Here is a 56,394-nt window from a genome sequence, read left to right as displayed (position 1 = left end):
GCTTATTTCTTTTAATTCCCGCGCATTCACCGCTTATTAGTTGAAAAACATTGAACTTAGGCTGAGGGCAGGCATCCGACCCGGCCCGCAGTTTGCCTGGGGCATTCATCAATCTGATGGTGCGTGGGTGCAGGAAAAACCTTCGCTACACTGCCGATCACTTCTTCTGTGAACCACAAGGCTACTTCCTATGCAAAATCGCATGATGATCACTGGCGCCGGGTCCGGCCTGGGTCGTGAAATCGCTCTGCGCTGGGCCCGTGAGGGTTGGCAGTTGGCCTTGTCGGATGTCAGCGAGCCAGGCCTGCAGGAAACCCTGAAATTAGTGCGCGAAGCCGGTGGTGATGGGTTTATCCAGCGCTGCGACGTGCGCGACTACAGCCAGCTCACCGCGTTTGCCCAGGCCTGCGAAGTGAAGTTGGGCGGCATCGATGTGATCGTCAACAACGCCGGCGTGGCCTCGGGTGGTTTCTTTGCCGAGCTGTCCCTGGAGGACTGGGACTGGCAGATCGCAATCAACCTGATGGGCGTGGTCAAGGGCTGCAAGGCGTTCCTGCCGCTGCTGGAAAAGAGCAAGGGCCGCATCATCAACATCGCCTCGATGGCGGCCCTGATGCAGGGGCCGGCCATGAGCAACTACAACGTGGCCAAGGCAGGCGTGGTGGCGCTGTCGGAGAGTTTGCTGGTGGAGCTCAAGCAGCAGGAAGTCGGCGTGCACGTGGTGTGCCCGTCGTTCTTCCAGACCAACCTGTTGGATTCGTTTCGTGGGCCCACACCCGCGATGAAGGCACAGGTAGGCAAGCTGTTGGAGAGTTCGCCGATCTCGGCGGCGGACATTGCCGACTACATCTACCAGCGTGTAGCGCAGGGCGAATTCATGATCCTGCCCCATGAGCAAGGGCGGATGGCGTGGGCATTGAAGCAGAAGAACCCGCAGTTGCTCTATGACGAAATGACCACCATGGCCGACAAGATGAGGGCCAAGGCTCAGGCTGTTAAGGGTTAATCAGGCGGTAGTCTGTCAGGCAATTTACCTGCTTAAGTAGGTATTGCCTGATTTTGCCGCGAGGCATTGCTGCGGCCAGACCCGGCGCGCATGGTCGGGGTCCTGTTATTCGATAAGGACAACCGCCATGCTGGTCTTAAGCCGCGCCGTGGGCGAAATCATCGCCATCGGCGATGACATCACCGTGCACATTCTTGAGTTGAACGGTAACCACGTGAAATTCGGTATTGCCGCACCCGTCGGGGTGCATGTGCACCGCGCCGAGGTCTACCAAAAGATACGCGAGCATCAAACCCCGCAACCCCAGCCCGCCACCACCCCCTGAGTCAGTCGAACAGATGCTTGGGCACATCGTGCTTGAGCATCAGCTGGCACTGCTCGCTGTCCGGGTCGAACACAATCAGCGCCTGGCCCTTGGTCAGCGCCTGGCGTACGCGCAGTACGCGGGTTTCTAGGGGCGTGTCGTCGCCATTGTCGGTGCCGTCGCGGGTCACGAAGTCTTCGATAAGGCGGGTCAGGGTGTCGACTTCAAGTGCGTCGTAGGGAATCAGCATACAAGCCTCTGGTGATGGATCCCGGCGATGCTACTGCGCCGGGACCGCAGTTGCCAGCGTCAGGACTTCTGACCGACCAGGCTGTCCACCGACGGTACACGCGTGTCGCTCTCCATCTGCGTTTCGTGCTCGATCTGATGACTGAAGCGATCCAGTGAGCCCTGGGCCGGTTGTGCGTCACTGGCAAACACCGGCGGGCTTAGGATATACGCGCCCAGCAGACGGCTCAGGGCGGCCAGGCTGTCGATATGGGTGCGCTCATAACCGTGGGTCGCATCGCAACCGAACGCCAGCAATGCAGTGCGGATGTCGTGGCCGGCAGTCACCGCCGAGTGAGCATCGCTGAAGTAATAGCGGAACAGGTCGCGGCGCACGGGCAAGTCGTTATCCGAGGCCAGGCGCAGCAAGTGGCGGGAGAGGTGATAGTCATACGGCCCGCCGGAATCCTGCATGGCCACGCTTACCGAGTGCTCGCTGGAGTGCTGGCCGGGGGCGACGGGGGCGATATCGATGCCGACAAACTCACTCACATCCCAAGGCAGGGCCGCCGCAGCGCCGCTGCCGGTTTCTTCGGTGATGGTGAACAGCGGGTGGCAGTCGATCAGCAAGGGTTCGCCGCTGTCGACGATGGCCTTGAGCGCAGCCAACAGCGCGGCGACGCCGGCTTTATCGTCCAGGTGGCGTGCACTGATATGCCCGCTCTCGGTGAACTCGGGCAACGGGTCGAACGCCACGTAGTCACCGATGCCGATCCCCAGGGAATCGCAATCCGCGCGGGTGGCGCAATAGGCGTCCAGGCGCAATTCCACGTGGTCCCAGCTCACCGGCATTTCATCCACGGCGGTGTTGAACGCGTGCCCGGAGGCCATCAACGGCAACACGCTGCCACGGATCACGCCGTTGTCGGTGAACAGGCTGACGCGACTGCCTTCGGCAAAGCGGCTCGACCAGCAGCCCACCGGGGCAAGGGTCAGGCGGCCATTGTCCTTGATCGCACGCACGGCGGCGCCAATGGTGTCCAGGTGCGCGGACACGGCGCGGTCGGGGCTGTTTTTCTGGCCCTTGAGGGTGGCGCGAATGGTCCCGCGCCGGGTCATTTCAAACGGGATGCCGAGTTCTTCCAGGCGCTCGGCGACGTAGCGCACGATGGTGTCGGTGAACCCGGTGGGGCTGGGAATGGCGAGCATTTCCAGCAAGACTTTTTGCAGGTAGTTGAGATCCGGTTCGGGAATGGTTCGGGTCATAAAGACTCCTGATGAAATAAGGCAAATTCTGTGGCCGGTTGGGCTGTCGTGGCTAAGGGGCTTGTTATGGCAAGCCCGCTCGCCACAGGGTTATTGAGCCGTCGGCTGGCTGTGGGGAAATAACAGGTCCACAAACTTCTCAGCCGTCGGCTGCGGGTCATGATTGGCCAGGCCGGCCCGTTCGTTGGCTTCGATAAACACGTACTCGGGCTGATCGGCAGCGGGCACCATCAGGTCCAGGCCGACCATGGGGATGTCCAGGGCGCGGGCGGCGCGCACGGCGGCGTCCACCAGCGTGGGGTGGAGGATCGCCGTGACGTCTTCCAGGCAACCGCCGGTGTGCAGGTTGGCGGTACGGCGCACGGCGAGCGTTTTGCCACGGGGCAGGATGCTGCTGTAGTCGTAGCCGGCGGCGTGCAGGGTGCGTTCGGTTTCGGCATCTACCGGGATTTTGCTTTCGCCGTCAGTGGCCGCCTGACGGCGTCGGCTCTGGGCTTCGATCAGCGCACCGATGGAATGCTGGCCGTCACCGGTCACTTCGGCGGGGCGGCGAATCGCAGCGGCGACGACCTCGAAACCGATCACCAAAATGCGCAGGTCCAGGCCTTCGTGGAAGCTTTCCAGCAACACCCGGCTGTCGAACTGCCGCGCCGCTTCGATCGCCTGCTGCACCTCTTCAATGCTCTGCAGATCCACCGCCACGCCCTGGCCTTGCTCGCCATCCAGCGGCTTGACCACAATGCGCTGGTGTTCGTCGAGGAACTCCAGGTTGTCATCGGCGCTGCCTGCCAGTTGTTGCGCAGGCAGTTTCAAACCCGCCGCTTTCAACACCTTGTGCGTGAGGCTCTTGTCCTGGCACAGGGTCATGCTGATCGCGCTGGTCAGGTCGCTCAGCGACTCCCGGCAGCGCACGCGGCGCCCACCATGGCTGAGGGTAAACAGGCCGGCATCGGCGTCATCCACCTGCACATCAATACCGCGTCGATGGGCTTCTTCGACAATGATCCGCGCATACGGGTTGAACCCCGCCTGCGGGCCGGGGCCGAGGAACAGCGGCTGGTTGATACCGTTCTTGCGCTTGATCGCAAAGGTGGTCAGCGCACGGAAGCCGAGCTTGGCGTAGAGGTTCTTGGCCTGTCGGTTATCGTGCAGCACCGACAGGTCCAGATAACTCAAGCCACGGCTCATGAAGTGTTCCACCAGATGGCGCACCAACACTTCGCCCACACCGGGGCGTGTGCACTGCGGGTCGACCGCCAGGCACCACAGGCTGCACCCGTTTTCCGGGTCGTGGAAGGCTTTATGGTGATTGAGGCCCATCACGCTGCCGATCACCGCGCCACTGTCTTCGTCTTCTGCGAGCCAATACACCGGGCCACCTTCATGGCGCGGCGTGAGGCGCTCGGCATCGACCGGCAACATGCCGCGGCCCTGATACAACTGGTTGACCGCCCGCCAATCGGCCTCGGTCTGCACCCGGCGAATGCGGAAGCCGCGAAATACCCGGGTCGACGGGCGATAGTCGCTGAACCACAGGCGCAGGGTGTCGGACGGGTCGAGGAACAACTGCTGCGGATCGATCCCGAGGATCTGCTGGGGCGCGGCCACGTACAGCGCGATGTCGCGCTCGCCGGGCTGCTCGTTGAGCAGTTCCTGGGCCAGGCTGGCCGGGTCGGGGAAGGTGTGGCCGATCAACAGCCGGCCCCAACCGCAATGCACCGCGATCGGCTCGGCGGCCAGCGGGCTGCCATCTTCGGCCAGGCGCGCTTGCAGGCGCTCGTAGGTCGGTGCCTGGCCCTTCAACAAGCGTTGGCTGTAAGCCGCTGCATGGGGTTTCATCAATCAGATTCCTTGTTCGCTGAGCCACAGGTTCAGCGCTGCCAGTTGCCACAGCTTCGAGCCGCGCAGCGGGGTCAATTGGCCCTGCGGGTCGGTGAGCAGGCGGTCGAGCATGGCCGGGTTGAACAGGCCGCGATCCTGGCTTGGGTCCAGCAGCAGCTCGCGCACCCAGTTCAGGGTGTCGCCCTGTAAATGCTTGAGGCCCGGCACCGGGAAGTAGCCTTTCTTGCGGTCGATGACTTCGCTTGGGATGACCCGGCGTGCGGCTTCTTTCAACACTTGCTTGCCACCGTCGGGCAATTTGAATTTGCCGGGCACGCGGGCCGACAATTCCACCAGGCGGTAGTCGAGGAACGGTGTGCGGGCTTCCAGGCCCCAGGCCATGGTCATGTTGTCGACACGTTTGACCGGGTCATCCACCAGCATCACCGTGCTGTCCAGGCGCAGGGCCTTGTCCACGGCGGCGTCCGCGCCGGGCATCGCAAAATGCTCGCGCACGAAGTCACCGGCCGCGTCGTTGGCGGTCAGCCATTTGGGCGCGACGGTGGCGGCGTAGTCGTCGTAGCTGCGGTCGAAGAACGCTTCTCGGTAGGCCGCATACGGATCGCTGGCGCCGTCGACCTGCGGGTACCAGTGGTAACCGGCGAACAGCTCGTCGGCGCCCTGGCCGCTCTGCACCACCTTGCAATGCTTGGCCACTTCCCGCGACAGCAGGTAGAAGGCGATGCAGTCATGGCTGACCATCGGCTCGCTCATGGCGCGGAACGCCGCCGGCAGTTGTTCGATGATCTCGCTTTCGGCAATGCGCAGTTGGTGGTGACGGGTGCCGTAGTGCTTGGCGATCAGGTCCGAATACTGGAACTCGTCGCCGCGCTCGCCACCGGCGTCTTCAAAACCGATGGAGAAGGTCGACAGGTCCTGCACGCCGACTTCACGCAGCAGGCCGACGAGCATGCTCGAGTCGACGCCGCCGGAGAGCAGCACACCGACATCCACGGCAGCCCGTTGACGGATCGCCACGGCTTCGCGGGTGCTGTCGAGCACGCGGTCGGTCCAGTCTTCGAGGGTGAGATTGCGCTCGTCCTCATGGGGGCCGTAGGGCAGGGTCCACCAGGTTTTCTGCTCGGTGTTGCCTTCGGCATCGATGCGCATCCAAGTGGCCGGCGGCAGTTTTTCAATGCCCGCCAGCAGGGTGCGCGGTGCAGGCACCACCGCATGGAAATTCAAATAGTGATTCAGTGCCACCGGATCGAGGATCGGGTTGATGTCACCGCCCTTGAGCAGCGCCGGCAGGGCCGAAGCAAAACGCAGGCGCTGGCCGGTGCGCGACAGGTACAACGGCTTCACGCCGAGACGGTCACGGGCGATGAACAGGCGCTGGGCATCGCGCTCCCAGATGGCAAAGGCAAACATGCCGTTGAGTTTTGGCAGCAGCGCTTCGCCCCAGGCGTGGTAACCCTTGAGCAGCACTTCGGTGTCGCCGCCGGAATAGAAAGCGTAACCCAGGGCTTCAAGCTCCTGGCGCAATTCCGGGAAGTTGTAGATCGCGCCGTTGAATGCCAGGGACAGGCCCAGTTGGGCGTCGACCATCGGTTGGGCGGAGCCGTCCGACAGGTCCATGATTTTCAGGCGTCGATGGCCCAGGGCAATCGGCCCTTGGGCATGGAAGCCCCACGCGTCAGGGCCGCGTGGGGCCAAATGATGGGTGATTCGCTCCACCGCTGCGAGGTCCGCAGGTTGAAGATCGAAACGTAACTCGCCAGCTAATCCGCACATAGGTTCCTTACCGGTTTTTCCGTTGGGGAGGGATAGAAATGCACGCGCCAAAATGGCGGGTACCTAGGGACTGACCCGAGGCTATACGCGGAGTTTTAGATCAATAAGTTATATGGCAAACCGCCGCCCCCCATTCGGAACACCTCTGCGGCCTGTGCGACGTGGGTGAAAAGGGGCGGTAATTAAGTCGAGGTGAGATGCAAAAAATCGACGATCAGGAGGGCTGATCTGTAGCTATTTGAACCCTTTTGCGGCAGCGCAGCGCTTATCGTCTGGCGTCATTGTTCAACGCGATAAAGGAGCATTGCGAATGAAGCAAACAGCTGATTTGACCCAGGCGCTTAAGCCCGTGACCCAGGACCAATTGATGGCAGCGCTGCTGGATATCACCGGCGACCTGGATAAAGCGCAGGTCTTGCATGACACGCTGCCGGCCTGGTTGGTCAAGGCCGATTCCCATGTACTGCAGGCCATCGAGCAGGCGTATGCCGACAGCGAGCGCCCGCGTGAAACCCTGCACCGGTTGCTGAACCGTCTGCAACCGCTGGATAAATTCTGTGCCGAACGGCTCAAGGCATTTCTGGACGGCAAGGGGCATGGGGGCCTGGACATCGAAAACGACACCCTGGAAATCCCCCGGCGCTCGTTCAGTGGTGTCAGCCGGGACCTGGGCGGCCAGGTGGTCGAGACCGTCCACCTGGAGAAGCACAGCCTGCTGCAAGCGGCCATGCAGAATTTCTCCCAGGCGGCTGCCGAGCCTGGCGGCTCGCCGACCACTGCTGTGGTGCGCATCGGGCCCAGGCGCCGAATTGCGCAAACCCTCAGCGCCCAGACCTTTATCGGCTACTGCCGCGAACTGAACCTGGGAGAGGCCTATCAGACCCATGTGCGCGAAGTGTTCAACCTGGTGGCGCCCGACCAGGACTTCAACCCTTCGGTGGTGCAGGTCGGCCAATCCCGCTGCGTGGACATGCAGATCGACCTGCATCTGGCCTATGCCAAGGGCGATATCGATGCGCCGACCCGTGCGTTGCTGCTGGGCCTGGTCAAGGCGGATATGCCCGCCAGGGACATCCGGCAACTGTGGTTCAACCACCAGCCGGTAGCCTGGCAAGGCCTGAACATCGACGGTGCCTGCCTGTGGGGTGTATTGGTGTTTTCCAGTGCATCGGCCGAAGGGTTCTCCAGCGGCCCGGTCGTGGTGTATATGCCCAACGAGCCCGTGCGGCCGTGGTACCGCTATGAATCACTGGAGCATTTCAAGCTCTACCTCACCCTCAAGCTTCACGTCAGTGCCTATCGTGATTTCTTCAAGGGTTACCTGGACGAGTCCGAGCGTTTCGGTTTTTTCGAGCGTTTTGACCTGGAGGCAATCGTCGTGCGGGTGGCGCCGCTCCCGGTAACGGGCAAGCTGTCGACGTTCTTTTTCAATGCCTGCGTCGGCAAGACCCAGCTGGATGCGCGGATATTGGCGGTTCCCAATGCCCAGGCCGATGACGACGCGCGTCGCAAGCGTATCCAGGACTACCTGGATGTCGGCTTGACGGTGCTCAACGTCGCAGGGTTCGTGGTGCCGGTGGTGGGCCAACTGATGACCGGCGTGGCCGTTGGGCAGTTGCTTGGCGAGGTGTTCGAGGGGGTGGATGACTGGCTGCACCATGACAAGCTTGGCGCCCTCAGGCACCTGACGAACATCGCGGAAAACCTTGCCGCCATGGCGTTGTTCGCAGCGGGTACGAAAGTGGTGGGGCGGCTGTGGCGAACCACGCCTCCGGCCGCTGGATTCTACGACAGCATGAAAGCCGTGCGGCTGTCCGACAAGTCCGCGCGCTTATGGCGCAGTCGTACCGAGCCGTATCGTCATACCGTCTCGCTTGAAGGCGCTGTGGCCAGTCCCCGTGGGGTCTACCAACTCAATGGCCAGTCCTACGTGAATGTCGACGGCGCGCTGTATTCGATTGTCTTTGACGCCCGCACCGGGCGCTGGCGGGCCCGGCATCCGCAGCGGGATTCGGCCTATCGACCGCCCTTGACCCACAACTACCAAGGCGGCTGGCAGTTCTCGTTCGAGCGACCGGATGAATGGCACAGCCCTGACTATATCCTGGGGCGGTTGGACCCCAGTCTCACCGCCCTCCCGGCCGGGCATCTGCAGGATATCGCCGCCATCACCGGCTCGACCTTGCCGCGCTTGCAGCAACTGGCGATGCAGAACCTGCCGTTGCCGGAGCGGCTGCGCGATTGTGCGCTGCGGTTCAATCAGAACCAGGGGTTCGCGACCTGATCTGGCAAATGGAGCATCAAGCCCCGCTCGATGCGGCCACCACCCGTGTGCAGATGCTGGCCCTGCCACTGATGGACGGGTGGCCCCGCGGGCGTTTTTTCGAACTGCTCGACGACGAGGGCTACCTGCTTGAGCGCCATCCAGACACCGCGCCGTTCGACTACGAGGACTTGAGCATCCACCTCACCACGCAACAACTCAGGAACGGGCAGATCCTGCCCACCTTGCTGGCCGCGCTCGACTCCGAAGAAGCCGCGCAATTGCTCGGCGGCACCTTCCACGCCGACGAGGCGCAAGCCGTATTGACGCGGCGTCTCACGGCTTCACTCAAGGACACGCATCAGGCGGTCTATGAGCGGCTGCGCATGGATGCCGACGTCTTCGATCAGACCGATCACGGCCAGCTCAAGCAGCGCTTGCCGCAATTGCCGATCCGGGTGGCCTGGGAGGTCCTGACCCAGGCCTCCACGGCGGAGCGCTGGCACTTGCGCCATACCGGGCGTGTGCCGCTGCGGGTCGGCCAATGGGCCCGGGAAGCCCTGGAAGCGCTGGAGGAAGACGACGCCCTGGCCGGCCTGTACTTGCCGGAGCTGGCCACCGATGCGACACGGCGCGTGGCCACCGGGTTGCTGCACCGGGTTCCGGGCTGGCCCGAGGATCTGTTTTTGCAGGTACGCCGCGACAGCGTGCAGGGCACAGTCCTGGGCCAAATGGGCAACCCAGATGCCGATATGAGCCGCATCGTGGTGCAGTCGGCCAAGGGCTTTCGCGCCCACGATGGGCAAGGTGTGGCGTTGGGCGCCCTGGCCGGCGGGCCGGAAGGTTTCTATGAGGCGTTGCTCAACAGTTTGTCTGCCTCCCAACTCGATGCGCTGCGCCTGACCGCGAGCGGCAGGGCCAGCCAGTTGCGGCATGCACTGATTGGCAAGGCGCAGGACGAACGCAATCGCATCGGTCGCTATTTGTGGCCGGAGCGCGCAGAGCCCGAGGAACCCGCCTTGTCGTGTGTACAAGGTGCGCCGCCTGCGCTGCCTCCACAGCCTGCAGGCCTGGTACGCAAGGCACGCAAACTCTTCCCGTTATTCGATGACCGGCGCCTGTCGACCTTCCTGCAGGACTTGGGTAGCGACCACCTGTCCCGGGCCAGGGCCGTACGCGCCCTTGAACAGCAATATGACGTACTGCAGCGGACGCTGAGGCTGTGGGCCAGGGACAAACCGGCGCAGCCATACTCTGACATCGCGCTGCGAGACCTCCGCCTGGCTCGCCACCAAGCCGCACGGGCCATCGAGCGCTGCTGGCAATATGTGTCGCTGGCGCCGGATGAACTCCATCAGAAAGTGCCGAGCCTGTCCCTGGACGGCATGACCATCGGGGCGTTGCCGACCTTGCCGGCGCACGTGCAGTTCGAGCATGTCCGGCAATTGTCATTGAAACGCATGGGACTCAACGATGACGTTGCGTATTTCCTCAAGCACTTCAAGGGACTGCGCAGCCTGGAGTTGAACGGTAATCGGCTGACGCGGCTGCCGGAAGTGCTCCAGCACATGCCGTTGCTCAGGCAACTGTACATGGCCGATAACCAACTGCAACTGACCGAGTACACCCGCACCAAACTCGCAGACCTCAAAGGGCTGGCCGTGCTCGACCTGAGCAACAATCCCCTGGTGGACCCGCCCATCGCCAACAAGATGTTCGAGTTGCGCAACCTGGTGTTGCGCAACTGCCGGCTGACCAGCCTGCCCACTGGCTTTACCCGCGTTCCGTACCTGGAGCAACTCGACCTGCGCGACAATGACATCGCCAGTTTGCCGGCATGGTTGTTCAATGCGCCGCGCGAGCAAACCGAAGTCATCAACTTGCGGCATAACCCTTTGGACGCCAGCACTCGTCAGGCCTTGAACCGTTACCGGGACACCATCGGCGTGGGCATGGGCTTCGTGGAGGATGACATTACGCGACTCAACGAGCAGACCGCGCGTCAGCTGTGGCTGGGCGATGAGCGCGCGACACACTTCGCCGAAAAGGCCGAGACCTGGCTGGGGCTCAAGGATGAGCCCGGCTCCGATGGCCTGTTCACATTGCTGGCCGGCCTGGGCGGTACCGCCGACACCACCCACGTGCGCGAGGACATGAACCGCCGCGTCTGGCGTGTGCTGAAGGCGGCCGCCGCCGATACCCGACTGCGTACCGAGGTCTTCGAGCGGGCGGCCACGCCGTTGAACTGTGATGACGCCGCTGCCGTGAGCTTCAGTGACCTGGAGGTGCTGGTTGAAATCCACGAGGCCTCGCAGCGGGTGGAGGGCGGCAGGGTCACGGCCAAGCCGCTACTCAGGTTGGCCAGGGGCCTGTTTCGTCTCGACCGCCTGGAATCCATGGCCAGCCGGCACAGCGTCGAGCATCCGATGCTCGATCCGCTGGAGGTCAGCCTGGCTTATCGCACCGGGCTGGTGGAGCGCTTTCATTTGCCCGGGCAGCCCCGGCATATGCGCTTCGCCAGCCTGGCTGGGGTGACCGAGCACATGCTGGAAGTTGCCGAAGCGCAGGTGAAGGAGGCCGAGCTTTCCCCGCAACTGGTGAACTATCTGGTGAAGCTGCCATTCTGGAGCAGTTACCTGAGGCGCGCCCATGGCGGTTCGTTCGACACCTTGACCCAGCCCTTTGGCGAGCGCATGGAAGCCGTGTGGGCGCAGAGGGAAACCTTGGGTGACGCTGACTATCACACCCAGATGGGCGTGATCCAGCGCGCGCGGCAAAGTGCCGAGCTCGTCGAGCTCAAACGCCTGACCCAGGAAGCGTTGAGGTTCGATGCGCAGGGCACCTGCGAACTGCCGCCGATGGGTTGAAGCGCCGCCTACGGGGCCGTTTTTGCAACGTTGCTGCGAACCAACGCGCGCACCGCAAAGCGATTCGGGTGGCAGGCCTCGGCGACGCTGCGGGGCAGAGGCAGCGGTTCGTTATCCAGCCACGCCGCCAGCAACTCGCCGGACAGCGGCGCGGTGATCAGGCCTCGCGAGCCGTGGCCGCTGTTGAGGTACAGGCCGTCCAGCCACGGGCAGGTGGCCTGTGGCGTGTGGCGGGCATCTTTGCGTAGCGCGTCGTAGGCCTGGGCGAACGCCAGGGTGTCGGCCAGCGGCCCGACAATCGGCAAGTAGTCCGGGCTGGTGCAGCGAAATGCTGCGCGGCCTTCCAGCGTGTCTGCGGCAAGGTCGGCGGCGTGCAGGCGCTGTGCCAGGTCCGGGGAAATCTCTTGCAGTAGCTCAAGGTTTCCAGCGTGTTCGGCGGCGGTGGGGGTGAGGTCATCGTTGTTGAAATCAAAGCTGGCCCCCAGTGTGTGCTCGCCCAGCCGAGCCGGCGCCACATAGCCTTCGGCACACACCACGGTGGCCAGGGCCTGGCTGTCGGCGGTCTGGGGCAAGCGGGTGATCTGCCCGCGGATGCGCTTGAGGGGGAGCTCGGCGCTGGCGGCAAAGCGCTTGACCTCGGCCGCGCCGGCCAGCACCACCACGGGGGCGCTGGCCAGCAGGCGATCACCGTCCCAGGCCTGCCATTGAGCGCCGACTTTGCGCAGTTCCAGCACATCATGGTGGGCGTGCACCTCGATGCCTGGCTGGCTTGCCTGCCACTGGCACAGGGCGGGCGGATGCACCCAGCCGCCCTCGGGGAAAAACAACCCACCATGCTCCAGGCCCACCCCGGCGCGAATCTGGGCCTGGTCGCGGTCCAGCAACTGCAGCAACGCTGGAGCGAACGCCTCGGCCAGTTTCGCCTGGCGTTCGGCCTCCTTGGCATTGAACCCCAGTTGCAGCACGCCGCACCCGTCCCAATCCACGCCGCGTTGCAGGTGCTCGAGCAGGCGCCGGGTATGCCCGAACCCGCTCACAATCATCTGCGACAAGGCCGTGCCATGGGCGGACAGCTTGAGGTACAAAACGCCCTGCGGGTTGCCCGAGGCTTCCTGGGCCAGGCCGTCATGGCGCTCCAGCAGGCTGACCTGCCAACCCCGCGCCGCCAGGCTGGCCGCGCTGGCGCAGCCGGCCAGGCCGCCGCCGATCACCAAGGCGTGGCGCTCGCCGTTGTGTGCGGGCGGGCGCGCGAACCAGGGCTTGGCGGCGGCCGGTGCCGGGGTCTCGGCCGGCCAGCCGAGAAACTCCCCGCGCAGGATTTCCCACTTGTGGCCGATGCCCGGCGTGCGTTTCATCTTGAAGCCGGCGGCGTTGATCAGGCGCCGTACCCAGCCGGTGCTGGTGAAGGTGCTGATGGTCGAGCCCGGCGCGGCCAGGCGTGCCAATTCAGCGAACAGTTCGGCGGTCCACATCTCGGGGTTTTTCGCCGGGGCGAAACCGTCGAGAAACCACGCGTCGATCTGCGCATCCAGTTGCGGCAGTTGCTCCAGGGCATCGCCGATCAGCAGCGTGAGGGTGACGCGGCCGTTATCCAGCACCAGGCGCTGGAAGCCTTGGTGGATGGCGATGTATTGCGCTAGCAGTTGCTCGGCGAACGGCGCCAGCTCCGGCCAGAGGGCGAGGGCGCGTTGCAGGTCGACGGGGCTCAGCGGGTACTTTTCCACGCTGACAAAATGCAGGCGCGCGCCGGCCACTGCGTGTTGCTCGAACAACTGCCAGGCGCAGAGAAAATTCAGGCCGGTGCCGAAGCCGGTTTCGCCAATCACCAGACGCCCGCCCGCCGGCAGTGCGGCGAAGCGTTCCTGCAAACGGTTCTGTTGGAGGAACACGTAGCGGGTTTCTTCCAGGCCCGATTGGTCAGAGAAGTACACGTCATCGAACACCCGCGAGTGCGGGCGACCTTGGTCATCCCAGTCGAGCTGGGCGTGGGTTACGGGATTCATGGGCGGCTCGGTAAAGGCAAGGCGGCCATTCTAGCCGATCAACGGGCGCGTCATTGATCCATGGCAAGCGGCAGTGGAATTTCCTGGCACGCCGCGCTGCCCAATCCGCTAGTCTTGCTGAATTCTGGAACGGAGCCGCCCATGTTCGAATCTGCCGAAATCGGTCACGCCATCGACAAAGACACCTACGACGCCGAAGTGCCGGCCCTGCGCGAAGCCTTGCTGGAGGTGCAGTACGAACTGCAACAGCAAAAGCGCTTCCCGGTGATCATCCTGATCAATGGCATCGAAGGCGCCGGTAAAGGTGAGACGGTCAAACTGCTGAATGAATGGATGGACCCGCGCCTGATCGAGGTGCGTACCTTCGACCAGCAGACCGACGAAGAACTGGCGCGCCCGCCGGCCTGGCGCTATTGGCGCCAACTGCCTGCCAAAGGCCGCATGGGTATCTTTTTCGGCAACTGGTACAGCCAGATGCTGCAGGGCCGGGTCCACGGCGAGATCAAGGACGCGCGGCTCGACCAGGCCATCGCCGGTGCCGAGCGCCTGGAGAAGATGTTCTGCGATGAAGGCGCGCTGATCTTCAAGTTCTGGTTCCACCTGTCCAAGAAGCAAATGAAGGCCCGGCTCAAGGCCCTGGCCGACGACCCGCTGCACAGCTGGCGCATCAGCCCGCTGGACTGGCAGCAGTCCGAGACCTACGACAAGTTCGTGCATTTCGGCGAGCGCATCCTGCGCCGTACCAGCCGCGATTACGCACCCTGGCATGTGATCGAAGGCGTCGACGCCAACTACCGCAGCCTCACCGTGGGCAAGATCCTGCTCGAAGGCCTGCAGAATGCCCTGAAGCTGCCCAAGGGCAAGGCCAGCGGCATGAACCCGGCACCGTTGCCGTCGTCCGTGGACCAAATGAGCTTGCTCAACAGCCTCGACATGACCCTGAGCCTGGACAAGGACGACTACGAAGAACAACTGATTACCGAGCAGGCGCGCTTCTCTGGCCTGATGCGCGACAAGCGCATGCGCAAGCACGCGCTGGTGACGGTCTTTGAAGGGAACGACGCGGCCGGCAAGGGCGGCGCGATCCGGCGGGTGGCGGCTGCGCTCGACCCGCGCCAGTACCACATCGTGCCGATCGCCGCACCGACCGAGGATGAGCGCGCCCAGCCGTACCTGTGGCGGTTCTGGCAGAAGATCCCGGCGCGGGGCAAGTTCACCGTGTTCGACCGCTCGTGGTACGGCCGCGTACTGGTGGAGCGCATCGAGGGCTTCTGCACGCCGGCCGACTGGATGCGCGCCTATGGCGAGATCAATGATTTTGAAGAGCAATTGCGTGACGCGGGTGTGATCGTGGTCAAGTTCTGGCTGGCCATCGACAAGCAGACCCAACTTGAACGTTTCCAGGCCCGTGAGGAAATTCCCTTCAAGCGCTTCAAGATCACCGAAGACGACTGGCGCAACCGCGACAAATGGGACGACTACCGCGCCGCCGTGGGCGATATGGTCGACCGCACCAGCACCGAGGTCTCGCCGTGGACGCTGGTGGAAGCCAATGATAAACGCTGGGCGCGGGTCAAGGTGTTGCGCACCATCAACCTGGCCTTGGAGGAAGCCTTCGCCAAGGCTGACAAGCACGACAAGAAGAAAAAGAAATAACCACTGGCCACAACAGACCTGCCCGCCACAGGTTTATTTTCGTCACCATGTTTTTGTATACGCCGGGTGAATGATCGTCGCGGTGGGGCAGGCCTGGATCTATCCTCGATCCATCTCCCCACAACGACAAGATCGAGGTAGCCCATGCGTGAAGTAGTGATCGTCGACAGCGTGCGAACCGGCCTGGCCAAATCCTTTCGCGGCAAGTTCAACCAGACTCGCCCGGATGACATGGCGGCCCATTGCGTCAACGCGCTGCTGACCCGCAACGGCATCGACCCGGCCAGCGTCGAGGATTGCATCGTCGGTGCCGGTTCCAACGAAGGCGCCCAGGGCTACAACATCGGGCGCAACGTGGCAGTGCTGTCGCAATTGGGTACCGGCACGGCGGGCATGACCCTCAACCGGTTCTGTTCGTCGGGTTTGCAGGCGATTGCGATTGCGGCCAACCAGATCGCGTCGGGCTGCAGCGAGATCATCGTTGCCGGCGGCGTCGAATCCATCAGTCTGACCATGAAAAGCGTCAACACCGATAACCTGATCAACCCATTGCTCAAGGAACAGGTGCCGGGCATCTACTTCCCCATGGGCCAGACCGCCGAAATCGTCGCCCGCCGCTATAACGTCAGCCGCGAAGAGCAGGACCTTTATGCCCTGCAAAGCCAGCAGCGCACGGCTCAGGCTCAGGCGGATGGCTTGTTTGATGATGAAATCGTGCCGATGGCGGTCAAGTACAAGGTCGAGGACAAGCACACTGGCGCCGTACAAATCCTCGACGGCGTCGTTGATCGCGATGACTGCAATCGCCCGGACACCACGTTGGCCAGCCTGTCTGGGTTGAAGCCGGTGTTTGCCGAAGACGGCTCGGTGACGGCGGGTAACTCGTCGCAGCTCTCCGACGGCGCCTCCATGACGCTGGTGATGAGCCTGGAGAAAGCCCTGGCGTTGGGGCTCAAGCCCAAGGCGTTCTTCCGCGGTTTCACCGTGGCCGGTTGCGAGCCGGATGAGATGGGCATCGGCCCGGTGTTCTCGGTGCCCAAGCTGCTCAAGGCGCGGGGCTTGCAGGTGGCGGACATCGACCTGTGGGAACTCAACGAGGCATTTGCTTCGCAGTGCCTGTATGCGCGCAATCGCCTGGAAATCGACAACGCCAGGTACAACGTCAACGGCGGCTCGATTTCCATCGGCCACCCGTTTGGCATGACCGGCTCGCGCCAGGTAGGGCATCTGGTGCGTGAGTTGCAGCGGCGTAATTTGCGTTATGGCATCGTCACCATGTGCGTGGGCGGCGGCATGGGCGCCACGGGGCTGTTCGAAGCCGTGCGCTAAGTTAAATGTGGGAGGGAGCGTGCCCCTCCCACAGGTAAGCAGCGCCATATCCCAATTCGTCCACTTGCCCCTAGAATGGCCGCTCCTCCACCTCTGGCATTTTCTGGGGCGCTCATGCACATCTCTTCCGGCCGCTGGGTCTACGGTTTTTTCCTGACCCTGCTGACCGCGCTGCTCTGGGGCATTCTGCCGATCAAACTCAAGCAAGTCTTGCAGGTGATGGACCCGATCACCGTCACCTGGTTTCGCATGGTGGTCGCCGGCAGTTGCCTGTTCGTGTACCTCGCCGCGACCCAGCGCCTGCCCAGTCGTAAAGTGCTCGGCCCCAAGGGCCGCTGGCTGGTGGCGATGGCGGTGTGCGGCCTGGTGGGCAACTACGTGTTGTACCTGGTGGGCCTGAAAGTGCTCAGCCCCGGTACTGCGCAACTGGTGGTGCAGATGGGGCCGATCTTCCTGATGATTGCCAGCGTGTTTGTGTTCAAGGAACGTTTCAGCGTCGGGCAGAGCGTGGGCCTGGTGGTGCTGATCGTCGGCTTCGGTCTGTTCTTCAACCAACGCCTGGAGGAGTTGCTGACGTCCCTCGGCGCTTATTCCGCCGGTGTGCTGACGATCCTGCTCGCCACTTCGATCTGGGTGTTCTACGCCCTGGGCCAGAAGCAGTTGCTGACGGTATGGAATTCGCTGCAAGTGATGATGGTGATCTATCTGTCTTGCGCCGTGCTGCTGACGCCTTGGGCGCATCCGCTGAAGGCTTTGGACCTGAGTCCGCTGCAAGGCTGGCTGTTGCTGGCGTGCTGCATGAACACACTGGTGGCCTACGGCGCATTTGCCGAAGCCCTGGCCCACTGGGAAGCCTCTCGGGTGAGTGCGACCCTGGCACTGACGCCGTTGGTGACCTTTGTCGCGGTGGCGTTGGCGGCGTGGTTGTGGCCCCACTATGTGCAGGCCGAAGAGATCAATGCCTTGGGCTATTTCGGCGCGTTGGTGGTGGTCATGGGGTCGGCGGCGGTCGCGCTGGCGCCGTCGTTGCTCGCCGGGCTCAAGGCCCGGCGGCTACGCATGGCGTCTTAGGCGCCCAGCATGTTTTCCGGGCGTACCCACTGGTCGAACTCTGCGTCGGTGAGGTAGCCCAGGTCCAGCGCTGCTTCCCGAAGGGTCAAACCTTCGGCGTAGGCCTTCTTGGCGATCTCTGCCGACTTGTCATAGCCGATGTGCGGGTTGAGCGCCGTGACCAGCATCAGCCCGCGCTCCAGGTGCTCGGCCATTTTCCCGGCGTCGGGTTCGAGGCCGGCGATGCAGTGCTCCTGGAAGTTATTGCAGCCATCGGCCAGCAGGCGGATCGATTCCAGCAGGTTGTGGATGATCACCGGCTTGTACACGTTCAACTGCAAATGCCCTTGGCTCGCCGCGATGCCGATGGTCACGTCATTGCCCAGTACCTGGCAGGCCAGCATCGACAGCGCTTCGCACTGGGTCGGGTTGACCTTGCCGGGCATGATCGAGCTGCCCGGCTCGTTGGCCGGCAGTTTTACCTCCGCAAGGCCGGCCCGCGGGCCGGAGCCCAGCAGACGCAGGTCGTTGGCGATTTTCATCAGGGCCACGGCCAGGGTTTTCAGGGCGCCGTGCAAGGTCACTATCGGTTCATGGCCGGCCAGCGCGGCGAATTTGTTCGGCGCGGTGACGAAGGGCAGGCCCGATAAGGCTGCCAATTCCGAGGCAATCGCCTCACTGAAGCCATGGGGCGCATTGAGCCCGGTGCCCACCGCCGTACCGCCCTGGGCCAGCTCGCACACCTGGGGCAGGGCGCTGCGGATCGCGCGTTCGGCGTAGTCGAGTTGGGCGATAAACGCCGAGATTTCCTGGCCGAAGGTGATCGGCGTGGCGTCCATCATGTGGGTGCGGCCCGTCTTCACCAGCTTTGCATGGCGTGCCGACAATTCCGCGAGGCCGCCGGACAGCGTATTGATCGCCGGCAACAACTGCTGGTGCACCGCTTGCACCGCCGCAATGCTCATGGCCGTAGGGAAGCAGTCGTTGGAGCTTTGGGAGCGGTTCACATGATCGTTGGGGTGCACCGGGCTTTTGCCGCCACGGGGCTTGCCCGACAGCTCGTTGGCACGGCCGGCAATGACCTCGTTGGCGTTCATGTTGCTCTGGGTGCCGCTGCCGGTTTGCCAGACGACCAGGGGGAACTGGTCATCATGTTGGCCATCGAGCACTTCGTCGGCGGCCTGTTCGATCAGGCGGGCGATGTCGGCGGGCAGGTCGCCGTTGCGGTCGTTGACCCGGGCGGCGGCCTTCTTGATCAGGGCCAGCGCGTGCAGTACCGCCAGGGGCATGCGCTGCTCGCCGATGGCGAAATTCACCAGCGAACGTTGGGTCTGGGCGCCCCAGTAAGCGTCATCCGGGACTTCCACTTCTCCCAGGCTGTCGGTTTCGATACGGCTCATCGGGCACACTCCTTCAGGTTCGTTTGCGCAGTTTAGGCCCTGATCAGCCTGGGGGGTTCCCTAAAAGACTTTTCATCGGATTCATTCACGGCAATCCGCGCCCGGTAAGGCTCGGGGTTGAGCCGCAGCGTTTTTTAGGCGCAGAATGGGCGCCCTTGGGGTCTTACCTCGCCTGCTAGAAAGGAAACTCGATGACTCGTCTTCGTGCCATCTGTACCGCGGTTGCTCTGGTTTGCGCCAGCGGCCAGGTTTTTGCCGATACCGCCAGCCACAACGCCAGTGCCGAAGCCTTCCTTACCCTGGCCCATGCCGACAAGCTGGGTACCCCGGTGTACATGCAAGTGCAGCAAATGTTCGCCCAGCGTTTCGAACAGACCAAGGCGCCTGCCGCCAAGCAGTCCGTACTGGACAGCTACCAGGCCAAGGCCAACGCCGCCCTGGACCAGGCCATCGGCTGGCCGAAGCTGAAACCGGACATGGTCAAGCTCTACACCACCAACTTCAGTGAATCCGAGCTCAAGGACCTGGTTGCTTTCTACCAGTCGCCACTGGGCAAAAAAGTCCTGGAGAAAATGCCGCAGCTGACCCAGCAATCGGCCCAGATGACCCAGGCCAAGCTGGAAAGTGCTGTGCCGGTGGTGAACAAACTGTTGGAAGACATGACCAACGAGCTGACGCCAAAAGCCGCTGCACCGGCCAAGAAGAAGTAAGCAGGAATGACCATGCAACAGCGTATCGAAACGGCGCTCGCCGCCCTGGTCCCGGACCACTTGAGCGTGCTGGATGAAAGCCATATGCACAGCCGTGGGTTGCAGACCCACTTCAAGGCCGTGCTGGTCAGCCAGCAGTTCGAGGGGCTTAACCGCGTCAAGCGCCATCAGAAGGTCTACGCCACCTTGGGTGACCTGATGAGCGAATTTCATGCGCTGGCGCTGCATACCTACACGCCCGATGAATGGGCGAAAATCGACGCAGCCCCGGCCTCGCCGACCTGCGCCGGCGGGCATAGCTGATACGCGGGTGTTTCTAAAACCCTGCATTTGCTAGAATCCGCAACGCGCCGCTTAGCCGGCGCGTTTTTTTTGCATCCGGTTCACCCCTTACGAGGGTAGCCACCTGGAGAGAACACCCATGACTCAACCGATTGTCGTGGCGGCACTGTATAAGTTCGTCACCCTCGAAGATTACGTCGCCCTGCGCGAGCCACTGCTGCAGGCAATGGTCGACAACGGCATCAAAGGCACCTTGCTGATCGCTGAAGAAGGCATCAACGGCACCGTTTCCGGCAGCCGCGAAGGCATTGATGGCCTGATGGCCTGGCTGAAGAATGACCCGCGCATGGACGACATCGACCACAAAGAGTCGTACTGCGATGAGCAGCCGTTCTACCGCACCAAGGTCAAGCTCAAGAAAGAGATCGTGACCCTGGGCGTCGAAGGCGTCGATCCGAACAAGAAAGTCGGCACCTATGTCGACCCGCAGGACTGGAATGCGCTGATCAGCGACCCCGAAGTGCTGTTGATCGATACCCGCAACGACTACGAAGTGTCGATCGGCACCTTTGAGGGCGCAATCGACCCGAAAACCACCAGTTTTCGCGAATTTCCCGACTATATCAAAGCCAACTTCGACCCAGCCAAGCACAAGAAGGTCGCCATGTTCTGCACCGGCGGCATTCGTTGCGAGAAGGCGTCGAGCTACATGCTCAGCGAAGGTTTCGATGAGGTCTACCACCTCAAGGGCGGCATCCTGAAGTACCTCGAAGAGGTGCCGCAGGCAGAAACCAAATGGCAGGGCGACTGCTTTGTGTTCGACAATCGCGTCACTGTGCGCCACGACCTGAGCGAAGGCGACTACGATCAATGTCATGCCTGCCGCACACCGGTGAGCGTCGAAGACCGCGCATCCGAACACTATGTGGCTGGCATCAGCTGCCCCCATTGCTGGGATAAGCTGCCAGAGAAAACCCGCCGCAGCGCGATCGACCGGCAAAAGCAGATTGAGCTGGCCAAGGCCCGCAATATGCCGCACCCGATTGGCTTCAACTATAAGCAAACCCCTTCCGAGGCCTGACCCATGTCCGCGCGCCTGCTCTATGTTATGGATCCGATGTGTTCCTGGTGCTGGGGGTTTGCCCCGGTGGCGCAGGCGCTGGTTGAGCAGGCCCAGGCGGCCGGCGTGGACGTGCACCTGGTGGTGGGCGGCCTTCGTACCGGCAGCGGCGCGGCACTGGAACCGACCACGCGGCGCTATATCCTCGAGCACTGGCAGGCGGTCACCGACGCCACCGGCCAGCCGTTCAAGCGCGACGGCGCGTTGCCCGACGGTTTTGTCTACGACACCGAGCCCGCGTGCCGTGCCATTGTCACCGCGCGCAGCCTGGCGCCGGATTGTGCGTGGAAACTGCTGGGCCTGATCCAGCACGCGTTTTATGTCGAGGGCCGCGACGTAACCCTCGCCAGCGTGCTGGTGGAGTTGGCGGAGGAGGCGGGCATCCCGCGCATCGAGTTTGCCGGCGAATTCGACCGTGCCGAGCAGCACGCCGCGACCGCCGCTGACTTCACCTGGGTCCAGGACCTGGGTATCGCTGGCTTTCCGACCTTGCTCGCCGAGCGTAACGGCCAGTTGGCGTTGCTGACTAACGGCTACCAGCCGCTGTCCGAGCTGTCACCGTTGTTGGGTCGATGGCTGGAGCGAGCAACCTGTGCATGACCAACCACCACGCACCGACCGACTGACCTGGGCGGAAGTTCGCCGCCTGGCCCTGCGTCACAAGAAATCCCTGTGGATCGCCAATGGCGTCGCCGTGCTGGCAACGCTGTGCAGTGTGCCGATCCCCTTGCTGTTGCCGTTGCTGGTGGACGAAGTGCTGCTGGGCCATGGCGATGCCGCGCTCAAGGTAATGAACCACGCATTGCCCCTGGTCTGGCAGAAAGCCGCCGGTTATATCGGCCTGATGCTGCTGATCACCCTGGCCCTGCGGTGTGGCGCACTGCTGTTTAACGTGGTGCAGGCGCGACTGTTTGCTCGTTTGGCCAAGGACATCGTGTATCGCATCCGCGTGCGTTTGATCGAGCGACTCAAGCGCATCTCCCTCGGCGAATACGAAAGCCTGGGCAGCGGTACGGTCACCACCCACCTGGTCACCGACCTGGACACGCTGGACAAATTCGTCGGCGAAACCCTCAGCCGCTTCCTGGTGGCCATGCTGACCCTGGTGGGCACCTCGGCGATTCTGGTGTGGATGCATTGGCAACTCGCGTTGCTGATCCTACTGTTCAACCCGTTGGTGATCTACGCCACGGTGCAGTTGGGCAAGCGCGTCAAGCATCTGAAGAAGCTGGAGAACGACAGTACCTCGCGCTTTACCCAGGCCCTGACCGAAACCCTGGATGCCATCCAGGAAGTGCGCGCCGGCAACCGACAGGGCTTTTTCCTCGGGCGCCTCGGCCAGCGAGCCCAGGAAGTGCGTGACTACGCCATTCATTCGCAATGGAAAACCGACGCTTCGAGCCGCGCCAGTGGCTTGCTGTTCCAGTTTGGTATCGACATCTTCCGTGCGGCGGCGATGCTCACCGTGCTGTTTTCCGACCTGTCCATCGGCCAGATGCTCGCGGTGTTCAGTTACCTGTGGTTCATGATCGGACCGGTGGAGCAACTGCTGAACCTGCAATACGCCTACTACGCGGCGGGCGGGGCGCTGACACGGATCAACGAGCTGCTGGCGCGCGCCGATGAGCCGCAATACGCCGGCGGTGCAGACCCGTTCACCGGGCGCGAAACCGTGGGCATCGAAGTGCGCGGCCTGGACTTCGGCTATGGCGAAGACCTGGTACTCGACCAGTTGAACCTGGTCATCGCGCCCGGTGAGAAGGTGGCGATTGTCGGCGCCAGCGGCGGTGGCAAAAGCACCCTGGTGCAACTGTTGCTCGGGCTCTACACACCGCAGGCGGGCAGTATCCGTTTTGGCGGTGCCACCCAGCAGGAGATTGGCCTGGAGACCATTCGCGAGCACGTCGCGGTGGTGCTGCAACACCCGGCGCTGTTCAACGACACCGTGCGCGCCAACCTGACCATGGGCCGTGAGCGCAGTGACCAGGCTTGCTGGCAGGCGCTGGAAATCGCCCAGCTGGAGGCTACAGTCAAGGCATTGCCCCAGGGCTTGGACAGTGTGGTGGGGCGTTCCGGCGTGCGCTTTTCCGGCGGCCAGCGTCAGCGCCTGGCGATTGCGCGCATGGTCCTGGCCGAACCCAAGGTGGTGATACTCGACGAGGCCACGTCCGCTCTGGACGCCGCCACCGAATACAACCTGCACCAGGCGCTGGCACGGTTCCTCAGTGGGCGTACTACACTGATCATCGCCCACCGTCTGTCGGCGGTAAAACAAGCTGATCGAGTGTTAGTGTTTGACGGCGGTCATATTGCCGAGGATGGCGATCATCAGCAATTGATCGCCGATGGCGGTCTTTACGCCAAACTCTATGGGCACTTGCAGCAAGTACGTTGATTTAGCCTAGGCTGTGCTATCGGAAGTGGGTGTTTGCGTGCGTATTCAGCAGTGCATGTGCAAGGGACTTCATGAAGCAAAAGCGGACTTTCGGAACGCCTCGGTTGCTGGGCATTGTCTGGCCCTTTATTGCCGTCGTGCTGTTCCAGGCATTGTTGGGTTGCGTCAGCCTCTACGTGCTTTCAGCGGTGCGTGGCTATGTGGCCGGCGAGAGCCTGTGGTCCAAGGGCCAGAAAGACGCCATCTATTACCTGACGCTGTACGCCGATAATCGCGACGCCGGCACATACCTCAAATACCAGCAGGCCATTGCCGTGCCCCAGGGCGGCCATGAACTGCGCATCGCCCTGGACAGCCCCAGCCCTGACCTGGCTGCCGCGCGCCTGGGTATCCTCAAGGGCGGCAACCACCCGGACGATGTTTCCAGCGTGATCTGGCTGTACCTGAATTTTCGGCATTTCAGCTACCTGGAAAAAGCCATTGAACTGTGGACCGTGGGCGATGGCTACCTGGTTCAGTTGGACGACCTGGCCCGCGAGATGCACCGAGCGATCAATGCCGACCAGGTCAATCCCAACGATGTTCGGCAGTGGAAAGCTCGTATCACTGCCATCAACGAGGGTGTGACCCCAGCCGCCAAAGCCTTCAGCGACGCCTTGGGTGAAGGCTCGCGCATGATCCTGCGGTTGCTGCTGATCACCAACCTGGCGACGGCCCTGGGCCTGATTGTGCTGGCGCTGTTGCGTACCCATAAGCTGCTGACCCAGCGTCATGCGTTCGCCAATGCCCTGCAGGCCGAGAAGGAGCGCGCACAGATCACCCTGGAGTCGATTGGCGACGGGGTGATCACCACCGATGTCGACGGGACCATTACCTATATGAACCCGGCAGCCGAGGCCATGACCCACTGGAATTCGGCCCAGGCCCAGGGTTTGCCCCTGGCGGCACTGTTCAACCTGCTGGATGACAATGCGCAGCCGGATGGCTTCACCCTGATCGAACACATCGTCAAGGGCCGGTTCAGGGGCGGCAGCGAGCATTCGAAAACCATCCAGCGCGTGGACGGCAGCACGGTCTCCGTCACCCTGGTGGGGGCGCCGATCCTCAGCGGCGGCAAGGTCAGCGGTGCAGTGCTGGTACTGCATGACATGACCCAGGAGCGTCAGTACATCGCCAACCTGTCGTGGCAGGCCACGCACGACGCTTTGACCGGCCTGGCCAACCGTCGCGAGTTCGAGTACCGCCTGGAACAGGTGCTGCACAGGGCAGGGCAGCACCAGGGCGGGCGACATGCATTGATGTTTCTCGACCTCGACCAGTTCAAGCTGGTCAACGACACCTGCGGCCATGCGGCGGGCGACGAGTTGCTACGGCATATCTGCGCGCTGCTGCAATCGGACCTGCGCGAAGGCGACACCCTGGCGCGCCTGGGGGGCGACGAGTTCGGCATCCTGCTGGAGAACTGCCCGGCGGCGGTGGCGGAAAAAGTCGCCGAGAGCCTGCGCCATACCGTTCAAAACCTGCATTTCGTGTGGAAGGGGCGGCCGTTCATGACCACCGTGAGTATCGGCCTGGTGCACATATCGAGCACGCCGACCACCCTGGAAACCTCCCTGCGTGCCGCCGACATGGCGTGCTACATGGCCAAGGAAAAAGGCCGCAATCGCGTGCAGGTGTACCACGCCGATGACTCCGAACTGTCCCTGCGCTTTGGCGAGATGGCCTGGGTGCAACGCCTGCACATGGCATTGGAGGAGAACCGGTTTTGCCTGTATGCCCAGGAAATTGCGCCCCTGGGGTTGACCGACGGCGGCAATGGGCACATTGAAATCCTGCTGCGCCTGCACGACGAGGCGGGTCGGATCATTCTGCCCGACAGCTTCATCCCGGCTGCCGAGCGTTATGGTTTGATGACCTCTCTGGACCGTTGGGTGGTGGAGAACGTATTCAAGATCATTGCCCGCTGCATGCACGAGCACCCGGGCCGGCCTATGGCGATGTGTGCGATCAATCTGTCAGGCATTACGATTGGCGACGATGATTTTCTCGGCTTTTTACGTGAGAAATTCGAGGCTTACAGCATTCCGCCAGAAATGATTTGTTTTGAAATAACTGAAACAAGCGCTATTGCGAATCTGGGCAGTGCCATTCGCTTTATTAATGAACTCAAAGCCTTAGGTTGCTTCTTTTCCCTCGATGACTTCTGCGCCGGAATGTCCTCATTCGCGTATCTGAAACATTTACCTGTAGACTTCCTGAAGATCGATGGAAGTTTCGTAAAGGATATGCTGGACGACCCGATTAACCGCGCGATGGTCGAAGTGATCAACCACATCGGCCACGTCATGGGGAAGCGCACAATTGCCGAATTCGTTGAAACACTGCAGATCGAGCAGGCTTTGCTCGACATCGGTGTGGATTACGCTCAGGGCTACCTGATTGAACGACCGCAATTGTTTACCTTTGATAGCTTGCGTCGACCTGTGCGGCCGCAGCCTCTGTTATTCAGGGCGCCCGGCACATTCCGCTGAAACATTTGCCGGTCTGTAAATCACACTTAAAAAGGAGCCTTAAATAGTGATCGACACATTCAGCAGAACCGGTCCGCTTATGGAAGCCTCAAGTTACCCCGCCTGGGCTCAGCAATTGATCCAGGACTGCAGCGAGAGCAAGCGCCGGGTTGTCGAACACGAACTGTACCAACGCATGCGTGACAACACGCTCAGCGCCAAAACCATGCGTCACTACCTGATCGGTGGCTGGCCCGTGGTGGAACAGTTTGCCTTGTACATGGCACAGAACCTCACCAAGACCAAGTTTGCCCGCCATCCAGGGGAAGACATGGCGCGACGTTGGCTGATGCGCAATATCCGTGTGGAGCTGAACCACGCGGACTATTGGGTCCATTGGGCGCGTGCCCACGGCGTCAGCCTCGAAGAGTTGCAGGCCCAGAACGTGCCGCCGGAGCTGCATGCGCTGAGCCATTGGTGTTGGCACACCAGCTCGGCCGATTCGTTGATTGTGGCTGTTGCCGCGACCAACTATGCGATCGAGGGCGCGACGGGAGAGTGGTCGGCAGTGGTGTGCTCCACCGGCGTGTATGCGGCGGCCTTTCCCGAGGAAGACCGCAAGCGTGCGATGAAGTGGCTGAAGATGCACGCCCAGTACGACGACGCCCATCCTTGGGAAGCCCTGGAAATCATCTGCACCCTGGCCGGGATGAACCCGACCAAGGAACTGCAGGCAGAGTTGCGCCAAGCCGTGTGCAAGAGCTACGACTACATGTACCTGTTCCTGGAACGTTGCATGCGCCTGGAGAAAGAAAAACCTGCGAGCGCTGCTGTGCGTGAGCGCCCGTTGCGTGTCGCCAGCGAAGCGTGATGTAACGGGGATGGCGGGGTCTTACCCCGCCATTGCCAGGCGATTACGGCCTTCGCGCTTGGCCACGTACAAGGCGCTGTCGGCGCGGCGCAACAGGCTGTCGGCCGACTCGGCGGCCAGCAGGGTCGAACAACCGAGGCTCACCGTCAATTCGATCCGTGTTCCATCCGCCCAATAATCCTGGGCCTTTGCCGCCTGGCGCAGGCGTTCACCGACCATGGCCGCCGCATCCCGGCCGGTGTTGGACAGCAGGATCAGAAACTCTTCCCCGCCAAACCGAAACACCATGTCCACGTTACGCAACTGGCTCTTGATTGCCCCGGCGACCGTGCGCAATACGTTATCGCCGGCCGCATGGCCGTGGGTATCGTTGATGATCTTGAAGTGGTCGATGTCCAGCATCAGCAAGGACAGCGGGTTCAGGTGCCGACGCGCCATGTCGATTTCCCGTTGCAGGGTCTGGTCCATGGCAATGCGGTTGCCCGTTTCGGTCAACGGGTCGCGCAGGGCGCTGCGGGTGGCGGCGCGGTAGAGTAGGGCGTTGCGCATCGGGTAGAGCAGGGTCGACAGCAGTGATTCGAGCTGGCCGAGCTCCTCCTCCAGCAGGCGCTGGTTGCGGCGAAAGATCAGCTCGCCGAGGTGCTCGCCTTCGTGGCTCAGGCTGTAGCTCACCGAATGGTGGCCGCGGTGGCCGAACTCCAGGCGCAGGTCGCTGGTTTCGTGGCGATATTGCAGGGCATCCAGAGGTACCAGGCGCTGGATCTCACGGAAAAACACCGCGAGGAGGCGCTGCGGTTCCAGGCTGGTCTGCAATTGCATCCCCAGTTGCTGGCGAAGTTGTGCGACGGTTGTCGGGCGGCGAGGTACGAGTGATGGCTGACCAAAGCCCAGGCGTTGCAATTTGGCACTGTCGAAGTCAACTGCGTTGGTCTGGGTTGGTGTTTTCATAAGCAAACGGCCTCTAAGCACTTAGCTGTCTTACAGGCTGGATGAGAGTGGCGAATGCCAGGCGTCTTACTGTTCCTTCAGTTCCGTAAAACATTGGAAACAGTTTAGACCGCTTTACCAGGGGTTATAACCCCTGGGCACTGCCACACGTCTTGTCATCGCTTGACCTGCTTGGAAGGTGTTAGAGCGAGATTCGTGCCATTTCGTTTAAATAAATAAAAGTCCTTACAAATCAAAGAGCGTTTTTAAAGTAAAAAAACGGTCGTTAAGCAATGACGTCAGTTATTTGACTGATTGCACCAGCGTGCTGGAGTCAATCTGGTCAATGGACGTGACACCGGTCAACGTCATGGCCACGCGCATTTCCTTGGCGAAGATGTCCAGCAGGTTCTCTACCCCGCGCTGACCATCGGCGGCCAGTGCATAGGCGGTGGCGCGTCCCAGCAGGCACGCCTTGGCGCCCAAGGCGAGCATGCGCACCACGTCCAGCCCGGAACGAATGCCAGAGTCCACCAGCACCGTCAGGTCATCGCCCACGACATCGGCAATCGGTGGCAAGGCCTTGGCAGTGGACAGCACACCGTCCAGCTGACGGCCGCCATGGTTGGAAACCACGATGCCGTCGGCGCCGAAACTCACTGCGTCCTTGGCGTCCTGGGGGTCGAGGATGCCCTTGATGATCATCGGGCCTTTCCAGAATTCGCGGATCCACTCCAGGTCTTTCCAACTGATGGAGGGGTCGAAGTTATTGGCCAGCCAGCCGATGTAATCTTCCAGGTGGGTGGGTTTGCCGAGGTACTTGGAGATATTGCCCAGGTCATGGGGGCGGCCCATGAGCCCTACGTCGAATGCCCATTGTGGCTTGGTGACGGCCTGCAACATGCGCCGCTGCGCCGCGAACGGCCCGGACATGCCCGAGTGGGCATCGCGGTAGCGCGCCCCGGGCGTGGGCATGTCCACGGTGAACACCAGGGTGGTGACCCCAGCTGCCTGGGCCCGCTCCAGGGCATTGCGCATAAAGCCCCGGTCCTTGAGCACATACAGCTGGAACCAGATTGACTGCGGGCTCTGCGCCGCCACTTCCTCAATCGAACACACCGACACCGTCGACAGACAGAAGGGGATGCCCTTGTTCGCCGCCGCCTTCGCCGCCTGTACTTCGCCGCGCCGCGCATACATGCCGGTCAGGCCGACAGGGCTGAGGATGACCGGCATGTCCAGGGCCTGGCCGAACAGCGTGGTCTTGAGGCTGAGGTTATCGACATTGCGCAGTACGCGTTGGCGCAGGCTGATCTCGGCCAGGTCCGAACTGTTCGCGCGCATCGTGTGCTCGGCGTAGGCACCGCCGTCGATGTAGTCGAACAGGAAGCGCGGCAGCTTGCGTTTGGCCGCTGCGCGGTAGTCGGAGGCGGACGAGATAATCATTAAGCGTGTCTCCACAAGGCTGGGCGGGTCAGGATAGGCAAATATCTGTCATGATAAAAACAACTTTTATCGCTAGTAGTCAGTCGCTGAAGGAATACCCATGAACTTGAGAACGTTGCGCACGTTCGTCGAAGTGGTACGCCAGGGCGGATTCTCCCAGGCCGCCGAGGTGGTGGCCTTGACCCAATCCACGGTGAGCAAGGCGGTCAAGACTCTGGAAGAGGAACTCGGCATGCCGCTGCTCGACCGCCTGGGCCATCGCAACGAACTCACCGCCGCCGGTGAGATCGCCTACCGCCGCGCCCTGGTGCTGCTCGCCGAACACCAAGACCTGGTCGCCGAGATCAACGACCTGCGCGGCCTCAAGCGCGGCGTGTTGCGCATAGGCCTGCCACCGGTGGGGTGTGGGGTGCTGTTTGCGACGATGTTTGCCACCTATCGCAGTCGTTACCCGGACATCGACATCGAACTCACCGAATACGGCAGCAAGAGACTGCGCGAGTGCCTGGAGGTGGGGGAGGTCGACCTCGCTGCATTGCTGCTGCCGGTCGATGCAGGCTTCGATTATCAGCCCGTGCGCAACGAACCGCTGATGGCCGTACTGCCCAGGAGCCACCCCTTGGCCCAACGTCAACGCATTGACTTCGCCGACCTGGCGGATTCGCCGTTCATCCTGTTCGAAGCCGGCTTCGCCCTGAACGCCAAGATTCTGGCCGCCTGCGAGCGCAAAGGCGTGATACCCCGCGTGGCGGCGCGCAGCGGACAGATCGACTTCATCGTCGACCTGGTCGCGGCCGGCCTCGGCGTCGCCTTCCTGCCGCGCATGTTGGCGCACAAGCACCAACACGCGGGCATCGCCCTGATCCCTCTCGACGAACCCCACACCGACTGGCACATCGCCCTGGCCTGGCGAGCCAGCGCCCACTTACCACCCGCCGTGCGCGCCTGGCTGGAACTGGCCAAGGAGCAGCAGCTTTCAACCGGTCATCCGGATTCATCGTCCAGGATCTCAGGGAAGGCTTGACTTCTCCTTTTCAATCAGTAACATACGGCGCATTCCGCGATAGCTCAGTTGGTAGAGCAAATGACTGTTAATCATTGGGTCCCTGGTTCGAGTCCAGGTCGTGGAGCCAGATAGGGAAAAGCCTGCAGCGATGCAGGCTTTTTTTTGCCTTGGATTTTTCCGGGGTGATCAAAGCGCACAGCGTGAACCGCATGAATGCATCTCAAATCCTACGATTCCGAGGTCAATATCATGAAAGTCGCTGCAGTCGTTTCAACCAAAGGCGGGCCGGGTAAAACCACGGTTGGCGTCAATCTGGGCGCGTTCTGCGCCGATGCAGGGATCCGTACCCTGCTCATCGATCTGGATAATCAGCCGTCGCTGTCGTCGTTCTATGCGCTATCGCATGAGGCGCCCGGTGGAACCTATCAACTGATCGCGAACAACGAGACTCGAGCTGATCAGGTCATTTCGCATACCTGCATTCCTAATCTCTCACTGATCCATTCCAATGATCCGTTCAATCAGCTGGGACATTTGTTGCTCCATGCTGCTGACGGGCGCCTTCGTCTCAAGAATCTGCTGCCGGCTTTCGAGCAGGACTTTGGTCTGATTCTGATCGATACCCAAGGCGCTCGCTCCATCGTGCTGGAGATGGCCTTGCTTGGGGCACACATGGCTATTTCGCCCATCACCCCGGATATGCTGACTGCACGAGAGTTTCAGCGTGGAATGCTCCAGCTCTATCGAGATATTGAGCCGTTGGCAGCGTTGGGCGCAGAGACGCCAATGTTGAATGTCGTAAGCGCTGGTACCTCCTACTGTTTGCCTTCGGTGGGGGTGAAAGTCTGGCCGGTGACTTGCGCAACGGAAACCGGGAATAACGACTCGCTATAGCTGATATCGGGCGCCAGGCCGTTGTCCGCCAGGTAGACCAGGCCCGCACGCCAAGTGGTGGCTTCGTCGCTTTGGCTGGCCTTGGCGCCATTGCGATGCGCCGTCTGCTGCTGGTCAGCCCAGTCGTGGCGGCCACCCACCTGCAGGACCCACTTGTCGCCGACTTGATCTGATCCTGGAAATAGACACATTTTTGCAGCATATCGAGCTGCGAGCCACGGTCCAGGCTGGGGGCTACGCCTCGGAAATTATGGGAGTCGTAGGAAGTGTCATAGCCGTCAAAACCGACCAGAACGGTGTGCTCGACGCTGCCGAGCTGCCATTTCGATTCGATATTGGTATCGCGGCCCAGGGTTCGAGCACGCTCACGGCGATCACTGTATTGCCGTGCAAGGATGCCGGTATCGGCGGCATTGTGGATAGCCGCTGCGGACGTCTGAGCTTGCAGGTATTTCCACTTCACATCGGACTCGGAGTAACGCAGCTTGTGATTAAGCGTGAAGTGCTCGTTGAAGTGGTGGGTGAATTCGTACCCCAGCGCCGACATCTCGCCATTCATGTCGTCGTAGCCCGACTTGCCGATAAAGTCGTGGCGGCCGATCTTGAAGGCGCCGTCACCCACACCTTTGACCAACTGGTACCCGCCTTGACGTAACCAGCAGCACTCTCGACAACACCGAAGGCAAGCTCACCTCTGACGGTTCGTTGGCCGCCGCCATCGCCGGTCGGTTACTCAACCAAACCGGCTTGTTTGCCGCCAAAGGTGACGCACGCCTGAGCCTGGGCAGCCTCGATAACCGTCAGGGCACTGTCGTCGCTAACAATCTCGATGTGCAGTTGAATGGCCTGTTGAACAACCAGCATGGCACCGTGCGCGGCGAGGCTCGCCTGGATCTGAAAGCAGGCCAGGTCGATAACAGCGAGGGTGGCCGGATCAGCAGCGGTCAGTCGCTCAATGCCAGCGTCAGCAGCCTGGACCAGCACAAGGACGGTCGACGTTGTCGGCCCTCGATTCTATTATTTGCTGGCTTGGTCATTTTAACTATAGTTTGCTCCCTATCACTTTACCCCAGAATTGCCGCAACTTTGAAGTAACGCTATCTGGAGGTCGAACCGCTCAGACACGCATTGGTGTCGTTCGGAGGATGGGCCAGGGTGCAACCATGCGCGAAAAATTGTTCGGCAGACCTTGCTGGACTACGCCGGGTATCTGCGGCGGCAAGTCGAACAAGGAGCTATCGGCATCGCGACCGCGCAAAACCGAAGCACTACGGCAAGATCAACTCCAGGATGGCACTTACAGGCTCAGGCACTGCTGTTACGGAAACTGCCCGGTGTAATGCCGACTACTTTTTTGAAGGCCCGGCTCATGTGGCTTTGATCGAAGAAGCCGCAAGTGAATGACGCTTCTGCGAGACTGGACCCGGTGCGCAGCAGTTTTTGGACTTGGGCGATTCTTTTCTGGATTTGATAGCTGTGGGGGGAGACGCCAACGCTTTTTTTGAACACCCGGATCAGGTAAAGAGGGTCAAGGTTCACCAGTTGCGCCAGTTCTTCCAGCGACAGATGTTTGTCGAACTCGTCTTCGAGCTTTCTCTTGATCTTTTGCACTGCGTGCTGCTCAGCCGCGCTGACTGATTCGATGGGCGCTCCGCTACGCTCGAAGAGCTGTGTCACCAGATCCAGCAGGATAGTTTCCCGTTCAAGGCTGGAGGGGGATTTTTCAATGAGTTGATGTTGATGCAAAAAAATCCGGGCGAAGTCGGGTGCTTGGCTCAGAGCTGTTTGAAAAAGATGAATATGATCGTCTGAAAAGCGCCCTTGAAACACCACCCGATTGACCCATTCTGGGTCGATATAGAGCATTCGATACATCCAGCCCTCATCATGGCCTGGCAAGCCGTCATGGATCTCCCCAGGGGTAATGGTGACCACACTTCCAGCGACCCCCATGTAGTAACTGCCGCGATAAAAAAGCTTTTCAATGCCGCTGCTTATAACGCCGATGGCGTACCGATCATGTGAATGTCGGCCGAAAGATTGGGTGCTGTAACGCGCAGATAGCAACTCGCAGTCGCCTTCGGGTATACGCCAGAATTGAACAAAATCCTTATCTTTTTGAGGCGTTTTATCACTGCGAATCCCGTCCATCAATTGTCCAGTTTTGTGCAATACGTATGAAAAAAAGGTCGCTAAATTTAGCACCTATTTCATAAAACAAGCTAGGGGATGCGATGTCTACAAAACTGGTAGTTGGGGATTTTAATAAGTCGTCATGGTCATTTCGTGCGTGGCTGGTTCTTGTGACAGCGGACGTTTCGTTTGAAACCCTTCAGGTGAAACTGGAACAGAACGACACTCGTCAGCAAATCCTCGAACACTCGCCTTCTGGCCGAGTCCCGGCACTGTTACTCAATGGCATCGTGATCAACGACAGCCTAGCTATCAGCGAATACGTTGCCGATGCCTATCCTAGCGCCAACCTCTGGCCTCAGGACCCGCAGGTCAAGGCACTCGCCCGCGCCGCAGCGGCGGAGATGCACTCCGGCTTCACTCACCTGCGCACACAGATGTCGTTCGGCCTGAACATCGGTGATATCCCTGAAACGCTGACCGCCGAGACGCGTGAAGAAGTTATGCGCGTGTTCGATATCTGGAACAACCTGCGCGAGCTGAGCGGTTCGAAGCAGTTCCTCTGCGGCGACTTCGGTATTGTCGATGCCATGTTTGTTCCGGTGGTATTTCGTTTCCGTCGTTATGGCATTGCCATACCGGCACAACTGCAGGGATATATCGACAACATCCTGGCGTATGCGCCGGTACAACAATGGTTGAAGCTGGCCGCACAAGAAGTTTAGAAAACAGCACTACCGATATCGATTAAAGATAACTACAAACAACTTTTGTTGGCCGCATGCAGGAAAGACCTCAGGGGCTTTTCTGCTTTGCCGAGCCTGATTTTTGTAATAAATGGGGATAAAGCTGTGAGCGTTCATAAAGTTAATACCAGTGATTCAGGGCGTGACGGGCAAGTCTACGATGTTATCGGTATAGGCTTTGGGCCCGCGAACATCGCCTTGGCCATTGCCTTGGAAGAATTAGGCTTTGCCGGAACACGCCTGTTCCTGGAGCGCCAGGGCAGTACGAAATGGCAACCGGAGATGATGCTGTCGGGCAGCGATATCCAGAATCATCCGAGCCGCGACCTGGTGACGCCACGCAACCCGCGCAGCCGCTACACCTTCACCAACTTCCTGTTCGAAAATGATCGGCTTTTCGAGCACCTCAATCTTGGCCTGGAGTTTCCGCTGCGCAGTGAATTCGCCGAGTACGTGCGCTGGGTCGCGGGTTTCTTTGCCAAAGACGTGGCTTACAACCAGGCCGTGACATCGATTCAGGCAGACCCTGTCAGTAACCTGTATTGCGTGACGACGCAAACCGGGAGCAAGTTTTTTGCTCGCTCGCTGGTCGTCGCACCCGGGCGGACACCCGTGATTCCGCAGGCATTCACCGACTGCGCCGCCGACCAGGTTTTCCATTTGACCCAGTATCTCGGGCGCTTGGCGCAACTGGCGCAACAGCGCGAGTTGAAGCGGGTCGCGGTAGTGGGCGGCAGCCAGAGTGCAATCGAGATCATGCTGCACCTGCGCCACAGCTACCCGCACCTCGAGATTATCAACATCCAGCGCGGCTACGGTTTCCGCCTCAAGGACACCAGCCAGTTCAGGGAGCACGTGTACTTCCCGTCCTTTGTCGACCATTACTACAACAGCTCCGCCGAAGCGAAGAAGAACATCAACCGCCACTTGCATTACACCAACTACTCCGCCGCCGACGCCGACGTGATCTCGGAGTTGTATGTAGGAATATATGAAGACAAGTTGCAGGGCAAAAACAGAATCACCATCAAGAGTTTCAGTGACATCGAGGCTTGCACAGCCACCGGGCACAGCTACTCACTGACGCTACTCGACACTCAGGCCGGGACCACCGAACAACTGCCTGAGTTGGACGCTGTCGTGCTGGCTACCGGATTCCGCAATCTAGGCACCGGCGCACAGGACGAGCGTTTCCCCTCCATTCTGCGCGACCTGGCCGAAAGCCTGGACTGTGATGCCCAGGGCGTGATTCGCATCGGGCGCGATTATCGCCTGTCCGCGCGCGCAGGCTGCAACTTGCCGGCGCTTTACCTCAATGGCTTGTGCGAGTCGTCCCACGGCTACGGCGATGCCGGCTCCTTCAGTCTGTTGTCGCTGCGGGCCCGGGATATTTTCACGTCGTTGAGCGAACAACTGGAGCTGGAAGACGTCGCAGAAAAAATCGCCTGAATCGCCTTTAATCGCACGCACCTCGACCCCTTATATGAGTAGGCCGTAAATGGAAATTTCAGGAATGGATGAGTTGGGTATATTTGCCGAGGTCGAGTCCCAGGCGCGAAGTTATTGCCGCAGTTTCCCCGTGGTCTTCGACCAGGCTCAGGGCAGCTATCTGTACGACCTCAAGGGTCAGGCCTACATCGACTTTCTAAGTTGCGCCGGCTCGGTCAACTATGGTCACAACCCTAAGCCGGTCAAGGCAGCGGTAATCGACTACTTGCAGCGTGACGGGATCCAGGCGGCGCTGGACATGCACAGCCGGGCCAAGCAGGAATTTCTCTTCAACTTCCGCAAGATCATTCTTGAGCCACGGGCACTGTCTTACAAAATGCAGTTCACCTCGCCCACGGGCACCAGTGTGGTGGAGTCGGCCATCAAACTGGCGCGCAAGGTCACCGGGCGACAGCATATCGTAGCGTTCACCAATGGCTTTCACGGGATGTCGAACACCTCGCTAGGGCTGACCGGCAACCGCGATAATCGCCAACCTGGCGTCGACCCATATGTGTTCCGCATGCCCTATGACGGTTATTTGAAAGGTCTGGATTCCGTCGAGTATTTCGAACGTTTGCTGAACGACAACAGCTCCGGCATGGATCTTCCGGCGGCGGTGATTCTGGAAACCGTTCAGGGCGAAGGCGGGATCAACGTAGCGTCCGCCGACTGGCTGGTGCGCTTGCGCAAACTGACGGCCAGGCACGACATCCTGCTGATCATCGATGATATCCAGGCCGGATGCGGTCGCACCGGGACCTTCTTCAGTTTCGAGCCGTCCGGTATCACCCCGGACATGGTCTGCCTGTCGAAATCCCTCAGTGGTTACGGACTACCGTTCGCCCTGCTGCTGCATCGTCCAGAGCTGGATCAATGGTCGCCCGGCGAAGACAACGGCACCTTCCGTGGCAACACCCTGGCCTTCGTCGCCGCGACCAATACCTTGCAGGAATTCTGGAGCGACGACCGTCTCGTCAAGCACATCCAGGCCAATGAAACGCTCCTAAAGACCTGGCTCGCCAAGGTTACCGAGCGCTTCGCGGTGCATATCAAGCAGGTGCGTGGGCGCGGGCTGTTTTATGGCATTGAGTTCCACGATGCGTCATTGACCGCCGCGGTCACGCGCGCGTGCTTTGCGCGCCGATTGATCATCGAGCGCTGCGGCCCGGAAGATCAGGTGCTCAAGTTAATGCCGGCCCTGACCATCGACGCAGAAACCCTGCAGACCGGACTGGCGAGCATTTTTTTGGCCATGCAGCAGGTACTGGAACACCCCTCGTCCAGCGAGTCGGACACTGATACAGATACGTTGCGCTTTACCAATGAGGTCTCCCATGTCGACTAATAACAACCGGGCAATCATCGAGCTGACCATCGGCGGGCTGATGCTCAGCCTGTCAGCACTGGCGGTGGCTTTCGCACATATCGGCGCCGGTGGTGCCGGATTCTATCGGATGCTGATCGCCTCGATCCTGTTCTTCCTGCTCCTCAAGGTGCGCAAGACGCCGGTGCGACTGAAAAGCGCCAAGGCCCAGCTCTACACCGCATTGGCCGGGGTATTTCTGGCGATCGACCTGGTGCTGTGGCATCAGAGCATCTACATCGTTGGCCCGGGCATCGGCTCGATCCTGACCAACTGCCAGGTGTTCTTTATGACCTTGCTGGGGCTGTACCTGTTGAAGGAAAAGCCCTCGATCTACTTCCTGATTTCCATCTCGCTGGCCTTCGTCGGGCTGTACCTGTTGCTGCTGCCGGAGATGACCAGCGGAGTCGGGATCAAAGGCGTGGTGTATGGGGTGCTGTCGGGGCTGGCGTATGCCATTTGCGTGTACTTCTTGAAGATCAACACCCAGCTGTCTGATGGTGGCGGTGACAAGATTGCGCAGATGCTCAACTTGAGTCTGTGGGCAGCCCTGGTATTGCTGGTATACGCGCTGGCGACCGGGGAAAGCCTGGCCATCGTGGACGGACAAACCCTGGTGATGCTGGTGATTTACGGGGTGCTGGTGCAATTCGTCGGTTGGCTGCTGGTCAATCGTTCGATCGGCGCCATCAGCCTGGGGCTGGCCGGACTGATTCTGCTGCTCGAACCGGTGATCACTTACTTCATCGACGTCGCTTTTCTCGGCAAGGCAAGCTCCTCGCTACAGATTGCCGGCGCGCTGCTGACTATCTTCGCGGTGTACATCGGCTCAATCAAACCGCCGGAAAAGGCTCAGAACTTACCCGAGGCTATCTGACGGATGGGGTGTCACGGCAGTCTGTGAACAATGGTTGCGTACCCCCAATCGATAAGCTACGTGCAGGCCCACAACGTTTGCGCGTAGTCGTTTATATCCGTTGCGGCCAACTTCCCGGACCGGGTAGATCGTGCCAGCTCACAAAAAAGGTCGAGAAAAGCTGCATCATGCCTTGTGTGAGCTTGCGCTTGGATTGCCAAGGTTTGCCTTGCAGCATCTTGGGATCGACCCACGATAGTAGCTGTTGCTAATTGAAAAGGTGTGATGGCTAACTGAATCGCCGAAGTCTAGAGCGAACTATGGTCAACGTCAGTGCCATTTGTTAGCAAGCATAGACACGCGTCACTTTACAAAAACTGTCAAACTCAATGCAATGATCGGTAAGCGGGATGGACGCAACTACGGTGTTCATGGTGACCCAGGAGTTTCCATAAAATCTCGGATTAATTAGGATAGCCTTAGGGATATAGTTTTTATATTTTTTGTAAAATGTCTTTGTAAAACACTTGCTTAATGAATGTATCTCAAATCCCACGATTCAGAGGTAAATATCATGAAAGTCGCTGCAGTCGTTTAAACCAAAGGCGGGTCGGGTAAAACCACGGTCGACGTCAATCTAGGCGCGTTCTGCGCCGATGCAGGGATCCGTACTCTGCTCATCGATCTGGATAACCAGCCGTCGCTGTCATCGTTCTATGCGCTATCGCATCAGGCGCCCGGTGGAACCTATCAACTGATCGCGAACAACGAGATCCGGGCTGATCAGGTCATTTCGCACACCTGCATTCCTGATCTCTCATTGATCCATTCCAATGATCCGTTCAATCAGCTGGGAACTTTGTTGCTCCATGCTGCTGACGGGCGCCTTCGTCTCAAGCTGCACGAGAATTTCAGCGTGGAATGCTCCAGCGCTGTTGCCGCTGACCGAAAACTGACCGAGTAGAGGCTGTTCTGCCGACTGAAAACTGAGCTACCAGATAGGGGGACGTTGGCAGTGTTACTGTAAGTCGCTCCGCGATCTCGTCGATTGTCGGTGGTACTAGCTCAAACGAATGACGGTGTCCAAAACTATTGGAGCATAGATGGCCTGGATATTAGAGGCATCAGCGGGCGTAGCATTTAACACTTTCTCGGAAACTCACTTACGCTACATTTACAGAAGTTTTTTTAACGACCTGGTCAAGAGCTTGAATCATGTCAGATTGAAGCTCGTTTAAATTTTCTAAACCAGCATGCACTCGAACAAGATAACCTGACTTCTCCCAGTTTTGTACAGTACGAGAAGGTTTGCCAATCGGTAAAACTAGACTTTCATACCCCCCCCAAGACAAACCAATTCCAAAGTGTTTTAGGCTGTCGAAGAAACACCTGACGCGTTCCATGTCAGTGCTTTTCAATTGCAAAGAAAATAGACCGCTCGCGCCTCTGAAGTCTCGTGTCCAGAGATCATGGCTCGGATCATTAGCCAATGCAGGGTGATGCACTTGGGCCACCGCTGGATGCGTCTGCAAACATTGAGCTAGGGCTAAACCATTTTCCCAATGACGTTGCAATCGCACACTTAGGCTGCGAATACCACGCAGACCTAGAAAAATATCATCGGGACCCGCGGTTTCGCCAAAATCATGGGCGCTGGCCTGCAACTGCTCCCACGCGCCTTCATTGGCTGTGGCGGTACCAAGCAAGGCATCTGAATGACCGACGATGTATTTAGTGGCCGCTTGAATTGAAATGTCTACTCCGTGATCGAATGGCTTGAAATAAAGAGGGGTCGCCCAAGTGTTGTCCAACAATACTTTTGCACCGACGCTGTGCGCAGCATTAGACAGAGCACGTACATCCGAGATTTCAAAGGTCAACGATCCTGGGGATTCAATAAACACCACACTTGTATTTTTTCGAAGTTTTGACGTTAGATCTTCCACGTTAATTGGGTTGAAATACTCCACCTCGACACCCAAGCGAGTCAGCACCCTGTCAGCGAACATGCGGGTTGGCCCGTACACATTGTCAGTTATTAAAATGTGATCACCTGCGGCCACAAAAGCCATCACCGCATGAGTACAGGCCGAAAGCCCCGATGGAAATACGAGACTGGCATAGCCCCCTTCCAGTTCGGCAATAGCTGACTCAAAGGCACGTGTTGTTTCGGTACCAAACCGACCGTAATGTGCATAAGGATTACCGTCGCGCTTGCACGCTTCCCAAGCATCAAAGCTGGGCACGAGTATGGTCGAGCCACGAAAAACCGGAGTATTTATGAGCCCACCGAAACGCTCAGAATTGCGACCGGTATTGACTACGAGGGTATCTGGATGATGCATTTGTTTAATCTCAGCAGCAGGGACGTGGAAAGGTAAGTGCAAAGGTGACGCGATTCAGTCCCGCCACGCGATTAGCCCATTCAGCGCCTGCTGTTGAATGGCAACAGCATGACTTAGGGCGCTTTGTTGCCAGCTCACAGCATCAGGTGAAAACGCCTGAGTTATTTGCGTAAGCAAAGCTTGACGCTCAATAGGATCGGAGACCGAACCGCTGTGTAGACGCCTGTCGGCCTTCAATGCCTGCTGAAGCTTGTCCAGCGGTACGGTGCCAAGCTCGATAACCGCGCCCGTCAATTGAGCCGGTGCTACGAATCGGGAAATCCCTTGAAACAGCAAGCCGGTATATTGCGGACGTGCCGCCCCATCAAAACCGGCGGGGTTTTCGATATTGGGCTGACCCCACCATTCACATGCCCGGTTCCATGCCTCGCTATTGCGGTCACTGAAACAAAGGAAAAACGGTTCTCCTGTCTCCCCAAGCCCCGTATGCCAATCAATTAAAGCGACTTTTTCAGCACCACGAAGGTGCTGTTCAATAATTGACTGAAGTGCCAGATGAGACCATTCAGGCCCCTTGCCACCATAACTCAAGCCCTCTGGATGCGTGTATTGCCCGCGCATACTGGCGTCGGTAAACGCAGGCATGCCCTTGTCATCGATCCATGCATCGATAGTGCGCTGGGCCTCCTCGGCAGCGCTCACGTCAAGTTCATGCGGGCCAATCCAGGGGTGCAGATGCTCATATTCAAGGTTCTGGGGAACAGGCTGCGTCCAATCGATGAAGTTTCGATTGAGGTCGACGAGGCCTTCGGTGCACCGGCTCACATGAGCAGCCCCCCACGGATTGATTGCATGGATCAGCACCACTCGAACATCAAGTGCCTCAGCGTGAGCTCCCAGGGCTTGCATAAAGGCGATTTGCGCAGCGGAACCGATGAAGCACTCCGGGCCGTGAGTGCCGCTCACCACGATCATTGCCCGCTTGCTCTCCAGCGGTCCGATTATGGCAACGTCGGTGGTCAGGCTACCGCCGTTGGGTGCCGTTGCATCATCGTTGAGGTAAACATGCAGTACAGCGCCTGCCTGGGCCGCGGCCATTTGAAATTTAGCGCGTGCTGTAGCGTAATCGGGCGAGAAACAACTTGATGTCAAAGCGAGGGAGACTTCGCGCATGAATGATCCTTGAATACAAAACGGCACATGGATTTGGCCGGATCGTAACATGTTACGAATACTCCCTGTAAACTGCTAAAATGCCGTGCATGTAAAAAAGGTCCTCAGATGCCCAAAAAAAACGAAGTTGAAGCCCCACCTGTTGTTGAGGGGCGCATACGCGTCAGGCAAAGCGATGCGGCGTTCGATGCAGTGCACAGAGCTATCGTGCGCTGCGAACTGATGCCCGGCGTGCATGTGTCGGAAGCGGAAATAGAAACGCGCTTTGGGCTTAAGCGAGCGGCTACTCGCGCAGCGCTGGAGCGCCTGGCGGCCAAAGGGTTGGTCCGCCCGATGCATCGCCAGGGGTATCAGGTCAAACCCATCACTTTGCGCGACATCAACGAGCTGTATCAGATACGCGAAATCATCGAGTTAGCAACGGTTCGCATGGCGGCAGGCAAGGTCGATGAAGAGGGCCTGCGGCGTCTCGATCAAGCGTGTTCTAGAAGTTACAAGCCAGGTGATCGAGACAGCGAAGACCGCTTCCTTCAAGCCAATACCGAGTTTCACCTGGTGGTGGCGCAAGCCTCAGGCAATGAGCGCCTGGTGGAGATGTTAGCCAACGTTCTGAGTGAAATGGAGCGGTTGTTTCACCTCGGCCTAGCGCTGCGCGACCGCACCAACGAAATGCGACACGAGCATGAATCGCTTATTGCAGCGCTGACGGCTGGAGACTCAAAAGGCGCAGAAACAGTGGCGCGCATGGAATTGATCTCATCCAAGGCAATGGTGCTCGACGCCCTGATGTCTTCATCCAGCCTGTTGGATGTAAACATCACCAGTGGTTCGGTTGGGCCACTGTCATTGAGCAGCTGAGCTCACCCGCCTCGATTGCTTGAGACACTGCAAGCTGACCGGCAGTGTTTCAAGCTTGATCGCCGCCTCGTGTAAAGCCCGTACCTCTCCAAACAGCGGCGCACCTTAACATCCCACTCCCACCACTCCCTGCATCGAAACGGTGCAGCTTCGTGTCGGCAATTGTTCAGGATTGCTGATCCGCCAAGCGCTCAGCAGAGCCCTCTTAGCTCAATGTTGGCTTAATTTCTGTGTGTGGCACAGCTATTGCTGTGCCACAAAACATACTCGTAACATGTTACGAGAGCCATAAGGTCATTTCACAGATGATTTCCGGTCGGTAAATCGACCCGAGCAGATGTGCATACGATCTAAACGTTGTCCTTCCAGCGAAAAGGATCTGCTCATGCTCCGTAGAACCGTCAATCAATTTCTGGCAATAGGGCTGTGTGCCTTTGCAAGTCTTGCCAGCGCACAGAACGAGATCGCAGTCGGCTACCAACTGCCATTGACCGGCGATAACTCGCAATACGGCACGCTTTTCAAGAACTCGGCCGATATGGCGCTTGAGCAATTCAACGCGTCAGGAAAGCTGCCTGACACGAAGGTGGTGATCAAGTACGAAGACAGCAAGAGCGACGCAAAAGAAGGCGTGAACATCGCTCGAAAGTTCTCCGACGACGCCCATATTTTAGGAGTGATTGGCGACTTCAACTCAACCGTATCCATGGCGGCAGGGCAGGTTTACGCCGAACAACATGTACCGCAGTTGTCCCAATCGGCTTCGCACCCCGACTTCCTCAAGATCAGCAACTGGCAGTTTCGTAACATCACCACAATGGCCGTCGAGTCGCCATTCATCGCCAAATGGATGGCGCAGAACAACCTTAAGCATTACGCCGTTATAGGCATTCAAAACGACTGGGGTCAGAGCTCAGTGAAGAACTTCAGCGAGGAGGCCACAACGCTGGGAAATGAGGTTGTGGATACCGAGTTCTTTAACCCAGGCAACCGAGACTTTCGCTCAATACTGACCAAGGTGGCTCGCTCTAAACCCGATGCGATCGTACTGTTCATGTTTTATGAAGAGGCCGCCAGCTTCCTGCAACAACGCGCACAGATGAACGTGCAAACCGTCGTCTACGGTGGTTCGCCACTGTATGAGCCCAAGCTTCTGCAGCTGGCGGGGCCAGCGGCCAACGGTTTGATGATGCCTAGCACCTTCGTCGCGCAAAGTGCAGATACCAGGGTCCAGGCATACGTAGAGGGCTACCGCCAGCGGTATGGCAGCGAGCCAAGCATGTTTGCCGCGCAGGCTTATGATGCAACTAACATCATGCTCGACGCGATTGTTGCAGCAGGCCCAGAGCCGACTCGGGCCAAGGTTCGTGACGCACTGGCGGCGACGCATGATTACCCAGGGGTGACGGGAGCAACCACATTCGACCCGGTCACTCGCGAAGTGACCAAGCAGTTGAATCGCATGATCGTTAGCGATGGCGCTTACAAGGTCATCCAATGATGGAAACCGATTTCCTCATTCAACAGTTGATCAACGGCGTTTCGATCGGATTGGTCTATGCCCTGATGGCGATCGGGTTCACGTTGATATTCGGAGTACTCAACGTCGTCAACTTTGCCCACGGCGAAATTTACATGTTGGGCGCTTTCGTCGGGTTACTGCTGATTACCACATTCGCACCGCCGCTGTTTGTCGTGATTATTTTCGTACTGGCTTTCGGCGCGGTGATGGGACTGGCGCTTGATCGAGTGGCGTTCCGCCCATTCAGGCGGTTTCGCGACGAGGCGTCGATGAAATCCAAAGCTATTCGCGAGGCCACGCTGCTGTCCTCGCTGGCACTGTCGATTGTGATTCGTGAGGGGGTCGAAAAAATCTTCGGCTCCAACATGCAGGTGGTGCCGCAGGACTACCTGCTAATCAGCCCGGTTCAAATCGGCAGTTTCTCGTTTGCCAGCGGTCAGTTCCTAATTTTCGGCTTATCAATGGCAATGTTGGTCGGACTGCAACTATTGCTGTTCAAGACCCACATTGGGCGCTCGATCCGTGCCGTGGCCAGCAACCCGGCAGGCGCCATGTATGTCGGCATCCACACCGAAAACGTGATCATGGCGACGTTCGCCGTTGGCTCTATGCTGGGGGCCAGTGCAGGTATCGTCGTTGGCCTGTACCAAGGTGCGGTATTTCCGGCGATGGGTTTCGCGCCGGGTATCAAGGCATTCGTGGCGATGGTCATGGGCGGGCTGCACTCTATTCCAGGGGCGGTGATATGTGCACTGATACTGGGTATCGCTGAAACGTTTACCACCAGCTACCTGGCTCAAGGCTGGGGTGACTTGGTGGCCTACGCCTTTCTGCTGCTGACGCTGATTTTCTTCCCCACCGGTATTTTTGGCGCTGCCCGCGAGCGCGTTTAAGGAGGCTGCAATGACATCGAAAAAAACTGTCGCCGCGATGCTGATCCTGATGCTGGTCGTCGTGCCAGCCTTCCTGTACTGGCTCAACGCAAGCTACTGGTTTGGCGTCGCAGGAACCATGATGGTCTTCGCGATTCTCGCGGTGAGCGCCAACCTCATCACCGGTACCACCGGCTTGCTCTCATTGGGCCATGCCGGGTTTTACGGCATAGGCGCCTATACCGCCGCAATGACGGCCACTGCCTGGCATTGGCCGTTCTACCTGACCATCCCGGCAGCAGGCCTGGCCGCGGCGGGGGTGGGCATTTTGCTAGCCCTGCCAATTATGCGCTTGGTCGGTATTTACTTCGCCGTCGCCACCCTGGCCGTCGGCGAGATAATCCATGTAACGCTGCTCAACTGGGTCGATTTTACGCACGGCCCGATGGGCATCTCCGGGATTCCAGGAATTGCCCTGGCAGGCGTGTTCAAAAGCGGCAATCTGGCTAACTATTTTGCCGGCGCGGGTCTGCTGATCGCGACCGTTTTTGCCGTGCACCGATTGACACACTCCTATTACGGCAACGCTTTGCGCTCACTGCGTGAGGACGATCAGTGCGCCCAGGCAATGGGGCTCAAAGTGGTACGTATCAAGACCGAGGCCTTTGCGTTCAGCTGCTTTTTTGCCGGGGTCGCCGGCGCGCTGTGGGCGCACACAACTCAATATATCTCCCCTGGTGACTTCCGTTTTTCTGAGTCGATACTGATCTTGGCAATGGTTGTTGTTGGAGGATTGGGGAGTATTCCAGGCGCCCTGATAGGTGCGTTGCTGCTGGTTGGGCTGCCAGAAGTTCTAAGGCCGTTCGGTGACTATCGAATGATTGGCGTAGGGCTGGTGATGTTTCTCAGCATCCTGTTCTTGCCCCGTGGCATCTGTGGCGAAGTCAGTGCCATGGCACTGGCACGCAAGCACCTGAATGCGGCGTGGAAACCCTCACAACAACTGGGCTGGCGGTGAAATGAACATGACGACATCGATGAAGGCCCCCAGTGCGCCTGCTCAACTGCTGCTTATGGAAGACGTCACCCGTCGTTTCGGCGGTCTGACCGCAGTCGAAGGCTTTACCGGGCATGTAGGCTTCGGTGAACGGGTAGGGTTGATAGGTCCCAACGGGGCAGGAAAAACGACGCTCTTTAATCTCATTACCGGGATAACCGGAGTGTCTTCGGGCACGGTGCATTTTTGCGGTGAGCGTGTCACCGGCCTTGCCCCCGACAATCTTGCGCGAATGGGCGTAGCGCGCACGTTTCAAAATCTTCGGGTGCTGCCGAACATGAGCGTTTTCGACAACGTTTCAATCGGCGCTCTGGGCGTGGTCGGGCATTCGCCGTGGAGCAGCCTCTTCGGACGGCGAACATTGTCCAATCGCATTAGCAAGTTGACCTGGCAAGCACTGGAGCGGACCGGGCTGTGTGACCAAGCAGGAATGCTAGCGGCGAACCTTTCTTACGGACGGCGCAAGTACCTGGAGATCGCCCGCGCGTTGGCCTTACAGCCAAAGCTATTGATTCTGGACGAGCCGGCAGCTGGACTTAACGACACAGAAACATCGGAACTGGCGTTTTTTATCCGAAGCCTGTCCGACCAGGGGCTGTCGGTGATGTTGGTGGAGCATGACATGGGGTTCGTCATGTCGCTGTGTGATCGGATAATGGTCATGGCGTCGGGCCGCAAAATTGCAGATGGACCGCCCGCACAGATAGCAGCCCATCCAGCGGTTCTGGAAGCCTATCTGGGAACAGAGGAGGATGAAGTATGAATCCCCATGTTCAACCTATCCTGAGTATCGAGAACCTGACAGTGCGCATTGGGCCGCAAACCATTTTGCAGAACGTGTCATTGGAAGTTGCGCCACACAGCATCGTCAGCGTGTTAGGCAGCAACGGTGTAGGCAAAACCACGCTGATGCGAGCCATCTCCGGTATCTATCCCGTCGCCTCAGGTCGCATTATTTTCGATGGGCAGGACATCACCAACAAACCTTCGCACCAGATCGTCACCAACGGTCTTGCTCAGGCGCCAGAGGGGCGTCAGATATTTTTCGGAATGAGTGTGCTGGAAAACTTGCGCCTGGGTGCGGGCAAACGTCCCTATCGAGAGTTCAGCGAGTCTCTTGAGCAAATGTTGGTGCTTTTTCCTCGCTTGAAGGAGCGCCTGCTACAAAAAGCCGGAACGATGTCTGGTGGCGAGCAGCAAATGCTTTGCGTGGCCAGAGCGCTGATGAGCCGTCCCCGTCTGCTTTTGATGGACGAACCCTCCCTGGGCCTGGCACCCAAGGTGATACGTCAGATCTTCGACCTTACTCAAACCATTCGCGCCGGCGGGACGGCAGTACTGCTGGTGGAGCAGAATGCTCGTGCTGCATTGCGCGTGGCTGATTACGCTTACATCCTTGACTCAGGCACGGTTTCACTCTCAGGGCCCGCTGAGCAGATGGCCAATGATGCGCGAGTTCGCGCAGCTTACTTAGGAGGACATGCGGCATGAGTCAGCTGGAATCCATACCCCCGAACGCTCCGCTGCCACCTTCACTGTGGACGGAGAGCGCCAAGCCGGCTTTGCAGACCATGCAGTTGTCCCACACTCATCTTAGAGCCGACGTAGTCGTGATAGGTGCAGGCTTCACCGGCTTGTCTGCTGCCTTGCAATTAGCTGAAACAGGTGTCGATGTCGTAGTTTTGGAGGCTGCTGAACTTGGATGGGGCGCCTCAGGCCGTAATAATGGCCAGGTAATCCCCTGTTTATCCCGTGCAGATCCAGACCTGCTTTTAAAGGTGTTCGGAGCTCAGAAAGGTGAGGCATTTATCGGGCTGATCCGTGACTCCGCGAGCACGGTGTTCGACCTGATCCGAAAGCATGGAATCGAATGTGAGGCTGTTCAGAATGGCTGGGTACAGCCTGCACATAGGCCCAGTCGGATGTCATTGGTCAGTGCTCGCTGCAAACAATGGAGGTTGCGTGGCGCTCCGGTAGAATTGCTCGACCGTGATCAAGTTACAGCGATCACCGGGTCTGATTACTGGCACGGTGGCTGGCAAAACCCCACAGGGGGGCACGTTAACCCGTTAGGACTGGTGCGAGGCCTTGCGGCTGCGGCGATGAAATTCGGTGCACGCATCTATACACAAAGCCCGGCACTGCGCATCTTGCCCTCAGGCCCAAACTGGCGGGTTGAAACCAGGGATGGTGTGGTCATTGCCAAGAAAGTCATCATCGCTACCCACGCCTACAGCAGCACATTCTCCAATTCACTTTGGCCGGGTTTGGATCGCACATTTGTCCCAATTCGCTCATATCAGATGGCAACCGCGCCAATACCCGAAGGCCTTCGTAGAGGAATTCTACCGTTTAACCATGCGATGTCCGACACACATGGCGACCTGCATTTCTGTCGATTCGATGGCGCAGGGCGGTTGATAACGGGAGGGGCGTTGGTTCTGCATAATAATTTTGAAGAGCGCTTGCAGCGACGTATAGGGACACGGCTGAAGGACATGTTCCCAGCACTTTGCGAGTTGGGGCCGAAGCCTTTCGAGCACGTCTGGCACGGTAACCTCGCAATCACTACCGATGCCGTCCCCCATGTGCATAAGCTGGCTGACGGAGTCTATGCATGGCTTGGATGCAACGGTCGGGGGCTCGCATTGGCAACCGCCATCGGTGGAGCGTTAGCCGATGTAGTCAAAGGCTTACCTGAATCAAAATCACCGCTGCCCTTTGCTGCACTCGAACCGATTTCTTCGCATAGTTTAGCCAAGAAGGTTGCTCCCTTCGGCCTGCTTGGATACCGATGGAGGGACGGTCGTGATTGAGCGCCCCCAGCGGTAGTTGGAAGTACAACGCTGCCCCATAACCACCTCATTGAGTATTGCGCATGCGTAAGCATATCCAAGGTATCGACCATGTGGTGATCGCCGCCAGCAGCATGGACGCCGTTGCAAAAACCTATGGCCAGTTGGGCTTTACACTCACCCCCCGCGGTTACCATTCCATGGGATCGGAAAATCACTGCGTAATGTTTGAGGACGACTACTTTGAGCTGCTTACCGTACCGCGTCCTCATCCGGCAACAAGCTATTTCCAGTCATTTGTGGAAGATGGCGGAGATGGGCTATGCGCATTGGCGCTAATGACAGATGACGCGTCAGGTTTTCACGATGAGCTGAGTCGCTCCAACATTCGCAGCGGCTCGCCTTTGGACTTTTCGCGACCAGTCCAATTACCGGAGGGTACCCGTGATGCGCGCTTCCGAATCACCCAAATCGACTTGGAGTCGACACCCGCGGGTCGAGTTTTTGCGTGCCAACATTTTACTAGAGACGTCGTCTGGCGTAACGAATACACGCATCATTCTAACGGCGTGATTGGCTTGGCGAGTGTCACAGTCATCACTGACCAGGTGAAAGTACTCGCATCAGCTTATGGGCAAGTGTTTGACAGTGACTGTGCACCCAGTTCGCTGTTTACGCCTGGCCTACAAATAGATACCGGTAATGTGCCTTTACATTTCACAAGCGAAGCTGCTTTTAATGCCTGCTATCCCGGTTTGTCACTGGTGAACCGCCCCGATGCCTATTACGGAGCCATCGGCTTCAGGGTTAAGAACCTTATGCCTTTGCGCGCTATCTTGCAGAAAAACGGGATTTCTTTCGTCGATATCTCACCCACCACACTAGGGATAAGCGGACAGCACTGTCACGGGGTAGCACTTCTGTTTCACATGTGAACTGGCTCCACTAACATGACCCGATTAGCGAATAGCGAGATCCATCACCGTGGATTTTGCTGTGCGCCCGAAGCATGCGTGTTATCCCTGATGAAATGTTGATCCTGGCTACTGATTTTTTAACTGTTCCAGTTCGAAACCAATGGTTCAGCTTTGGCAACTCTCACGATCTGATCACAGCAAGCTGGTAACGCTCCTGATGGCAGCTATCAACAATGAGACTCGGAACCTGCGATCAGTTGGTTTTGACGTTCTAGACGGAGCAATGCTGTTAAAGTTAGTTTTCGATACAACTACCGTACCTTGAGATTTGAGGTCTGGGTGGATATGTAATATCCGGCCAGCGGATGGCCGATGTACCGATGCAGATAAAATTTAGGTGGACACCATCCTTAGAACTTATACGCAACGTTCTCTTGGCTTGAGTAGCACCATTAGCGCTGACTCCACTTGAAGATAAGATGTTAATCTAAGTTTGGCATATGAGGAATGACAATTGGCTTGTCTGCACTCATCCAGGCATCAAATCCGCCGGTAATCGATTTAACATGCAGGTAGCCCATATTTTTCATTGATGCGGCCGCCAGTGCGGCACGGCCACTTGTTTTGCAATAAAGCACAATTTTAAGCTCTCGAGAATTTAGGGCGCTGTCGTTAGTAAGTTTAAATTCCAGCATGCCGCGCGACGCATGTATCGCACCTGAAATGTAACCAGCAGCATACTCATCCGCTTCACGCACATCGATAAGCACATCTGCATCCTGGATAGCCTGGTCTGCGTCTTTGATGGCGACTTCTTCGATCAGTGCTTTCGCCTCAGTTACTAGGTCATGGGCATTTTTCATCATGATACTTTTAAAGATCCAATTAAGAGAGGTGATTATTCTGCTGGGTGAGACCGCATTGGAAAACCATCTGGGCATAGATACGCACCAGATGATTACTCCGTTTATTTCAAGAAAACCCCGAAGAACTTACAGCGACTAGGTCGAGTAGTACCAATCGATCGTATCGTAACCTTCGGCGGCACGATTTTCGGCGGCCTCGGCAGTCTTCGGTGGCGGTACGATGACCGGTAAGCCAGGGCACCAGGTTTCGGGCGTAGCAATACTATTCTCATCCGATGTTTGCATGGCCGTTAACAACCGTACGGACACTGAAAATAAGCGCGACGCTCAGACGCGTGTCGCAATACCTGCACTTTGCCCATCAGTATTAATCATATGGTCGGCCATCTCGGAAAACATACGTTGCAGCTTGCGATTTAGCGCTATGTCATTCACCTGCTCATCAATTGCCTGACGCATGCACAGCATCCATTCGTCGCGTTCAACAGTACCTACTGCAAAGGGCGCATGCCGCATGCGCAGACGCGGGTGGCCTCGCTCCAGTTGGAACAACGGCGGGCCGCCAAACCAGCCACTGAGGAACTTAAATAAACTGTCAGCACTGTCGGCGAGACTCGATGGATGCATCAGGCGCACCACTCGCGCTTCAGATAGAGTATCCATCAGGTCGTAAAAGCGGTTGACGAGTTTACGGACGCCTGATTCACCCCCTAACTGGAGATAAATACTAGCGCTGTCTTTATATTGGACACTCAAGAGTTCAGTCATGTCGTCGGTCCTCAATGTAGAAACTTTACCCAGCCAGCAAGCGCAAGTGCCGCAAAGCAGGTCCAGCCTGAAAAAAGCCAACGCCAGACGAGCATCCGCGGGACAAAACCCACACCTCTCACGAAGGCCACACTCATGGCCGCAAACAACGCAGTAGCCAGCACATGGTCAGCTTTCCCATCGGGGGCCGCCATCATGGGGGGATAGAGCGTACAGGCGAGCATGATCGCAACAGCGATAACCAGACTCAGCACATTGATCCGTGAGGAGGGTGGAGCGTTAGCGACACGCGGCATCATGTCCGCGTCTCCTCATTGTCGCTCAAGGCTCGGCCACCTTCGTTCTCGCCCCACATCGCATTCAATATAGCCAGTAGCAATGCAAAACCGACTCCCAGCATCCAGGCGAAATACCACATAGTCTTTACTCCTTTGCTGGCACTAGTAGGCTGAATGTTCGTTGGCTTTGATGTGTGCAACGGTGACCTTGCCCCGCATAACGCGATACGCCCACGAGGTGTAAATCACGATAAGTGGCATGAAGATCAACGTGGCCCAGAACATGATGGCTAGGCTTAAATGACTGGAGACGCTGTCCCACACGGTAAGGCTTGCCGCAGGTACTGTTGATGACGGCATGATGAATGGAAACATCGACACACCCGCCGTGCTGATGACTGCGATCACCGCAAGCGATGAGGCAACAAACGCCGAAAGTGTGCGACGCATCATCAGCAACATGGCGGCACCTGCTGCGCCAACCAATCCCAGTACGGGCAACAGCCACAACAACGGATAATGACCATAGTTAGCCATCCAGGCGCCCGCTTCGCGCACCACGGACTTGTTAAGAATATCGGGCAGTCCGGCGGTATCAACCAACGATGTAATGCGATAACCGTCGATCCATTGCAGCCAGATGCCGGCCGCTGTAAACGAGCACGCCAATACGATTGCCGCCCCCACCGCACCTTTGATTGCCCTGGCCTGGATAACACCTTCAGTGCGATGCGCCAGATAAGCGCCGCCCTGCAAGGTGATCATTGCACTACTCACCACGCCGGTCAGAAGCGCAAAGGGATTTAGCAGTTGCCAGAAACTGCCGGTATAAGTCGACACTAGAAGATCGTTGAAGTGGAACGGCACACCTTGCAACAGGTTGCCGAACGCGATCCCGAACACCAGTGGCGGCACGGCCCCACCCACAAAAAGCCCCCAATCCCAGGTGCTGCGCCAAGTGGAATTGTGAATCTTGCTGCGATAGTCAAAACCTACCGGGCGGAAGAACAGCGCCCATAGGACCAGAATCATCGCCCAATAGAATCCGCTGAATGCGGTGGCGTACACCACAGGCCACGCCGCGAACAATGCGCCGCCCGCAGTGATGAACCAAACCTGATTGCCATCCCAGTGCGGACCAACGGTGTTGATAACAACGCGCCGCTCCAGGTCGTTGCGGCCAACAAAGGGCAGTAGCGTGCCAACCCCCATATCGTGACCGTCCATGATGGCGAAGCCGATCAGCAGCACGCCGACCAGCGCCCACCAGATAATTTTCAGGGTGAAGTAATCAAGCATGGTGGAGTTCCTTCAAATGGGCGTCGTGAACATAACGGCCGGTACCGAGGCTGCCAGGACCTTGACGGGCAAACTTGACCATCAGGAACATTTCAACCACCAGCAGCACGGTGTAGAAAACGATGAATCCCGCCAGCGAGCCATAGAGGTTGTTGACGCTGAGGGTGGAAACACTCATGTGGGTCGGTAGGACGCCGTAGATGGTCCATGGCTGACGGCCGTATTCAGCGACGAACCAGCCCAACTCGCAGGCAATCCATGGCGCAGGCAGCATGCAAAGTGCCCAACGCAGTAACCAGCGGTTTCGCGTGCAGGTCGACTTCAGGGTGCTCCAGAAGGCAAGCCCGAAGAGCATAAGCATGGCAAAGCCAAGGCCGACCATGATCCGGAACGCCCAGAACATAGGTGTCACGCGCGGTACGGTATCGTTTACAGCTTTTTCGATAATGGCCGGCGTAGCCTGGTTAACGTCTTCGACATACTTTTTAAGCAGCAGGCCAAAGCCCAGATCGGCTTTGTATTCTTCGAATGTCTGGAAGGCCACCGAATCGCTGCGGTTGGCCCTTAGGGCCTCAAGCGCATTGACGGCGGTAATGCCGCGGAGAATTCGAGCGCGGTTTTTTTCCTTAATGTCATGTATGCCTGGAATTTGCTTGCTGACTGACCGGGTGCCAATCAAGCCCATTACCCATGGCACTTCAACTTCCCAGTTATTTTTAGACTCGGCTTCGTTGATGCTCGCCACCAGTGTCAGGCCCGCTGGCGCAGGCTTTGTTTCCCACATCGCCTCCATGGCTGCCAGCTTGGTTTGCTGCGCTTCACCCACCGTGTAACCCGACTCATCACCCAGCACGATCACGCTGAGCACTGATGCCAGACCGAAGGCGGCCGCCACCCGGAAGCTGCGCTTGGCAAACTCGACATCACGATTCTTGAGTAAATACCAACTGGAAATCGACAGCACAAACATCGAGCCGGTGACGTAACCTGCGGAGACGGTGTGCACAAACTTGGCCTGCGCAACCGGGTTGAAAACGACCGCCCAAAAATCAACCATCTCCATGCGCATGGTGATGTAACTGAACTCTGAACCCACCGGGTTCTGCATCCATCCGTTGGCGATCAAAATCCACAATGCTGAAAGGTTTGTACCGATCGCCATCAGTAGTGTGACCAGCAAGTGATGCTCTCTCTTCAGACGATCCCAACCAAAGAAAAACAGGCCGATCATGGTCGATTCGAGGAAGAACGCCATCAAGCCTTCGATGGCCAGTGGGGCACCGAAGATGTCGCCGACGTAGTGCGAGTAATATGCCCAGTTGGTACCGAACTGAAATTCCAGGGTGATACCCGTAGTCACCCCGAGGGCGAAGTTGATGCCGAACAGCTTGCCCCAGAAGCGCGTCATGTCTTTCCAGATGACATTACCGGTCATCACATAGACGCTTTCCATGATGACCAGCAGCCACACCATGCCAACCGTGAGTGGTACAAAAAGAAAGTGGTAAAGCGCAGTGGCTGCAAACTGCAGCCGAGACAGATCCACCAGTTGTTCTGAAATCACTTGTTTGCCCCTTGAGTCGAGGTGGGTACACCGAACCTGTCGCCGATGGTGTTCGAGTCGACGCTGACGTGCGAATCCCGGATGAACAGCCACCACAGCACTGTCAGCACCAGTAGCTTGATCAGTACTGCTGTGAGCAGATGGCGCCGCAGTCGTTTGTCGGAAATGTTCATGACTATGCATTTAGCACACGGCGTGCCAAGGGAGGCTTTGTTATTTTTATCGTTTAATAACAGTAACTTAGTAGTAAATCCGCCAAGGCAGTGGATGCCATGGCAGGTTAATACGCTGCCAATCTGCCAGAGTGGCAGTCATTGGCAGTCGTGGGGTGTGAGCGCTAGCGACTAGGCCAACCCTTGTTCTTTCAGTCGTCTGTACAACGTACGCTCGCTAATCCCCATTTGCTTGGCCAGTTCACGGCGGGAACCTTTAAACGTCGCGAGTGCGTGTACCAGCGTGCTGCCGTCTAAAGGGGGGGACGTCGAGGGCTGAGGAGGTATCACGACGCTGGGCTGGGGTAAATGTATGGAGCGGATCACTCCATCGTCAGCGAACAGACTGGCTCTTTCTAGAACATTGCGTAACTCACGGATATTGCCGGGCCAGGAAAGCCGCTGCAATTGTGTCAGAGCATCCGCATCTATCGTCAGCCGGCGCTTGCCTATACCGGCACGTTGTAAAAACGAATTCACGAGCAAACCAATGTCTTCAACTCGGTTACGCAAGGGGGGTAACTGAATTGGAAAAGCGCTGATGCGGTAGTACAGGTCCTGCCTGAACTCACCTCTCTCCATCATTTTTTCCAGTGGTTTGTGGGTCGCAGCAATTAACCTGAAGTTGGCGTGAAGGGTCTCGACACTGCCGACACGGCGATAGGTGCCCGATTCGATCAGGCGCAACAGTTTCACCTGCATCGCCAGTGGAACATCGCCAATCTCATCAAGGAACAACGTGCCGCCCTGGGCCGTTTCGACCAAACCAGGTTTGCGCGTGGTCGCACCAGTGAATGCTCCTTTTTCATGGCCGAACAGCTCGCTCTCAAACAACGTTTCGGTCAATCCTGAGCAATCTACGACTACAAAGGGTCCAGTGGCCCGCTCGCTGGTTTCATGTACCGCGCGAGCGAACAACTCTTTGCCCGTACCGGACTCGCCTAACAGCAGTACCGGCAGCATTGATGGTGCGACCCGCTGCAGCTCAGACAGGGCGAGGTTAAAGGCTGGTGAACAGCCCACCAGCCCTTCGTTGCTCGGGCGCGCTGAGGCGCTTCGGACCAGTGTGAGACGCTCCACATACGCAGTAATTACTCCGTGCTCGTCTAGGATCGGCCGCAATTCGACGTCGACATGCTCAGGCCCCCGAGGCGTGTGGTGAATGTGCAAAACACGATCCGGCCCGCGCAATTCCTGCGCCTTTTTCATCGGACAATTCTCACCCGCCTGATCACATGGGACGTCGTAATGGTGTGAGATTTGATAGCACTTATGACCGATAAAGGATTTGTCAGCGCTGCCAAACTGGCGCTGATAGGCAGTGTTGGCAGCCAGGATGTTGTACTCCGGATCGAGCACGATCATCGGCTGGGGTTCGTGCTCAAGAAACGAAACAAGCGACTGCACTTGATCCGGGTGTGGGAGTGAGTTGTCCGGGGCGGGCAGGATGGTCTTCATGGTGGCTCCTGAGAATCCACCATCCTGTTGTGGCACTGCCAGCTCTGTCAACAGGCACTGCCAATGGCAGCGAATTTCAGAGTTTTAAAAAAAACAAATCCATAGAAAAAATATAAAGTTATTAAAATCAATAAGATAAACACTATTTTTCGCGCGTCACGGCCTTGGCAGGCTTATTGCTATGTCAGTCCTTAGTGTGAGCGGCTCGAGAGAAGCCCCCTAAGGAGACAGGTCATGAGCGTAAAACTTCACGTCGAAGGATTCTTCGATTCTGCCACCAATACCGTCAGCTACCTTGTGCTGGATGCAGCGACCAACCACTGTGCTTTAGTAGACAGCGTGCTTGACTATGACCCTAAATCCGGCCACACCGCCACAACGTCTGCCGACAAATTGATTGCGAGGGTGAACGAACTCAATGCGAAGGTCGACTGGATTCTTGAGACTCACGTCCACGCAGACCACCTGACGGCAGCGCCATATCTGAAGGAAAAGCTCGGTGGAAAAATAGGGATCGGCAGCCAGATTTCGACGGTGCAAGAGGTGTTCGGCACTCTGTTCAATACAGGTCGTGACATGGCCCGCGATGGAAGCCAGTTCGATCACCTGTTCGTTAATGACGAACTGTTCGCCATTGGCACGCTGCAATGCCACGCGCTCCATACACCGGGCC

General features: G+C 58.7%; 52 protein-coding genes, 1 tRNA gene and 2 pseudogenes (1 of these 55 running past the window's edge). 34 read left to right on the top strand and 21 right to left on the bottom strand.

Annotation, left to right across the window (positions count from 1 at the left end; translation table 11 throughout):
• The first annotated feature begins 190 nt into the window (after window positions 1–190).
• Both ACHPFG_RS22375 and csrA read left to right on the top strand, forming a co-directional pair.
• Complete coding sequence (locus ACHPFG_RS22375; RefSeq protein ID WP_090406965.1) at window positions 191–1,006, top strand: SDR family oxidoreductase; 816 nt, start codon at window positions 191–193, stop codon at window positions 1,004–1,006.
• Between the two features lie 127 nt (window positions 1,007–1,133).
• The gene (gene csrA / locus ACHPFG_RS22370) at window positions 1,134–1,331 is read left to right on the top strand and encodes a carbon storage regulator CsrA (RefSeq protein ID WP_131700388.1); all 198 of its coding nucleotides are present in this window, start codon (window positions 1,134–1,136) and stop codon (window positions 1,329–1,331) included.
• Between the two features lies 1 nt (window position 1,332).
• Here csrA and ACHPFG_RS22365 read toward each other — a convergent pair whose 3' ends face one another.
• From ACHPFG_RS22365 to ACHPFG_RS22350, 4 genes are all read right to left on the bottom strand, one after another.
• Window positions 1,333–1,560: a YheU family protein gene (locus tag ACHPFG_RS22365; RefSeq protein WP_003236706.1), complete on the bottom strand. Its 228-nt coding sequence runs from the start codon at window positions 1,558–1,560 to the stop codon at window positions 1,333–1,335.
• Window positions 1,561–1,619: 59 nt separating this feature from the next.
• Window positions 1,620–2,804, bottom strand: a complete 1,185-nt coding sequence (locus tag ACHPFG_RS22360) for an osmoprotectant NAGGN system M42 family peptidase (RefSeq protein ID WP_431700458.1) — start codon at window positions 2,802–2,804, stop codon at window positions 1,620–1,622.
• Between the two features lie 90 nt (window positions 2,805–2,894).
• Entirely contained in the window at window positions 2,895–4,643 is a 1,749-nt protein-coding gene (gene ngg, locus ACHPFG_RS22355) for an N-acetylglutaminylglutamine synthetase (RefSeq protein WP_339542763.1), read from the bottom strand.
• 3 nt (window positions 4,644–4,646) lie between these two features.
• A complete protein-coding gene (locus ACHPFG_RS22350; RefSeq protein WP_131700391.1) occupies window positions 4,647–6,419 on the bottom strand; it encodes an N-acetylglutaminylglutamine amidotransferase in 1,773 nt (590 codons plus the stop codon).
• Between the two features lie 310 nt (window positions 6,420–6,729).
• On the opposite strand from ACHPFG_RS22350, the gene ACHPFG_RS22345 reads away from it, so the two are divergent.
• Both ACHPFG_RS22345 and ACHPFG_RS22340 read left to right on the top strand, forming a co-directional pair.
• Window positions 6,730–8,703 carry a dermonecrotic toxin domain-containing protein gene (locus ACHPFG_RS22345; RefSeq protein ID WP_431700457.1) on the top strand — a complete coding sequence of 658 codons (1,974 nt, stop codon included), beginning with the start codon at window positions 6,730–6,732 and terminating at the stop codon, window positions 8,701–8,703.
• Window positions 8,704–8,711: 8 nt separating this feature from the next.
• Complete coding sequence (locus ACHPFG_RS22340; protein ID WP_431700456.1) at window positions 8,712–11,549, top strand: NEL-type E3 ubiquitin ligase domain-containing protein; 2,838 nt, start codon at window positions 8,712–8,714, stop codon at window positions 11,547–11,549.
• An 8-nt stretch (window positions 11,550–11,557) separates the two neighbouring features.
• On the opposite strand, the gene mnmC is transcribed toward ACHPFG_RS22340, so the two are convergent.
• Entirely contained in the window at window positions 11,558–13,552 is a 1,995-nt protein-coding gene (gene mnmC / locus ACHPFG_RS22335; protein ID WP_431700455.1) for a bifunctional tRNA (5-methylaminomethyl-2-thiouridine)(34)-methyltransferase MnmD/FAD-dependent 5-carboxymethylaminomethyl-2-thiouridine(34) oxidoreductase MnmC, read from the bottom strand.
• A gap of 141 nt (window positions 13,553–13,693) precedes the next feature.
• Between mnmC and pap the strand changes: the two genes are divergently transcribed.
• The 3 genes from pap to ACHPFG_RS22320 all read left to right on the top strand — a co-directional run bounded on the left by pap (window position 13,694) and on the right by ACHPFG_RS22320 (window position 17,608).
• On the top strand, window positions 13,694–15,208 hold the full coding sequence (gene pap / locus ACHPFG_RS22330) for a polyphosphate:AMP phosphotransferase (RefSeq protein ID WP_131700394.1): 1,515 nt from the start codon (window positions 13,694–13,696) through the stop codon (window positions 15,206–15,208).
• A gap of 144 nt (window positions 15,209–15,352) precedes the next feature.
• Window positions 15,353–16,537 (top strand): thiolase family protein, encoded by a 1,185-nt coding sequence (locus tag ACHPFG_RS22325; protein WP_167656420.1) that lies wholly within the window; start codon window positions 15,353–15,355, stop codon window positions 16,535–16,537.
• Window positions 16,538–16,651: 114 nt separating this feature from the next.
• Window positions 16,652–17,608, top strand: coding sequence for a DMT family transporter (locus tag ACHPFG_RS22320; protein ID WP_431700454.1), 957 nt, complete (start codon window positions 16,652–16,654; stop codon window positions 17,606–17,608).
• Here ACHPFG_RS22320 and ACHPFG_RS22315 read toward each other — a convergent pair.
• The gene (locus ACHPFG_RS22315) at window positions 17,605–18,987 is read right to left on the bottom strand and encodes a class II fumarate hydratase (RefSeq protein ID WP_145336465.1); all 1,383 of its coding nucleotides are present in this window, start codon (window positions 18,985–18,987) and stop codon (window positions 17,605–17,607) included. The genes ACHPFG_RS22320 and ACHPFG_RS22315 overlap by 4 nt on opposite strands.
• A gap of 191 nt (window positions 18,988–19,178) precedes the next feature.
• Between ACHPFG_RS22315 and ACHPFG_RS22310 the strand changes: the two genes are divergently transcribed.
• The 7 genes from ACHPFG_RS22310 (at window position 19,179) to ACHPFG_RS22280 (ending at window position 26,875) form a co-directional block, all read left to right on the top strand.
• Window positions 19,179–19,697, top strand: a complete 519-nt coding sequence (locus ACHPFG_RS22310; protein ID WP_003236690.1) for a DUF2059 domain-containing protein — start codon at window positions 19,179–19,181, stop codon at window positions 19,695–19,697.
• A 6-nt stretch (window positions 19,698–19,703) separates the two neighbouring features.
• Complete coding sequence (locus ACHPFG_RS22305) at window positions 19,704–20,000, top strand: BolA family protein (protein ID WP_431700453.1); 297 nt, start codon at window positions 19,704–19,706, stop codon at window positions 19,998–20,000.
• Between the two features lie 118 nt (window positions 20,001–20,118).
• On the top strand, window positions 20,119–21,060 hold the full coding sequence (locus ACHPFG_RS22300) for a rhodanese-related sulfurtransferase (RefSeq protein WP_131700399.1): 942 nt from the start codon (window positions 20,119–20,121) through the stop codon (window positions 21,058–21,060).
• A 36-nt stretch (window positions 21,061–21,096) separates the two neighbouring features.
• Entirely contained in the window at window positions 21,097–21,699 is a 603-nt protein-coding gene (locus ACHPFG_RS22295; protein ID WP_431703511.1) for a DsbA family protein, read from the top strand.
• Entirely contained in the window at window positions 21,692–23,494 is a 1,803-nt protein-coding gene (locus tag ACHPFG_RS22290) for an ABC transporter ATP-binding protein (RefSeq protein WP_431700452.1), read from the top strand. Before ACHPFG_RS22295 ends, ACHPFG_RS22290 begins: the two co-directional genes overlap by 8 nt.
• Before the next feature lie 71 nt (window positions 23,495–23,565).
• Window positions 23,566–26,025 (top strand): EAL domain-containing protein, encoded by a 2,460-nt coding sequence (locus ACHPFG_RS22285; protein WP_431700451.1) that lies wholly within the window; start codon window positions 23,566–23,568, stop codon window positions 26,023–26,025.
• Between the two features lie 79 nt (window positions 26,026–26,104).
• Window positions 26,105–26,875 (top strand): TenA family transcriptional regulator, encoded by a 771-nt coding sequence (locus ACHPFG_RS22280; protein WP_205885841.1) that lies wholly within the window; start codon window positions 26,105–26,107, stop codon window positions 26,873–26,875.
• Window positions 26,876–26,896: 21 nt separating this feature from the next.
• On the opposite strand, the gene ACHPFG_RS22275 is transcribed toward ACHPFG_RS22280, so the two are convergent.
• On the bottom strand, window positions 26,897–27,823 hold the full coding sequence (locus ACHPFG_RS22275) for a GGDEF domain-containing protein (RefSeq protein WP_184743324.1): 927 nt from the start codon (window positions 27,821–27,823) through the stop codon (window positions 26,897–26,899).
• Between the two features lie 282 nt (window positions 27,824–28,105).
• On the bottom strand, window positions 28,106–29,248 hold the full coding sequence (gene lldD, locus ACHPFG_RS22270; protein ID WP_145336461.1) for an FMN-dependent L-lactate dehydrogenase LldD: 1,143 nt from the start codon (window positions 29,246–29,248) through the stop codon (window positions 28,106–28,108).
• A gap of 100 nt (window positions 29,249–29,348) precedes the next feature.
• Here lldD and ACHPFG_RS22265 point away from each other — a divergent pair, with 100 nt between their 5' ends.
• From ACHPFG_RS22265 to ACHPFG_RS22255, 3 genes are all read left to right on the top strand, one after another.
• Window positions 29,349–30,272, top strand: coding sequence for a LysR family transcriptional regulator (locus tag ACHPFG_RS22265; RefSeq protein WP_431700450.1), 924 nt, complete (start codon window positions 29,349–29,351; stop codon window positions 30,270–30,272).
• 33 nt (window positions 30,273–30,305) lie between these two features.
• Window positions 30,306–30,381, top strand: a tRNA-Asn gene (locus ACHPFG_RS22260).
• Window positions 30,382–30,503: 122 nt separating this feature from the next.
• Window positions 30,504–31,148, top strand: a complete 645-nt coding sequence (locus ACHPFG_RS22255; RefSeq protein ID WP_431700449.1) for a ParA family protein — start codon at window positions 30,504–30,506, stop codon at window positions 31,146–31,148.
• Here the strand turns inward: ACHPFG_RS22255 and ACHPFG_RS22250 are convergent.
• The gene (locus ACHPFG_RS22250; RefSeq protein ID WP_431700448.1) at window positions 31,070–31,339 is read right to left on the bottom strand and encodes a TonB-dependent receptor domain-containing protein; all 270 of its coding nucleotides are present in this window, start codon (window positions 31,337–31,339) and stop codon (window positions 31,070–31,072) included. The genes ACHPFG_RS22255 and ACHPFG_RS22250 overlap by 79 nt on opposite strands.
• A 2-nt stretch (window positions 31,340–31,341) precedes the next feature.
• Here ACHPFG_RS22250 and ACHPFG_RS22245 point away from each other — a divergent pair, with 2 nt between their 5' ends.
• The 3 genes and pseudogenes from ACHPFG_RS22245 to ACHPFG_RS22235 form a co-directional block, all read left to right on the top strand.
• Complete coding sequence (locus ACHPFG_RS22245; protein WP_431700447.1) at window positions 31,342–31,803, top strand: hypothetical protein; 462 nt, start codon at window positions 31,342–31,344, stop codon at window positions 31,801–31,803.
• A 50-nt stretch (window positions 31,804–31,853) separates the two neighbouring features.
• On the top strand, window positions 31,854–32,243 hold the full coding sequence (locus ACHPFG_RS22240) for a hypothetical protein (RefSeq protein ID WP_431700446.1): 390 nt from the start codon (window positions 31,854–31,856) through the stop codon (window positions 32,241–32,243).
• 34 nt (window positions 32,244–32,277) lie between these two features.
• Window positions 32,278–32,433: pseudogene (locus ACHPFG_RS22235) on the top strand (integrase domain-containing protein); the annotation flags it as partial.
• A gap of 20 nt (window positions 32,434–32,453) precedes the next feature.
• Here ACHPFG_RS22235 and ACHPFG_RS22230 read toward each other — a convergent pair.
• Window positions 32,454–33,299: a helix-turn-helix domain-containing protein gene (locus tag ACHPFG_RS22230; RefSeq protein WP_431700445.1), complete on the bottom strand. Its 846-nt coding sequence runs from the start codon at window positions 33,297–33,299 to the stop codon at window positions 32,454–32,456.
• A gap of 83 nt (window positions 33,300–33,382) precedes the next feature.
• Here ACHPFG_RS22230 and ACHPFG_RS22225 point away from each other — a divergent pair, with 83 nt between their 5' ends.
• The 5 genes and pseudogenes from ACHPFG_RS22225 to ACHPFG_RS22205 form a co-directional block, all read left to right on the top strand.
• Complete coding sequence (locus ACHPFG_RS22225) at window positions 33,383–34,006, top strand: glutathione S-transferase family protein (protein WP_431700444.1); 624 nt, start codon at window positions 33,383–33,385, stop codon at window positions 34,004–34,006.
• Window positions 34,007–34,132: 126 nt separating this feature from the next.
• The gene (locus tag ACHPFG_RS22220; RefSeq protein WP_431700443.1) at window positions 34,133–35,476 is read left to right on the top strand and encodes a SidA/IucD/PvdA family monooxygenase; all 1,344 of its coding nucleotides are present in this window, start codon (window positions 34,133–34,135) and stop codon (window positions 35,474–35,476) included.
• A 64-nt stretch (window positions 35,477–35,540) separates the two neighbouring features.
• Window positions 35,541–36,863: a diaminobutyrate--2-oxoglutarate transaminase gene (gene ectB / locus ACHPFG_RS22215; RefSeq protein ID WP_431703510.1), complete on the top strand. Its 1,323-nt coding sequence runs from the start codon at window positions 35,541–35,543 to the stop codon at window positions 36,861–36,863.
• Complete coding sequence (locus tag ACHPFG_RS22210; RefSeq protein ID WP_431700442.1) at window positions 36,853–37,758, top strand: DMT family transporter; 906 nt, start codon at window positions 36,853–36,855, stop codon at window positions 37,756–37,758. Before ectB ends, ACHPFG_RS22210 begins: the two co-directional genes overlap by 11 nt.
• A gap of 553 nt (window positions 37,759–38,311) precedes the next feature.
• Window positions 38,312–38,635: pseudogene (locus tag ACHPFG_RS22205) on the top strand (ParA family protein); the annotation flags it as partial.
• A gap of 265 nt (window positions 38,636–38,900) precedes the next feature.
• Here the strand turns inward: ACHPFG_RS22205 and metC are convergent.
• Together metC and ACHPFG_RS22195 are read right to left on the bottom strand one after the other, a co-directional pair.
• Complete coding sequence (gene metC / locus ACHPFG_RS22200; protein WP_184743318.1) at window positions 38,901–40,082, bottom strand: cystathionine beta-lyase; 1,182 nt, start codon at window positions 40,080–40,082, stop codon at window positions 38,901–38,903.
• 54 nt (window positions 40,083–40,136) lie between these two features.
• A complete protein-coding gene (locus ACHPFG_RS22195) occupies window positions 40,137–41,255 on the bottom strand; it encodes a DUF2817 domain-containing protein (protein WP_431700441.1) in 1,119 nt (372 codons plus the stop codon).
• Between the two features lie 108 nt (window positions 41,256–41,363).
• Between ACHPFG_RS22195 and ACHPFG_RS22190 the strand changes: the two genes are divergently transcribed.
• The 8 genes from ACHPFG_RS22190 (at window position 41,364) to ACHPFG_RS22155 (ending at window position 49,294) form a co-directional block, all read left to right on the top strand.
• The gene (locus ACHPFG_RS22190) at window positions 41,364–42,113 is read left to right on the top strand and encodes a GntR family transcriptional regulator (protein WP_431700440.1); all 750 of its coding nucleotides are present in this window, start codon (window positions 41,364–41,366) and stop codon (window positions 42,111–42,113) included.
• A 385-nt stretch (window positions 42,114–42,498) separates the two neighbouring features.
• Window positions 42,499–43,614: an ABC transporter substrate-binding protein gene (locus ACHPFG_RS22185; protein WP_431700439.1), complete on the top strand. Its 1,116-nt coding sequence runs from the start codon at window positions 42,499–42,501 to the stop codon at window positions 43,612–43,614.
• Window positions 43,614–44,528 carry a branched-chain amino acid ABC transporter permease gene (locus ACHPFG_RS22180; RefSeq protein WP_184743307.1) on the top strand — a complete coding sequence of 305 codons (915 nt, stop codon included), beginning with the start codon at window positions 43,614–43,616 and terminating at the stop codon, window positions 44,526–44,528. The genes ACHPFG_RS22185 and ACHPFG_RS22180 overlap by 1 nt, the downstream gene beginning before the upstream one ends.
• 10 nt (window positions 44,529–44,538) lie before the next feature.
• Complete coding sequence (locus ACHPFG_RS22175; RefSeq protein WP_431700438.1) at window positions 44,539–45,525, top strand: branched-chain amino acid ABC transporter permease; 987 nt, start codon at window positions 44,539–44,541, stop codon at window positions 45,523–45,525.
• 1 nt (window position 45,526) lies between these two features.
• Window positions 45,527–46,327 (top strand): ABC transporter ATP-binding protein, encoded by an 801-nt coding sequence (locus tag ACHPFG_RS22170; protein ID WP_260403583.1) that lies wholly within the window; start codon window positions 45,527–45,529, stop codon window positions 46,325–46,327.
• The gene (locus ACHPFG_RS22165; RefSeq protein ID WP_221461873.1) at window positions 46,324–47,055 is read left to right on the top strand and encodes an ABC transporter ATP-binding protein; all 732 of its coding nucleotides are present in this window, start codon (window positions 46,324–46,326) and stop codon (window positions 47,053–47,055) included. The genes ACHPFG_RS22170 and ACHPFG_RS22165 overlap by 4 nt, the downstream gene beginning before the upstream one ends.
• Window positions 47,052–48,380, top strand: a complete 1,329-nt coding sequence (locus tag ACHPFG_RS22160; RefSeq protein ID WP_184743301.1) for an NAD(P)/FAD-dependent oxidoreductase — start codon at window positions 47,052–47,054, stop codon at window positions 48,378–48,380. The genes ACHPFG_RS22165 and ACHPFG_RS22160 overlap by 4 nt, the downstream gene beginning before the upstream one ends.
• 62 nt (window positions 48,381–48,442) lie before the next feature.
• Window positions 48,443–49,294, top strand: a complete 852-nt coding sequence (locus tag ACHPFG_RS22155; RefSeq protein ID WP_431700437.1) for a VOC family protein — start codon at window positions 48,443–48,445, stop codon at window positions 49,292–49,294.
• 464 nt (window positions 49,295–49,758) lie between these two features.
• Here the strand turns inward: ACHPFG_RS22155 and ACHPFG_RS22150 are convergent, their stop codons facing one another.
• The 9 genes from ACHPFG_RS22150 to ACHPFG_RS22110 form a co-directional block, all read right to left on the bottom strand.
• Entirely contained in the window at window positions 49,759–50,139 is a 381-nt protein-coding gene (locus ACHPFG_RS22150) for a rhodanese-like domain-containing protein (protein WP_184744122.1), read from the bottom strand.
• A gap of 138 nt (window positions 50,140–50,277) precedes the next feature.
• On the bottom strand, window positions 50,278–50,427 hold the full coding sequence (locus ACHPFG_RS22145) for a hypothetical protein (RefSeq protein ID WP_431700436.1): 150 nt from the start codon (window positions 50,425–50,427) through the stop codon (window positions 50,278–50,280).
• 42 nt (window positions 50,428–50,469) lie between these two features.
• Window positions 50,470–50,910, bottom strand: a complete 441-nt coding sequence (locus tag ACHPFG_RS22140; RefSeq protein WP_431700435.1) for a group II truncated hemoglobin — start codon at window positions 50,908–50,910, stop codon at window positions 50,470–50,472.
• Between the two features lie 11 nt (window positions 50,911–50,921).
• On the bottom strand, window positions 50,922–51,209 hold the full coding sequence (locus ACHPFG_RS22135) for a cyd operon YbgE family protein (protein WP_184743289.1): 288 nt from the start codon (window positions 51,207–51,209) through the stop codon (window positions 50,922–50,924).
• Window positions 51,206–51,328, bottom strand: a complete 123-nt coding sequence (gene cydX / locus ACHPFG_RS22130) for a cytochrome bd-I oxidase subunit CydX (protein WP_081044185.1) — start codon at window positions 51,326–51,328, stop codon at window positions 51,206–51,208. Before cydX ends, ACHPFG_RS22135 begins: the two co-directional genes overlap by 4 nt.
• A 22-nt stretch (window positions 51,329–51,350) precedes the next feature.
• Entirely contained in the window at window positions 51,351–52,487 is a 1,137-nt protein-coding gene (cydB, locus tag ACHPFG_RS22125) for a cytochrome d ubiquinol oxidase subunit II (protein WP_145336451.1), read from the bottom strand.
• The gene (locus tag ACHPFG_RS22120; RefSeq protein WP_145336449.1) at window positions 52,480–54,051 is read right to left on the bottom strand and encodes a cytochrome ubiquinol oxidase subunit I; all 1,572 of its coding nucleotides are present in this window, start codon (window positions 54,049–54,051) and stop codon (window positions 52,480–52,482) included. The genes cydB and ACHPFG_RS22120 overlap by 8 nt, the downstream gene beginning before the upstream one ends.
• Window positions 54,048–54,224 (bottom strand): cytochrome oxidase putative small subunit CydP, encoded by a 177-nt coding sequence (gene cydP, locus ACHPFG_RS22115; RefSeq protein ID WP_431700434.1) that lies wholly within the window; start codon window positions 54,222–54,224, stop codon window positions 54,048–54,050. Before cydP ends, ACHPFG_RS22120 begins: the two co-directional genes overlap by 4 nt.
• A gap of 171 nt (window positions 54,225–54,395) precedes the next feature.
• Window positions 54,396–55,721 carry a sigma-54 interaction domain-containing protein gene (locus ACHPFG_RS22110; RefSeq protein ID WP_431700433.1) on the bottom strand — a complete coding sequence of 442 codons (1,326 nt, stop codon included), beginning with the start codon at window positions 55,719–55,721 and terminating at the stop codon, window positions 54,396–54,398.
• 234 nt (window positions 55,722–55,955) lie between these two features.
• On the opposite strand from ACHPFG_RS22110, the gene ACHPFG_RS22105 reads away from it, so the two are divergent.
• Window positions 55,956–56,394, top strand: partial view of an MBL fold metallo-hydrolase gene (locus ACHPFG_RS22105; protein WP_431700432.1) — the 5' end (the start) only. The gene runs 440 nt beyond the window's last position; the window shows 439 of its 879 coding nt (coding positions 1–439); it begins with the start codon at window positions 55,956–55,958; its stop codon lies off the right edge, out of view.

Source organism: Pseudomonas sp. BR20 (genome assembly GCF_050780135.1).
GTDB lineage: Bacteria > Pseudomonadota > Gammaproteobacteria > Pseudomonadales > Pseudomonadaceae > Aquipseudomonas.
This window is presented reverse-complemented; position numbering and strand designations above follow the sequence as displayed.

Excerpts from the sequence above, each read along its gene's own strand:
- ngg (WP_339542763.1), bottom strand. The coding sequence starts at position 4,643 with ATGAAACCCCATGCAGCGGCTTACAGCCAACGCTTGTTGAAGGGCCAG.
- ACHPFG_RS22375 (WP_090406965.1), top strand. The coding sequence starts at position 191 with ATGCAAAATCGCATGATGATCACTGGCGCCGGGTCCGGCCTGGGTCGT.
- ACHPFG_RS22350 (WP_131700391.1), bottom strand. The coding sequence starts at position 6,419 with ATGTGCGGATTAGCTGGCGAGTTACGTTTCGATCTTCAACCTGCGGAC.
- mnmC (WP_431700455.1), bottom strand. The coding sequence starts at position 13,552 with ATGAATCCCGTAACCCACGCCCAGCTCGACTGGGATGACCAAGGTCGC.
- metC (WP_184743318.1), bottom strand. The coding sequence starts at position 40,082 with ATGCATCATCCAGATACCCTCGTAGTCAATACCGGTCGCAATTCTGAG.
- ACHPFG_RS22365 (WP_003236706.1), bottom strand. The coding sequence starts at position 1,560 with ATGCTGATTCCCTACGACGCACTTGAAGTCGACACCCTGACCCGCCTT.
- ACHPFG_RS22325 (WP_167656420.1), top strand. The coding sequence starts at position 15,353 with ATGCGTGAAGTAGTGATCGTCGACAGCGTGCGAACCGGCCTGGCCAAA.
- ACHPFG_RS22175 (WP_431700438.1), top strand. The coding sequence starts at position 44,539 with ATGACATCGAAAAAAACTGTCGCCGCGATGCTGATCCTGATGCTGGTC.
- ectB (WP_431703510.1), top strand. The coding sequence starts at position 35,541 with ATGGATGAGTTGGGTATATTTGCCGAGGTCGAGTCCCAGGCGCGAAGT.
- ACHPFG_RS22345 (WP_431700457.1), top strand. The coding sequence starts at position 6,730 with ATGAAGCAAACAGCTGATTTGACCCAGGCGCTTAAGCCCGTGACCCAG.
- ACHPFG_RS22180 (WP_184743307.1), top strand. The coding sequence starts at position 43,614 with ATGGAAACCGATTTCCTCATTCAACAGTTGATCAACGGCGTTTCGATC.
- ACHPFG_RS22140 (WP_431700435.1), bottom strand. The coding sequence starts at position 50,910 with ATGACTGAACTCTTGAGTGTCCAATATAAAGACAGCGCTAGTATTTAT.
- ACHPFG_RS22340 (WP_431700456.1), top strand. The coding sequence starts at position 8,712 with ATGGAGCATCAAGCCCCGCTCGATGCGGCCACCACCCGTGTGCAGATG.
- cydP (WP_431700434.1), bottom strand. The coding sequence starts at position 54,224 with ATGAACATTTCCGACAAACGACTGCGGCGCCATCTGCTCACAGCAGTA.
- ACHPFG_RS22170 (WP_260403583.1), top strand. The coding sequence starts at position 45,527 with ATGAACATGACGACATCGATGAAGGCCCCCAGTGCGCCTGCTCAACTG.
- ACHPFG_RS22185 (WP_431700439.1), top strand. The coding sequence starts at position 42,499 with ATGCTCCGTAGAACCGTCAATCAATTTCTGGCAATAGGGCTGTGTGCC.
- cydX (WP_081044185.1), bottom strand. The coding sequence starts at position 51,328 with ATGTGGTATTTCGCCTGGATGCTGGGAGTCGGTTTTGCATTGCTACTG.
- ACHPFG_RS22310 (WP_003236690.1), top strand. The coding sequence starts at position 19,179 with ATGACTCGTCTTCGTGCCATCTGTACCGCGGTTGCTCTGGTTTGCGCC.
- ACHPFG_RS22250 (WP_431700448.1), bottom strand. The coding sequence starts at position 31,339 with ATGTGTCTATTTCCAGGATCAGATCAAGTCGGCGACAAGTGGGTCCTG.
- lldD (WP_145336461.1), bottom strand. The coding sequence starts at position 29,248 with ATGATTATCTCGTCCGCCTCCGACTACCGCGCAGCGGCCAAACGCAAG.
- ACHPFG_RS22360 (WP_431700458.1), bottom strand. The coding sequence starts at position 2,804 with ATGACCCGAACCATTCCCGAACCGGATCTCAACTACCTGCAAAAAGTC.
- ACHPFG_RS22195 (WP_431700441.1), bottom strand. The coding sequence starts at position 41,255 with ATGCGCGAAGTCTCCCTCGCTTTGACATCAAGTTGTTTCTCGCCCGAT.
- ACHPFG_RS22280 (WP_205885841.1), top strand. The coding sequence starts at position 26,105 with ATGGAAGCCTCAAGTTACCCCGCCTGGGCTCAGCAATTGATCCAGGAC.
- ACHPFG_RS22320 (WP_431700454.1), top strand. The coding sequence starts at position 16,652 with ATGCACATCTCTTCCGGCCGCTGGGTCTACGGTTTTTTCCTGACCCTG.
- ACHPFG_RS22165 (WP_221461873.1), top strand. The coding sequence starts at position 46,324 with ATGAATCCCCATGTTCAACCTATCCTGAGTATCGAGAACCTGACAGTG.
- ACHPFG_RS22265 (WP_431700450.1), top strand. The coding sequence starts at position 29,349 with ATGAACTTGAGAACGTTGCGCACGTTCGTCGAAGTGGTACGCCAGGGC.
- ACHPFG_RS22210 (WP_431700442.1), top strand. The coding sequence starts at position 36,853 with ATGTCGACTAATAACAACCGGGCAATCATCGAGCTGACCATCGGCGGG.
- ACHPFG_RS22230 (WP_431700445.1), bottom strand. The coding sequence starts at position 33,299 with ATGGACGGGATTCGCAGTGATAAAACGCCTCAAAAAGATAAGGATTTT.
- ACHPFG_RS22150 (WP_184744122.1), bottom strand. The coding sequence starts at position 50,139 with ATGAAAAATGCCCATGACCTAGTAACTGAGGCGAAAGCACTGATCGAA.
- ACHPFG_RS22275 (WP_184743324.1), bottom strand. The coding sequence starts at position 27,823 with ATGAAAACACCAACCCAGACCAACGCAGTTGACTTCGACAGTGCCAAA.
- ACHPFG_RS22225 (WP_431700444.1), top strand. The coding sequence starts at position 33,383 with ATGTCTACAAAACTGGTAGTTGGGGATTTTAATAAGTCGTCATGGTCA.
- pap (WP_131700394.1), top strand. The coding sequence starts at position 13,694 with ATGTTCGAATCTGCCGAAATCGGTCACGCCATCGACAAAGACACCTAC.
- ACHPFG_RS22190 (WP_431700440.1), top strand. The coding sequence starts at position 41,364 with ATGCCCAAAAAAAACGAAGTTGAAGCCCCACCTGTTGTTGAGGGGCGC.
- ACHPFG_RS22300 (WP_131700399.1), top strand. The coding sequence starts at position 20,119 with ATGACTCAACCGATTGTCGTGGCGGCACTGTATAAGTTCGTCACCCTC.
- ACHPFG_RS22315 (WP_145336465.1), bottom strand. The coding sequence starts at position 18,987 with ATGAGCCGTATCGAAACCGACAGCCTGGGAGAAGTGGAAGTCCCGGAT.
- csrA (WP_131700388.1), top strand. The coding sequence starts at position 1,134 with ATGCTGGTCTTAAGCCGCGCCGTGGGCGAAATCATCGCCATCGGCGAT.
- ACHPFG_RS22295 (WP_431703511.1), top strand. The coding sequence starts at position 21,097 with ATGTGTTCCTGGTGCTGGGGGTTTGCCCCGGTGGCGCAGGCGCTGGTT.
- ACHPFG_RS22110 (WP_431700433.1), bottom strand. The coding sequence starts at position 55,721 with ATGAAGACCATCCTGCCCGCCCCGGACAACTCACTCCCACACCCGGAT.
- ACHPFG_RS22145 (WP_431700436.1), bottom strand. The coding sequence starts at position 50,427 with ATGCAAACATCGGATGAGAATAGTATTGCTACGCCCGAAACCTGGTGC.
- ACHPFG_RS22135 (WP_184743289.1), bottom strand. The coding sequence starts at position 51,209 with ATGATGCCGCGTGTCGCTAACGCTCCACCCTCCTCACGGATCAATGTG.
- cydB (WP_145336451.1), bottom strand. The coding sequence starts at position 52,487 with ATGCTTGATTACTTCACCCTGAAAATTATCTGGTGGGCGCTGGTCGGC.
- ACHPFG_RS22285 (WP_431700451.1), top strand. The coding sequence starts at position 23,566 with ATGAAGCAAAAGCGGACTTTCGGAACGCCTCGGTTGCTGGGCATTGTC.
- ACHPFG_RS22160 (WP_184743301.1), top strand. The coding sequence starts at position 47,052 with ATGAGTCAGCTGGAATCCATACCCCCGAACGCTCCGCTGCCACCTTCA.
- ACHPFG_RS22255 (WP_431700449.1), top strand. The coding sequence starts at position 30,504 with ATGAAAGTCGCTGCAGTCGTTTCAACCAAAGGCGGGCCGGGTAAAACC.
- ACHPFG_RS22155 (WP_431700437.1), top strand. The coding sequence starts at position 48,443 with ATGCGTAAGCATATCCAAGGTATCGACCATGTGGTGATCGCCGCCAGC.
- ACHPFG_RS22305 (WP_431700453.1), top strand. The coding sequence starts at position 19,704 with ATGACCATGCAACAGCGTATCGAAACGGCGCTCGCCGCCCTGGTCCCG.